Here is a 57,671-nt window from a genome sequence, read left to right as displayed (position 1 = left end):
TCAAAGAATTATCCGGAAATTCTTTGCCCTCTGTTACCAAGGCACCGGCGCCAACCAGAGAATTTTTACCAATTTTCGCTCCGTTGAGAACGATAGCACCAATACCGATCAGGCTGTTGTCACCGATTGTGCAACCATGCAGCATCGCCCGATGGCCGATTGTACAACCTTCACCGATTGTCAGCGGAAAACCAATATCCGTATGCAGAACAACATGTTCTTGCACATTGCTGTCTTTGCCGATGTGAATCAGCTCATTGTCGCCACGCGCAATAACACCGAACCAGATTCCTGCGTTTTCCCCTACCCGCACATTGCCAATCAGCGTGGCATCGGGCGCAAGCCAGTTGCTGGCGCGATGATCAAATTGCGGGCTGTGGCCGTCCAGCACATAAACCGGCATGGTAATATCTCCGTTTTCACAAACTCAAATCACCACAACGCATCCGGCACCGCATGGGTTGTGACTTCATTCAGACGGCGCATCGTGGCCTCTGTTACATCATCGGGCAAGTCACTGAGCGGAAAAAATCGAGCCTCGGCAATTTCCCAATCCGGCGCACGGGTTCCTGTCTGCTCGAAAGACCGGCAAACATACAGTGCCACATGATCCCGGTTGGAGACTTTGGTATTTTTGTAAAGTCCGAACAGTTCCGGCGTGCCGGTCAGCTCGATTGACGCCTCTTCGCGCAGTTCCTTCATCAGAGCCTGCCCGAAAGTCTCTCCGCGCTCCACCCCGCCACCCGGCAAATGCCAGCCTTTGACATAAGTATGCCGTACAAGAAAAACGCTTTGCCCCTCATCACCCAGCACAACCGCTCTCACTCCCAAAGTCATGGGACGGCGAAACAAAAAATATGTATGGAATAACCAGCTTTTGAATTTCATAAATTGTCTTTACTTAAGCAGTTGAGGCAAAAGCGAAAATCGCCAGTCGCACGGCTATAAGAATAGCGGATTTGTGTCCTGTCAATTGAGACTTTTTACAGGAAGCACAGAGTTTTCGTGCATCACACATCTTATGCTGCGTGTTTTTTATTGACTATGCGCGGCTGAAGGCTAAATCTTCGCCAATGTTCAGACTTGCCCATATCTCGGATATTCATCTGTCGCCTTTACCGCAGGTACGCCTGCGTGAGCTGGCCTCGAAACGTATCACCGGCTATATTAACTGGAAACGTCATCGTAAAGATGCCTTGCATGACTGGGTACTGAACAATCTCATTACAGATTTGAAAGCCCGCGCTCCCGATCATATTGCTGTCACCGGCGATCTGGTGAATCTGGCGCTCAACCTCGAGATTGACAACGGATATAACTGGCTGAAACAACTTGGTTCGTCGCAGGACGTATCTTTTGTGCCGGGCAATCACGATGCCTATGTACCGGGTGCTCTGGAAAAATCCTGCTGCAGCTGGGAACCGTGGATGCGCGGTGACGGCATTGATAATCACAATAAACGTCCGCAATTTCCCTATCTGAGAGAACGTGACGGCGTTGCTATTATTGGCGTCAGTTCGGCTCGCGCCACCGGCCCCTTCATGGCCAGCGGTGATTTTTTGCCTGCACAGGCAGCACGGCTGAAAAAGATGCTGACGGAGACCGGTGAAAAAGGTCTGTGCCGCGTGGTTCTGATCCACCATCCGCCGGTGCGCAACGCAACGCCTGCCTATAAGCGGTTGTTCGGCATTGGCCGTTTTCAAAAAATTATCAGAGAAGCCGGTGCTGAGCTTGTGCTGCACGGGCACACCCATCTGGCAACTTATAATGAAATTGCTTCGCCGCATGGCGCGGTGCCGGTGATCTGCGTGCCGTCCGCCAGTCAGGCGCCCTATCCGGTTGGCCATGAAGGCCGCAAGCCGCCTGCGCGCTATAATCTGTTTTCCATTGCTCCGGCAGAGCAGCCGCTTAGCTGGCAGTGCCTTTGGCAGCAATATGGCTTTACCAGTGAAAATACCGAGGTGCAGCTGATTAGTGAGCAAGTGCTGATGCTTGGCAGATCAGCGCCGCAAATCAGCGGTTCATCAGATCCGGCAGCATTGGCAGAGTGAACCCGTAAAAGCGCAGCAGCAAAATTAGCGCCACGGCACCAAGCAAAGCACCTCCCGCAAACCACAGCAGTTTCATCAGCGGTGCATTATCAGATGATACTGCACCGGTATTCTCTGTTGCTACGCTATCAGCGGCTTCATTCTTTTCCGCTGCTGCGGGTGGTGCTTCAAGCTTGCAGTCATCCATCAACCGCTCACGCTCAAGAATGCGCGAAGCAATATAGCGGGTCACAGCATTTGAGATGACCTTGATGTCTTTATTATCGGCTAGAATAATCCGTCCCAGACGGGTATCGCGCACAAAACGATAACTGCGCCGGTCTTTTGCAATCATCACAAAGGCACTGGCATCCAGCCATAAACGCGGCTGCATACCTCTGTTCAGACAGAAGTCCCATTGCTCATCCTCTGCAGGCACAGCATCAAAAACCGGCTGCAAGTCCTGCAACAACAATTCAAGACGGGCAATATCCGTTTCTCTGATATCCGAAATACTATCCATCCGGTCAGCCTGAGCAGATTTTATCTGCCTAATTGCTGATTTCAGCCGCTCGTGACCATTACCATGCTCCGCAGGTTGCATTGCATCTGCTTCAGACGGCGATGCAATGAATTGATCCTCGTTTTTATTCATGCCGCCGCCTTTTCAGTTTGTTCCTTTTACAGACAATATCATGCATGGCGATTTTATGGCTTTCGCAGGTATTTGAAAAGAAAAAGGCCTGAAACCATGTGGTTTCAGGCCTTTTATCAATCTGCAATGATTTTCTTATTTAATCAGGCGGTTGGTCGCAGAAACGATCGCCGCCAGTGACGAGGTAACGATATTATGGTTCACACCCACACCAAACACCGCTCCCTGAGGATGCGAAAGCTCCACATAGCTGATCGCCGAAGCATCAGAACCGCGCTGCAATGAGTGTTCCGAATAATCAGCAACAGAAATATCAATGCCGATATGCTTGGAAAGCGCATCAATAAAGCCGTCTACCGGACCTGTACCGCGCCCTTCAATCGTCTTCGTCACACCATTATCAATGATTTCCGCCTGCATAATACGGATCGTTTTATTCTCCGGATCAGCAAAAGTGTGATGATCAACAAATTCCAGACGGGAACCTGGCTGGCTCACATAGGACTTTTTGAACTCTTCATAAATACGCTGCGCCTGCAATTCCTTGCCTTCATCATCAGTAATCTGCTGAATGATCTCGCGGAATTCCACCTGCATCTTGCGCGGAATATTCAGACCATAATCCTGCTGCAGAATATAAGCGATGCCGCCCTTACCAGACTGGGAATTGATACGGATGATCGCTTCATAAGAACGGCCAACATCCTGCGGGTCAATCGGCAGATAAGGCACTTCCCATGTCGGCGTGTTCGCGCCTTTCTTAGCTTTCATACCCTTGTTAATCGCATCCTGATGCGAGCCGGAGAAAGCAGTATAAACCAGTTCGCCCACATAAGGATGACGCTCAGGAATAACCAGCTGGTTAGAATATTCGTAAACTTCCTTCATGCGGTTGATATCTGAACAATCCAGTTCAGGATCAATACCTTGCGTGAACATGTTCAGTGCCAGCGTTACCAGATCGACGTTACCGGTGCGCTCGCCATTGCCGAACAAAGTGCCTTCAACACGGTCGGCACCGGCCATCAGGCCCAGCTCAGTCGCGGCAATACCTGTACCGCGGTCATTATGCGGATGCAGGGAGATAATCAGATTTTCACGATTATCCAGATTGCGGCACATCCATTCAATCTGATCGGCATAAACATTCGGGGTGTTCATTTCCACAGTGGACGGCAGGTTGAGGATCAGCTTATTTTCAGCTGTCGGCTGCACGATTTCCGCGACTGCATTACAAATTTCCAGCGCCACTTCCAGTTCAGTGCCGGTAAAGCTTTCCGGCGAATACTGGAAACGATAGCCGCCGCCAGCCTTCGCAGCCATATCCATAATCATCTTGGCGGCATCGGTGGCAATTTGCTTAATCCCTGCCACATCCTTGCCAAACACCACGCGGCGCTGCAATTCGCTGGTAGAGTTGTAGAAATGAATGATCGGGCTCTTCGCGCCTTCCAGCGATTCAAAAGTACGGGTAATCAGCTCCGGACGGCACTGCACCAGCACCTGTAAATCCACCTCATCCGGCACATTGCCCTGCTCGATGCACCAGCGGCAGAAGTCAAAATCTGTCTGGGAAGCCGACGGAAAACCGATTTCAATTTCCGGAAAGCCCATATCCAGCAACAGCTGGAACATACGCGCTTTACGGTCATGCCCCATCGGGTCAACCAATGCCTGATTACCATCACGCAAATCAACCGAACACCAGATCGGTGCCTTTTCGATCATTTTTGAAGGCCACTGGCGATCCTGCAGAACTGTGGTTCTGAACGGAGTATATTTTTCTGCCGCAATCGGCATACCTTTACGGGCAGGTTTTGAAGCGGAAGTAATAATGGTCATCGTAATTTCTCATCAGCCATAGCAACTGTTATTCATTCAATAACAAGCTGCTTAAACAAACCCTGTCTGCTCAATTCACAAAACGAATATGCAGAAGCTACGGGCACAATCTAATCGGATTCTTTGACAGGAGCATGAGTCTGACGGCTCTGTACGACCGCCGGACGCTCCAATCAATGAGCCCGGCGATCGCCGCTAAGGCCGAGTAGAAGTAGAAGCGAGAGTGGACGCGCGCAAGATTCAGCGGCGGCAAAGCCCTGATCTGCTCCGAAGCTCACAAAAGAGCTGGTATGATGATGCGCGTTGTTCATGGGGCAAATGCTATACGCCCTGATAACAAGTTGCAATAGATTTCCGCCTAAACGAAATAAAATTACAGCGATATTCAGAGAAAAATAAAAACACTGCCATGCGCATTTGCATGACAGTGTTTTTATAATTAAAAATCAATGTGTTAAACTTACGTCACGCGAAAGGAACAGCCGCAGTTCCCGGTGGAAGTTTTGCCTCATCCTCAGGCTCAACATGAATCACAACCCGTGAATTATCAATTTTTTCATGCAACGCATCTTCAATCCGGTCGCAAATAATATGCGATTCACCAACGGTCATATCGGCCGCGACAACCAGATGAAACTCGATAAAAGTGACACGTCCGGCAATGCGGGTTTTGAGGTCATGCACCTCAATCGCCCCTTCCGCATTGGTGGAAATAATATCACGGATCTGCATTTCCTCGACAGGCTCAACCCCCACATCCATCAGCCCCTGCACAGAAGCATTGATGACATGCCAGCCCTGCCAGAGAATATTCAGCGCAACAATAATCGCCAATATCGGATCAAGGATTGACCAGCCGGTGACAATCGCGGCAACCAGACCAACCAGTACGCCTGCGGACGTCACGACATCCGTCATGATATGCTTGCCATCAGCCAGCAAAGCCGGTGATTTCGCAGCACGGCCTACGCGGATCAGTAACCCCGCCCAAAACATATTAATGACACCGGCAATCAGATTGATGCCCAAGCCCAGCCACGGCTCATCCAATGTGCGCGGATTATCTAGGGCACTCCACGCCTCACGAACAATCAGCAAGGCAGCCACAACAATCAGCACACCTTCAACAACAGCCGAGAGATATTCGGCCTTATGGTGCCCGTAGGGATGATTATTGTCAGCCGGCATTAGGCTGACACTGATCGCCCACCATGCCCCGACTGCAGCAATCACATTCACTATCGATTCAAGCGCATCGGAATAAAGTGCCACCGAACCGGTCAAAAGATAGGCCAGATATTTAAGCGCCATCACTCCGATAGATACCGGTATTGTCCATGTGGCCAGCCGCCGGATTCTCAGATTAGCATCCATATCCAAACCTTTTACATTATCTCACATAATCAATTCTGCCGGCTTCACGAATATCCGGTCAGAGAAATATGTGATTTCAAATTATGCTGTATTACAAATTATCCGGCGGCCTGCGGGGTCTGACATCCCGAACATGCATGCCGTTTTCATGAAATTCATTCCGGAGCGGGATATGCTCACATCGGATCGACTGAACCGCTCTCAATTCTTAATTTTCTTTAGCTCAAAACCGACAATTTCAAAAACACTAATGCAGTAAACCTGTCATTTTCAGCAAGATTCCAGAGCCTAGTTGCAACTGATTTTCACTCACGCCCCCTTAAGCAATAAATCAGCAAATTCAGAAGCTTAAAGTCACTTTAACTGCAAATCATTTGCAAAAAACTCTTAGCAAGAACGCAAAAAACGAATCATATCGAATGTCAGAAATGGTTTTTAAAAATTGCTGAAAGCGCCGTGACTTTTAATTTTCATAAGAATAATATATAGAGTGACTATGCATAAATGCGCATCTTAACACTCCGTTCCAAACTTACGTATAACAGTAATAAGACAATATTTGTCCGGGTCAGCGCATTAAAAATGCTAAAAACAAAAAAACAGCTTACTGAACCGGTTCTCCGGCAAAAATACTTATGCCTACCGGCCTTCTGATTGACTGTTGTTTCTACAAAGGCAGTACTTTTAAAATGCAACGACTTGCACGTTTTGAACAACTTATTTTACGAAGATCAATATTTGTCACAATCTTTATCGGACTATTCGGAATTGTTTTCGGACTAATCTCCGGCTCCAGCGCCGTCATATTTGACGGCATGTTTTCATCCACCGATGCCGCCATGTCGATATTGGCGCTTTTTGTTGCCCGCCTGCTCACCAGTGAGGGCACGCGACGCTTCCAGCACGGGTTCTGGCATATTGAACCACTTGTGCTGGCTTTCAACGGGGTCGTGCTGATCCTGTTCTGTCTCTATGCTTTCATCAATGCCATTAGCACATTGCTACAAGGCGGCACAGAGCTGAATTTCGACTGGGCCATTCTCTATGCCGTTATTGTCTGCATCATCTGTTTTGTGATGATGGCCTATCAGCGCAAAATCAACAAAAGACTCAAATCGAATTTCATCACGCTTGATACACAAAGCTGGCTGATGACTGCATTGATCACACTGGCCTTGCTGATAGCCTTTAGTCTGGCATGGGCATTTCAAGGCAGCATTTATGAAAAATGGACGGTCTATGTCGATCCGGCCATTCTGCTTGTGCTATCTGCCGGTCTGATCTTTGTGCCGCTCAAAACTGTTATGGGCGCATTTCGAGAGATTCTTCTGGTCACACCTGAACGTATGGATTTGCGGGTACGCAAGATTATGGATGGTATGAAAGCCAAACATGGCTTTAAGAAATATGCCAGCTATGTCGCCAAGATCGGCCGCGCCCGCTTTATTGAAATTCATGTGGTTTTGCCTGCAAATTTCCCGATTGCATCCATCGCAACGCTGGATGCGCTGCGTGAGGAAATTGCAGAGGAAATCGGCGGCGCAGGTCCGCAACGCTGGATCACGGTGAGCTTCACCGGCGATGAGGCATGGATTTAGAGCAATTCCAGCAAAAGTGCGTAGCGGTTTTGCGTAGGATAATGCGCCTAAACAAAAAAGTTAGAGCAGTTTCAACATTTCAGTTGAAACTGCTCTAAAAAGAAAAAAGCCGCAGATTTTCATCTGCGGCTTTACTTTTAAGCATCAGCGACGCTTATTTCTTAACAAGCTTTGACACCACATTTTCAATCATCTGCATACCGGCATTACCGCCGAGCGTCATGATCGATTCAGGATGGAACTGCACCGCAGTCACCGGCTCACTGGCATGTTCAAAGCCCATAATCACGCCATCATCTGTCTCAGCCGTAATGATAAAACCTTCCGGCAATGTGGCTTTATCCGCATAGAGTGAATGATAACGTCCAACGGTCACTTCCTGCCCAAGCCCGTCGAAAACCACACCATTCTTCAGAATTTTGATGCGTGACGGCTTGCCATGCATCGGAATTTCCAGCTGTTTCAGGGAGCCGCCATAGGCTTCAGTCAAGGCTTGCAAGCCCAGACACACACCAAAGACCGGCAAGTCACGGCCGCGTGCTTTTCGGATTGTATTGGTGCAATCGAAATCGCTCGGCGTACCAGGCCCCGGAGACAAAACCACCAGATCAGGCTTGAAGCGGTCAAAAATCTCGTCACTCACCGGCGAGCGCACAGTTGCGACTGTTGCACCAGTCTGACGGAAATAATTGGCCAGCGTATGCACAAATGAATCTTCGTGATCCACCAGCAAAACGGAGATTCCGGTTCCCGCTTTCATAGATTTCGCCTTTTCCTGCAATTCAGGCTGAATATGCGCTTCACGGATAGCAGTCAGCATCGCAGATGCCTTCAGCTCTGTTTCAGCTTCTTCTTCCTGCGGGTTTGAATCATAGAGCAATGTCGCCCCTGCCCGCACCTGCGCTACACCATCCTTAATACGGATGGTGCGCAAGGTCAGACCGGTATTCATATCGCCGTTGAAATGCATCATCCCGACCGCACCACCATACCATGCACGTGGGCTGCGTTCGTTTTCTTCAATGAAGCGCATCGCCCATAGTTTTGGTGCACCGGTTACCGTTACAGCCCATGCATGACTGAGGAAACCGTCAAAAGCATCCATACCATCGCGCAGACGGCCTTCAATATGATCCACCGTGTGGATCAGACGGGAATACATCTCGATCTGACGACGGCCGATCACGCGCACCGATTCCGGCTCACAAACGCGGCTTTTATCGTTGCGATCCACATCGGAACACATGGTTAGCTCGGATTCATCTTTCTTGGAATTGAGCAGTTTCAGAATCTGCTCGGAATCTGAAATCGCATCTTCACCACGTTTGATGGTGCCGGAAATCGGGCATGTTTCGATACGGCGTCCGTTCACACGCACAAACATTTCCGGTGAGGCACCGATCAAATATTCCTGTTCACCCAAATTGATGAAGAACGAATAAGGCGACGGATTAATGCTTTTCAGCTTGCGGGAAATGGCTGACGGCTGATTATCGCATTTTTCATAGAAAATCTGCCCCGGTACAACTTCAAAAAGATCACCGCATTTGAAGCTCTCCTTGGCACGCTCAACAAGAGCTGCATATTCGCCCTGTTGATGATCGCCGCGCGCCGGTGTGCTTTTTGCAGCTTTAAACGCATCGGCAGGTGTTTCACGCGGCAGGTCGTCTGTCTTTTTATTGCCAACGGTGAAATCGTAGGAATCCACCCACGCTTTTGCTGAATAATGGTCAACCACCAGAATTTCATCCGGCAGAAACAGCACCAGATCACGCTGATCCTCAGGGCGTTTCAGCTTGAAGCTAATCGGCTCGAACTGGAAGGCCAGATCATAACCGAAGGCGCCGTAAAGGCCGAGATTGCTGTCTTCCTCGGAATAGAACAGCGTTACAATCGCGCGGAGCACGGTAAATACCGAAGGCATACGCGAGCGCTCTTCTTCCATATATTGCTGTGTCGGTTCAGCAATTATCAGGTTGAGCAGATTGTCCGTTTCACTGGCAATTGTCACATCTTCCAGAGCCGAAACGACAGGACGGATTGCCCCGAGCAGAACCGTGCCACGCGCATTCAACGCTTCGATACGCATCGTGCGGCCTTTGGAGGTAATCACCAGCGGCGGATCAATAATGGCCGTATCCCAGCGCGTATAGCGACCCGGATATTCATAATTGGAAGAGAAGACCGCACCGCGCCGTGTATCCAGCGCATCGATACGTTTGTCGATCGCAGTTTTATAATCAATCAGACTACGGCGGCGCACAACTGAAACACCGCCCTGTGTGAGATAATCGTGCTGATCCTGATCGGCAGTTTTTGCCATAATCGCCCTGCTCCTGTTACTGCGATCCCTATACCTTCAAAAGGCAGGTTTCGCACCTGTTTTTCAAACAGAGCATGTCTGCTCTGATTTGTTCATTATGATCAGGAGCTACAAGATTTCAGGGCTGAGAAATAAAAACGGCCGCCCGGTAAAACCTTGAGCGACCTGAAATGACACTTATACAAATGCCTGCGTGGCCGCTAAAAGCGAGCCCACCACCAAACAAGAGATATTAAGCGCAATGTAATCATGCATTATTTTTATCTGTGGTTTTGTGCACATGCAACCCAAAATTTAATCAACACCATCAGCGTCCGGCGTTCTGCTTCAAACAATAAACACATCTTTAAATTGTATGAATTGAAATCAAAGAAAATCGCATATTCTCTGCTTTAATTTCTAAAAACCATCATAGCGGCGTTCACATCCTGTTTCGAAAACTAAGCGAAACAATCCAAGCGAGCTCTCGGTTCGCGTCAGCCGCACGGAGGAACCTTCACATTTTCACAATCAAATAAATTATTAAATTACAGCATGTTATGATTCTTATTTAAGTGACCATCACCACAAGAAAAACCCGGATCATAAACCGATCCGGGTTAAAGTGTCCGATATGCGAACCGTAGAGCGGGCCATAATCTATGGGGAAGCTTTGCCCGTCCCATCTTTCATAAGCAATTAATTTCAAAAAAATATTATGCTCAGATCTAAAATTACTAGGTAAAATATGCTTTTCAGTACAATTCAAAACTACCTTAGGTTGTATTTATCGTCAACAGGAATCTGTGCATAGAGTAAAAATAAAAATCGCCTGCCAAATTATTTTATGGCAGGCGATTCTTTACTCAATTTTGAAAAATCTTCTGTCTTACGAAGAACAGAGATTTCTCGCTGGTTATTCGCCCATAGCAATCAGGGACGCATTACCACCGGCTGCGGCAGTATTAACCGACACCACCTGCTCAAGCGCAAAGCGCAGCAGATAGTTAGGGCCGCCGGCTTTCGGGCCTGTACCGGAAAGACCAGAACCGCCGAATGGCTGAGTGCCGACAACCGCGCCGATCGTGTTGCGGTTGATGTAGATATTACCAACATCCAGACGATCAACTGCACGGGCAACAACCGTTTCAATACGACTGTGCAGACCAAAAGTCAGTCCGAAACCGGAATTGGCAACCTGATCGAGCACATTATCAAGCTCAGAAGCCTTCCAGCGCACAACATGCAGCACAGGGCCAAACACTTCGCGGGTCAGTTCAGCAGCATCATTGAGCTCAATAATATGCGGAGCGAAGAAATGGCCGGCCTTCAGCTCACCTTCCGGCACAGCTCCAACCTTTGTCACTTTATTCGCAGTTTTCATCTGCGCCACATAGTCTTCCAGCATAACCAGCTGTTCATTATCAATGATCGGGCCGATATCTGTTGTCTCAATCGCCGGATTACCAAGGGTCATTTCCCGCGCGGCGCCTTCAATCATTTTCAGCATGCCGTCAGCAACATCATCCTGAAGGTACAGAACGCGCAGAGCCGAACAACGCTGACCGGCAGAGCGGAATGCCGACATCACCACATCATCAGCAACCTGCTCCGGCAGAGCTGTCGCATCAACGATCATGGCGTTGAGACCACCAGTTTCAGCGATCAATGGCACGATCGGGCCTTTTTTAGCGGCCAGTGTGCGATTGATTGCCCATGCGGTATCGGTTGAACCGGTAAAGCACACACCGTCAATGCGGGCATGCGATGTCAGAGCAGCACCGACAGAACCGTCACCCGGCAGATAAAGCACCACATCCTGCGGCACACCGGCTTCATGCAGCAGCTTGATAGCTTCATGAGCGATCAGTGGAGTCTGTTCGGCAGGCTTGGCAACAACAGCATTACCGGCAGCAAGAGCAGCAGTAACCTGACCAAGGAAGATCGCCAGCGGGAAATTCCACGGACTGATACAAACGAATACACCGCGACCACGATAGCGCAGACGGTTATCCTCACCTGTTGGTCCAGGCATAATTGTTTCATTGGCAAAATGACGGCGGGCTTCCGCAGCATAATAACGACAGAAATCAACTGCTTCACGGATTTCGGCAATGCCGTCATCCAGAGTTTTACCGGCTTCGCGCGACAGAAGGTCGATGAAACGGTCGCGGTTCTTCTCCAGAAGATCACCGGCGCGTTCCAGAGCGACTGCACGATCATCAGCGCTTACACGCGACCAGACAGCAAAACCTTTACGCGCGGTTTCAATTGCCTTTGCGGCATCTTCAGCTGTTGCTTCAACAACCGTACCAACCTGAGATCCGTCAACCGGCGACAAGACAGGCTGACCAGCACCCTTCTTATCAAAGCCCGCAAACAATGGCGCGGCATCTACATTTGCCCGTGCCTTAACGATCCCGTCCATAAAAGTCCCCAATACTGTTCTGTCACCAAATTCAAGTCCGGCAGAGTTGCGACGCTGCCCGTACATATCTACCGGATACGGAATATTTGCATTCCGCAGTCCTTTGCCGTCACTCAGAATTTCAGCCGGACGCTTCAGCAGACTCGCAACCGGTACATTTTCATCGCCAACGACGGAAACGAAAGAGGAGTTCGCCCCGTTTTCCAGCAGGCGGCGCACCAGATAGGCCAGCAAGTCACGATAGCCGCCAACAGGCGCGTAAACGCGGCAGGCAATCTTTTCGCCTGCTTCGGTTACCTGTTTGAACAGGCTTTCGCCCATGCCGTGCAGACGCTGGAACTCGAAGCCGCTCTTATCATTGCCAGCCATTTCCAAAATCATCGCCACAGTCAGGGCATTATGTCCGGCAAATTGCGGGAAAATATGCTTACGCACAGAGAGCATATATTGCGCACAGGCAATATAAGACGCATCGGTTGCCGCTTTACGTGTGAAAACCGGATAGCCCTCTAAGCCGCGCTCCTGCGTGCGCTTCACTTCTGTATCCCAGTAAGCACCTTTAACCAGACGCACCATCATGCGCTGACCGGTTTTTTCGCACAGGGAAACAATATGCTGGATGACCGGCAATGCGCGCTTCTGATAGGCCTGAATAGCCAGACCAAAACCATCCCAACCGGCCAGTGACGGATCACTGAACACGCGGTCAATCAGATCAAGCGACAGTTCCAGACGATCTGCTTCTTCCGCATCAATGGTGAAGTTCAGATCATAGGACTTGGCTTTCTGCGCCAGTGCCAACACGTCCGGCACCAGTTCACGCATCACCTGATCATGGTGCGTTGCCAGATAGCGCGGATGCAGCGCTGAAAGCTTAACCGAAATCCCCATACGATCAGGCAGTTTGCCGTCGCCGGTCGCCTTACCAATGGCATCAATCGCATCAGAATAGGATTTATAATAGCGCTTGGCATCTTCCAGCGTGCGGGCACCTTCGCCCAGCATGTCGAAGGAATGACGATAGCCTTTTTTCTCTGCGGTTTTAGCGCGCTTCAAGGCATCCTTGATGTTCTCACCGAGCACGAAATGCGAGCCGAGGAAGCGCATCGCCTGCTTGGTTGCAGTACGTACAGTTGGCAAGCCCATACGCTTGATCAGCGAAGCCAGCACGCCTTCCGGTGTCTCACCCGGACGGATAACCTTGGCCGACAGGCCGAGCGCCCATGCGGAAGCAGACACAAACCATGTATCGCCCTGAGCCTGATGCTCAGACCAGTTGCCCTGTTTCAGCTTATCTTCAATCAGCTTATCCTGCGTTGCACTGTCCGGCACGCGCAGAAGCGCTTCAGCCAGCACCATCAGCGCCAGTCCTTCACGGGTGGAAAGCCCGTATTCACGAAGGAAATCCTCAACGCCGCCAATACCCTTGGATGCCTTACGGATATTGTTGATGAACTCAGTTGTGCGCGCATCAATACGACGATTGGCAGCATCATCAAATGTCACGCTTGCCAGCAATGAACTCACAAGTTCAGTATCATCAGGCGCATAAGGTGCAGTAAAAGGCGGCAACGGCAAAGGACGCTCCAGAGCCGGTTTTGAACCAGCCTCACTCGAATTTAAGGGGGCAGCAACAAATACAGTCATAAAAAGGCTCCTACAGAGTCTTGCGACGAGTTTTTAACTGTATATTTTATCTCATATAGTTTATCTCACTAATTAAAGCGCTTTATTCGGTGGATATCACTGCAAAAATCGGAATTTTAGCTAAAATGAAGCAAATTGACGCTATGGACAAAAAAATCCTCCGTGCTTTGCAGGAGGACGGCAAGCTGACCAATGCCGAACTGGCAGAGAAAATCAGCCTGTCACAGACGGCAACCGCCGAGCGGGTCAAGCGCTTAACGCGCGATGGTTACGTGCTGGGCTATACGGCAAAACTCTCGCCGAAAATGCTCAACCGCTCCATGCTGGTCTTTGTAGAAATCAAGCTCGACCGCACGACACCGGAGGTTTTTGAAACCTTTGCCGAGGCCACAAAAAACAATCCGGTGGTGATGGAATGCCATATGGTGGCGGGTGGGTTTGATTATCTCGTCAAAGCGCGTGTAGCTGACATGGAGCAATATCGCCGCTTCTTGGCAGACTCTCTGCTTTCACTCCCGGGGGTGCGGGAAACTCATACCTATCCGGTAATGGAAGAAGTGAAAGAAACCTCGGCAATCGGCATATAAAAACATATTCATGCGTGAATCTAATTATCCACGCATGAATACAAAGCATTGTTTTACATAATGAATTACGATCCACGACTTTCCCATGACTCAAACGGGTCATAGAGTGCGGCCCATTCATCGGGCACAAAATTCTGCGCCTCAACCAGACAAGCATCCAAAGCAGCTCTTATTACCCCCTCGTCCATAGCAGCAGTACCAATAAAAACCAACTCCTGTCGCCGGTCACCCCAAAACGGATCAAGATAAGGCTGCATGGACTGCTGCCAGCTTTCATCATCCGGCCAATATTGTTTCGGGATTGATGCCCACCACAGACCGCGCTTGCCGGTGCGCAACAATGCGCCTGCCTGACTAAGCTCGCCCACATAGCGCGGGCGGGTGGCCAGCCAGAAAAAACCTTTCGAGCGGATCAAACCTGCCCAACTTTGCTGGATGAAATCATGGAGTTTAGCCGGATCAAACGGACGACGCTCCCGATAGACAAAAGAACGGATGCCGTATTCCTCAGTTTCCGGCACATGATCTTTAAAACCATAAAGCTCTTTAAACCACAGCGGGTGCTGCTCGGCCTTTTCAAAACTGAACCGTCCGGTATTCATCATCTTTGCCAATGGTACTTTGCCGAAGTCAGCATCAACCACATCACAGTCCGGATTGAGCGCGCGGATGATTTTATAAATATCCTGCTTTTGTGTGAGCGACACTTCGCTGATCTTGTTCAGCACCACAACATCGGCAAATTCGATCTGCTCCACCAGCAAATCCACAATACCGCGCTCATCCCCTTCACCGGCTGTCTCGCCACGGTCGCTCAGAAAATCCTGCGAGGCATAGTCGCGCAGCAGATTAGCACTGTCGACCACCGTTACCATTGTATCCAGTCGCGCCACATCAGACAGGCTGAAGCCCTCTTCATCGCGAAACTCAAAAGTCGAAGCTACAGGCAACGGCTCGGAAATACCGGTCGATTCAATCAGCAGATAATCAAACCGTCCCTGTTTGGCGAGTTGCGTCACTTCCTGCAACAGATCATCGCGCAAAGTGCAGCAGATACAGCCATTGGTCAACTCAACCAACTGCTCTTGCGTGCGGGACAGATTGGCACCGCCATCACGCAATAAGGCCGCATCAATATTCACTTCGCTCATATCATTCACAATCAGAGCAACACGCACCTGCTCACGAGTGTTCAGAATGTGATTAAGCAATGTGGTTTTTCCGGCACCGAGAAAGCCCGACAAAACCGTCACGGGTAAACGCTGATCCATATTATCTCCTTCGCATTCTGCTGCCCGACAACAAAATGCAATTATCTTGACCACAAAAGGAGACAATCGATATGTTATAAAGTTACATAAAACAAGAGGCTTTGCAGATAATAATGCGTATAGAACACATATGAAAATGGCGGCTTGCACGAATGAATCTCTTCACGCACAAACCGCCACAAACATTTGTTTATATTAATGTTTTACACCTGAAAAGGCGCAAAAGCTAAAATTCTTAGCCTTCCAGATCAATATCCAGAATGGCCATAGAGAAGTTGTAGGACAATTCGCCCTCATCTTCATCTTTGTAAATCAGGCCCAAAAACTCATCATCAAGAAAAACTTCACAGGAGTCATCCTTACGCGGACGTGCTTTAACGGCGAGGCCCTGATTATCGAAAGTCCGCTTGAAATAGGCGTCCAGTTTCTTAATTTCTTCGGGTTTCAAACGGATTCTCCTGTTTCATTTTGACGGGGCTGTCTCATGCGCCCCTGTGCCCGATATGTAAAGAGGCAACATGTCGCTTGGAGCATTTCCGGTTGACCTTGAAATATCGGAAATGCGCTGTCTTCTTGTCCTTACGCGCATCTTATCTAATCGAAGCAGGATAAGAAATCAGTCCGGCGAACTGATTTCCCTGCGTAGGCGTTTACACTTTTCGGGATGCGCACCCTATTCTCACGCGCATCTTATCCGAAAACCGCTTCACACTTTTCGGGATGCGCTCCTTACTCAGCCGCGTTAATCAGCTGATCCATAGCACGCGACGGCTCTGCACAATCGCAACCGCCAATCACTTTGGCCGGAACACCGGCAACAGTCACATTATCCGGAACCGCTTTAACAACCACCGAACCGGCAGCAATTTTTGAGCATGAACCAACAGTAATATTACCAAGAATTTTTGCACCGGCACCGATCAGCACACCGCGACCAATTTTCGGATGGCGATCACCGCCTGCCTTACCCGTACCGCCAAGCGTCACTTCATGCAGAATGGAAACATCATCACCGATCTCCGCCGTTTCACCGACAACGAGACCGGTTGCATGATCGAGAAAAATTCCGCTGCCGAATTTTGCAGCCGGATGAACATCCGTCTGAAAAATAGAAGACGAGCGGCTCTGCAGATAATAGGCGAAATCCTTGCGGCCTTCCTTCCACAGCCAATGCGCCAGACGGTGCGTTTGAATAGCATGGAAGCCCTTCATATAGAGCAAAGGATCAAGAAAACGGTTAGCCGCCGGATCGCGGTCATAAACCGCCTGCAAATCAATGCGCAAAGTCTGTGACCATTCCGGCGAAGCCTTGCTCATCGTCACAAAAGTCTGGCGCAACAAATCAGCAGCCACATCCGCATGGCCGAGGCGCTCGGAAATGCGATGCATCACCACATCTTCCAGACTATTCTGATTGAGCACCGTAGAATACAAAAATGCCGCCAGCAACGGCTCTTTAACTGCCGCAGCTTCAGCCTCAGCACGCACAGAATACCAGATCGGATCCATATGATCGACGATCTTGCTCACTGAAACCGGATTAGGTGTGGCCATATCGTTACTCCTGCAGCAGTTTTACAGATAAGAACCGGTCTTGATCAAAACCAGTCTTCAGCTGTTTTTATTGCCGCTCATCTGCCAGAAACTGCAAAAACCCAAAAATACAGTATGCGTCTTTAACTGATCGGAGTTTAAACCGCATTCATCGGAATGCAAAGAGCCATGCCGGTCTTGTTCGTTATTTCATATTGCAAAACGAATAAAAACCGGCACATTTTGTTTCAGGTCGATCAAACGATAGGATGCGCTTTCAAAAACTCCAGCACAGCCTGCTTGTAAACTTTATCGCCGACCGCCAGCATATGATCACGATCAGGAATATCCACCGCAGATGCATTCGGCATCAGATCAGCCAGATCCTGCGCATCACCGGCAATATCATCCTTGGTGCCAACGGCAACCAGCGCCGGCTGGCTGATCATTGCCATAGCCTGTGCGGGAATGAGCTCTTTCGAGGTAATAACGCAGGCAGCAAGGGCATAACGGTCGCTCTTTGTCTGATCAGCAAATTTGCGGAACATCAGACCGCGCGAATTGGTAATACCATCCACATCGTCTGTCAGCAGCGCTTCATAAATCGGATCCCAGTCACCGGCTCCGGTGACCATACCGATGCCTAAGCCGCCAAAAACCAGACTTTGCACCCGCGGCGGGTGCTCCAGCGCCGCGAAAGCACTGATGCGCGCGCCCATTGAATACCCCATAACATGGGCTTTATCTATATTCAGATGATCGAGCAGGGCAACAGCATCAGCCGCCATGAGTGACGGATAGTAAAGTTCACGATCATGCGGCTTGTCAGAGCGGCCATGCCCACGATTATCAATCGCAATCGCGCGATAGCCTGCATCGGTCAGTGTTTTGATCCAACCCGGATTGAGCCAGTTGACCATGCCGGAAGATGCGAACCCATGGATCAATAAAACCGGTTCACCTTGTCCTTCGTCACGATAAGCCAGCTTTAATCCGTCATGTTCAAAATAACGGACTTCATTCACATTCACGACCATAGTTCACTTCCGAGATTTATCTTCCGCCCTGTTTAGCGCAACAGGACTCAAATTCACTGACATTGCCCGCATATTATCCGGTGCCGCACCTTATCGCCAGCCTTGATGCCGAGTTTCGCGGCAATGCCCGCGTTCACTTCTATGACATAAGCCACCGGCTCACCGGAGGAAACAATATCCTCCGAGAACGGTTTGGTATTTCCGGCAACACGCGCAATCGACCCGTCCTTGCGAACAAACAGCATATCCAGCGGCAGCGGCGTATTGGCCATCCACATCATCACCTGTCGCTCTTCACCGAAAACAAAGATCATGGCGCGGTCAGCAGGTAAATCCGTGCGATACATCAATCCGGCACTGCGTTTCTGATCTGTATCAGCAATTTCCAGCGCAAAGCTTTTTTCACCCGATGCAGTGAGCACTTTCAAAGCCTGCGCATCAACCGGAACACGCAAGGGTTCCTGCTGCGCAAAAGCAGACAGGCTGCCGCAAAAAAGCGCCACAACAAATACAAAACAAGCAAACAATTGTTTCATCGGACAATCCGTATTTCAAAGCCGTTTCGGAAAGCAGCAATCTTTATAGCAATAGCACATATGAAAAAACCGGTCAGCGACCGGTTTCTCAATGAGGATTTGTGAAAGGGGAGCCAATATCCGGATGAATTTCTGCAGCCATCAGGCCTTTATCACCATCGCCAAAACGTACCAGAACCACTTGTCCCGGACGCAGCTCCATCATACCGAAACGACGAAGCGTTTCCATATGCACGAAAATATCTTCCGTTCCCTCACCACGACTGAGGAAGCCAAAACCCTTGGTGCGGTTGAACCATTTGACGATAGCGCGTTCCAAACCGCTTGACGGTGTAACAACCACATGGGTGCGTGCAGGCGGCAAAGTTGAAGGATGTGCAACATCAGAAAGATCAAGCGACAAAATGCGAAAGCACTGCCAGCCGCGCTCGCCACGGCGAATTTCGCAAACAAGTCGCGCGCCCTCTTGAGCGGTCTGAAAACCGTCACGACGCAATGTTGTTACATGAACGAGAATATCGCCGTAGCCTTCCTGATCAGGCACAACAAAACCGTAGCCTTTTGCTACGTCGAACCATTTAATAACACCGGAAATCTCAACGATATCCGTAGCCGTTTCAGCGGAGTTCGCACCGTCCACAGACTCATGGGACAAAGACTTGTCAGTCATGGCACGCTCCTCCTTTCATCTGCCGGGCAAATCAGGTTGATTCTTCGTTCCAAGATAACACTTCCTTAACCGTATCCGGCAAGAGCAAACTTTCATAATTACCGCTTCGATCACAGACTTTATGCGTGTGCATACGAAAATAACAATGAACTGTCACAGTTCATAGACATTTATAGTGAATCAACTAGTTCAAATGACAGGACGCTACAGGAGATGAACATGCGCTTTTTGCATACGATGGTTCGCATACGCGATATTGATAAATCGCTGGATTTTTACGTGAATAAATTCGGGCTGGTGGAAACCCGTCGCACTGAAAGCGAGCAAGGTCGTTTTACATTGATTTTCCTCAGCGCCTCGAAAGATCAGGCGAATGCGGAAAGCACGCGCGCACCGGAGCTGGAACTAACCTATAACTGGGATACGGAAACCTATACCGGCGGACGCAATTTCGGCCATCTCGCCTATGAAGTCGACAATATTTATGAATTCTGCCAGAACCTGAAAGACAAAGGCATCACCATCAACCGCCCGCCACGCGACGGCCGCATGGCTTTTGTTAAATCGCCGGACGGTATTTCCATTGAAATCCTGCAAAAAGGCGAAAGACTGGCACCGCAAGAGCCTTGGGTATCGATGGAGAATACCGGCAGTTGGTAAGCAGTGTTATAAAGTAGTTGGCAAGCCAACTGTTTTACTGGCGCGACAGATCAACTTTCGCCGCATCCACAATGCGGATCTGTGTTGAAACAGAACCGTTCCAGTGATTGAGCGATAAATGGCCGGCGACATGAACCATGTGTCCGGCCTGATCGAACAGGAAACGCCCAAGATCACTATCGGCCGCACGGAAAGCGATACCGTCAACGCGTTTACCGTCCAAACCTTTCAGAGCAACTTTCACATGATCGCGCCCGACAACACGCACATCTGCGATTGTGTGGTTCGGCAGCGCCAATAGCGGCTGCACATGGCCTGCACCATAAGGCCCTGCTTTTTCCAGCGCATTATACAGCGTAACGGTGGCGCCGGTGGCTGAAACAGCGCCATCAATTGCCAGAATTTGCTCAGCACGCAGTTCATCCACCTGCTCGGCAGCCTGCTCCTCGAAGAAAGCCCGCAAAGCACCCAGCTTAGATTTCTCCACCGTGATGCCCGCCGCCATGGCATGACCGCCGCCTTTGACCAGCAATCCCTGTTCAACGGCTTTGCGCACCAGCTTGCCAAGATCAAAACCACTGATCGAGCGCCCTGATCCTGTGCCCACGCCATTACCGTTAAAGGCAATAGCGAAGGTCGGACGTTTCGCCTTATCCTTCAGACGGGAAGCCAGCAGGCCTACAATGCCCGGATGCCAGTCTTCATTCGCGGTTACCAATACCGCAGGCCCCGATTTGCCGGAAAGTTCGGCTGAAGCCTCCGCTTCTGCCTGCTGCAACATCACCGCTTCCATCGCCTGACGTTCGGCATTCAGCCTGTCCAGCTCCTCGGCAATGGTATTGGCTTCAACCGGATCGTCCAGTGTGAGCAAGCGACTACCCAGAGCAGCATTACCGATACGCCCACCCGCATTGATGCGGGGGCCAATGAGAAAGCCGAAATGGAAACTATTGAGCGGCTCACCGATACGCGAAACCCGCGCAAGTGCCGCCAAACCTGCATTGCTCTGATTGCGGGCAGCAAGCAGACCTTTGACCACAAAAGCGCGGTTCACACCAATCAGCGGCACCACGTCACAAACCGTAGCCAAGCCTACAAGATCGAGATAACCCAGCAGATCCGGCGTGCCTTGAGCTGCTTTGATACCACGCTCGCGCAATTCCCGCGCCAGTTGCACCAAGGTCATAAAGACAACGCCCGCAGCACAAAGATGCCCCTGCCCTGAAATATCGTCCTCACGGTTCGGGTTCACAATAGCGGCAGCATCTTCCGGCAAGGCACCACCGACCTGATGGTGATCCAGAACCACAACATCAGCACCCGCTTCTTTCGCAGCGGTAATCGACACAGCACTATTGGTGCCGCAATCGACAGTCACAATCAGCGATGCGCCTTTACCGACCAGCTCGCGCATCGCATCGGGATTAGGGCCATAACCTTCAAAAATACGGTCAGGAATATAAATGACATTCCTGATGTCATACGCATTGAGGAAGCGGGACAGCAGCGCCGATGAACAAGCACCATCCACGTCATAATCGCCGAAAATCGCAACATTCTCACGGCGCTGAATAGCATCAGCAATACGGACTGCCGCCTGTTTCATATCGGTCAATGTCAGCGGATCAGGCATCAGGGAGCGGATGCTCGGATTGAGAAATTCTTCAGCGGCTTCCAACCCGACGCCGCGCCCTGCCATAACGCGGGAAACCAGATCGGGGATACCATAATTCTGGGCGATGGCGAGTGCGGTATTGGCTTCACGCAGACCTAAACGATCAACCCATTTCATGCCCGTTGCAGAAGAACGTATTCCGAGAAACAAACGCTCACTCATATCCACGCGGGCAACTCCTGTTGGCATTGGGTTTTTACAAACGCAAAAGGCGACATTTTTCAATGTCGCCTTATAGCAGAATTTAATTGTGGTGCCACTCTCGTAGCTGTCCCTGTAGCGCCAAGGCTAAAAATCATCAGGTTGCGGCGAAAATGGTGATTTCGAGAACCGGAGCGGAGCGTACTTATAGTACGTGAGCACCGGAAGCACAGAAATCGCCATTTGCAGACCAACCCTGATGTTTTTTATTACAGAAACTTGGAGAGGTCCTGATGACGCGCCTTAATCTCACGCACAGTCTGTGACTGAGCACGCATGACGATGGTGTGGGTCTGGATATAGTCGCGGGCAAATTTAACGCCGGAGAGCATGTTACCATCGGTGACACCGGTGGCAGCAAACAGCACGTCGCCTTTCGCCATTTCTTCCATCAGATAGACCTTGTTCGGGTCTGTGATGCCCATTTTCAGAGCGCGGGCGATCTGTTCGTCCGAGTTGAACTGCAGACGACCCTGCATCTGGCCACCGATGCAACGCAGAGCTGCTGCTGCCAGAACGCCTTCAGGCGCGCCGCCGATACCGATATAAATATCAATGCCGGTTTCATCAGGGTTTGTGGTGTGCATAACACCGGCAACGTCACCGTCACCGATCAGACGGATTGCTGCACCGGTTGCGCGTACTTCTTCGATCAGGCGTGCGTGACGCGGACGGTCCATGATGCAGGCGGTGATTTCGTTGACCTTAACGCCTTTGGCTTTTGCCAGTGCGTTCAGGTTTTCAGTGGCGGAAGCATCAATATCCACAACGCCGCGCGGGTAGCCCGGACCAACAGCGATTTTCTGCATGTAAACGTCTGGCGCGTAAAGCAGGTTGCCTTTTTCAGCAATCGCTACAACAGCCAATGAGTTTGGCAGGTTCTTAGCGCAGATTGTGGTGCCTTCCAACGGGTCAAGCGCGATGTCCACTTCAGGGCCGTTGCGGGTGCCGACTTCTTCACCGATATAGAGCATCGGCGCTTCGTCGCGTTCACCTTCACCGATAACAACAGTACCGGAGATCGGCAGACGGTTCAGCTCTTTACGCATCGCGTCAACAGCAACCTGATCCGCAGCTTTTTCGTCACCACGGCCACGCAGACGGGCAGCAGCCACAGCGGCGCGCTCAGTCACGCGAACCAGCTCAAGTGTCAGAATACGGTCGAGACCCTGTGGAGTCTGCTCTGCAGAATTGGCCATTTAAACAGTCCTAAATTCGTTATCGAAAGATATGCCTGCAATCAGACAGACGATTTTCCTGCATTCTATAGCAGGATCATCCTTAACTGTTAATAATGACAGCGGATTGTCAGGCACGGTCGTCATCTTTTGTCAAAGTCGCGCACGCGCTGCAAGAGACAAAGCGACTGTTTCAAAATGTAAATCGATTAATGTGCGTTGAAAAATATCACTTTTTAAATTCAGTATTAACAGCGGCGCATTTTGTTTAAATACGCCGCTGTTATCAGAGGTCCACAGGTTTCAGACTATGCTGACGTGTTTTGATTGAAAAAATCTTCCGGCGTCTCAACCTCAACCAGCTTGTTTTTCATAATCTGCCAGAAACGATTGCCGGTATTGCGCACAAAACTGCGGTCATGGGACACCAGAAGACAAGCGGCGTCACTGTTCAGCAATTCTGCCTCCAGTGCCTCCTGCCCCTCAATATCCAGATGGTTGGTCGGCTCATCAAGAATATAGAAATTCGGATGTGTCAAACGCAGCACCAGCATAGCCAGTCGCGCCTTTTGCCCACCGGAAAGGTGCGCAACCGCCTTGCCCTGCATATCAATATTCATGCCTGCACCGGCCAGCAACGTGCGCGCCTTCTGATCACCAATGTCAAAACGGCGGGTGATCGTCTCAAGCGGTGTATGCTTGTCATTGAGCTCCGACAGCGCCTGATCGCTATAGCCCAGCACCAATGACGGCGTGGCTTTCAGCGCCGCGCTTTCCGGTAAAGCGCCTGTAATCACATTACGCACCATCGTCAGCAAGCACGTTTTGCCCGTACCATTGGCACCGAGCAGCACAATACGATCCCCCGGATTAATCCATAACCGGCCGGTTTTATAAAGTACGCGATTATCGGGCGTAACCACATCGAGATTATCAATCGTCACCAGCGCCCGCACATGGCTGCTCTGACCAGCCAGCCTGATTGCACCGGCAGAGCGTTCCAGATGGGCAGGCTTAGCCGCATCTTCCAGTTTTTCCGCACGGTCTTTCAGCTGCTTGGTTTTAATCACCAGCAAATCACTGCCGGAGTTGATCCCGATATTATTGAGTTTGGCCGCCTGTTTGCGCAATTGCTGTGCTGTCTTCATATCCTTCTGATATTGGCGCGCGTCTGCTGCATCGGCCTCATCCAGTGCGATACGGGCTTTGCTATAAGGCAACGCATAGATTTGTGAATTTTCAGGGCGCAAAAACAGCGTGCGCTTGGTCACCGCATCCAAAAACGCACGGTCATGGCTGCACATAATCACCGCTGTTGAGCGCGGAAGATCATTCAGCCAGCCTTCAAGCAAGTGGATTTTTTCCAGATCAAGATGGTTGGTCGGCTCATCCAGCAACAGCAAATCCGGCTCGGCAATCTGCGTTCGCGCCAAAAGCGCAAGACGCTGCCAGCCACCGCTCAGATTACGCATTGGCCGGTCGCGCATATCCGGCGGCACGCTCAAGTCATCGAGAATAATATCAACGCGCCAGCTTTCATGCTGCTGCGCATCCTCATCAAGCCCGCCAAGCACAACATTATATAATGATACATCCATCCAGTCCTGCGGCACATATTGCGGCACCACGCCGGTTTTCAACCCGCGGGCACGCGTCACCATGCCGTCAGTCGGTTCCAATTCGCTGCTGATGACACGCATCAGACTGGATTTGCCGCGTCCGTTGGCCGCAACAATGCCGAGCCGTTCGCCCTCGCCGACAACAAGGCTCAGATTACGAAACAGATCAACAGACAGATTGAGAGAAAGATTTTGTAAATTAAGAAGAGACATAGATTCAACTCAGGATTTTGCCATATCCGCGCAACGTCGAAACACCTCCACAGGTGTAAAATCATGACGGCAGGAATGACTGAAATCAGATGCGGGATTGCGCATGCAAAACTGCACCTTTTAAAAAAGGCTGATGAAGACAGATTTAACAGTCTTAATCGGCCCTGCACAAATTACTGATGCAGGGCGAAATCAGGACCGAAAGTGTGATGATGCTGATGTCGCAGTGTAAACATCTTACGGCCCTCCTTTTCTGAGCTGCGGTTGAAACCGAGATCATTTTTATCAAAAACACAGTTTGATGACAAGATACCGGAGATGCAGAAACAAAAAAGCCGCCGGATCACAGATCACGGCGGCTCTTTTCAGACTATTTTTACGCATATCTTGATCCGAAAAGCGCTTCACACGTCTCGGAATACGCTCCAGACCTTGCTTAACCCGCGCGCTCGATACGGATCATCTGCGGCTTATCATAAAGATCACCGTCTTCGGTAATCGCTTTCAAAGCCTGCTTTACAGCCGATTCTGTTGTTGCATGCGTGACCAAAACAACCGTCTTAATCACTGTTTCCTGCATATTCGCACCAGTTCCGCGCTGAACAATGGATTCCAGAGAAATGTCATTTTCCGCCATGCGTTTTGCGATTGTTGCAAACACACCGGCACGGTCATGCACATTCAGACGAATGAAATAACCACCGGCATGAGAGCGCATTTTCGCGCGCGCTGTCGGCTTCAGATCCTTCGCAGGAGTGCCGAATACCGGTCCATGCTGGAAACCCGGACGACTCTTGCCGATATCCGCAATATCACCGATCACAGCAGAGGCCGTTGCATTACCGCCGGCACCAGGGCCTGACAGCAACAACTCACCCAGCAAATCCGTTTCAATGGCAACCGCATTGGTTACGCCATGCACCTGCGCAATGACAGATGATGTCGGCACCAGTGTTGGGTGCACGCGCTGCTCAATACCGGTTTCAGTTTTCACAGCCACGCCGAGCAATTTGATTTTATAGCCAAGCTCTTCCGCTGCACGGATATCCGCGAGCGAAATATTACTGATCCCTTCCAGATAAATATCATCCGCCGCAATCTGCGTACCAAATGCAATACTGGTGAGCAGTGCCAGCTTATGCGCTGTATCATTGCCTTCAATATCAAATGTCGGATCAGCTTCCGCATAACCCAGACGCTGCGCATCTTTCAGACATTCGGTGAAGGAAATCCCCTCCTCACCCATACGGGTCAGGATATAGTTACAGGTACCGTTCATAATACCGTAAACGCGCGACACAGTATTACCGGTCAGCGATTCACGCATTGCCTTAATCACCGGAATACCGCCGGCGACCGCTGCTTCAAAGTTCAGCAGCACGCCTTTGGCTTCCGCGATTTTGGCCAGTTCCACGCCATGATAGGCCAGCAGTGCTTTATTCGCTGTCACCACATGGCGACCGGCATTCAGCGCTGCCTCAACGGCTGCACGCGCAGTGCCTTCTGATCCGCCGATCAACTCAACAAAAACATCAATATTCTCTGACCGCGCCAGAGCGACAGGATCGTCAAACCATTCAATATTGCCAAGATCAATACCGCGATCACGCGCACGATCACGTGCGCTGACCGCCGTCACTACAATTTCGCGTCCGCATTGCCTTGTCATCATTTCGGCTTTATCGCGCAAGATGCGCAAAACCGATGCCCCTACGGTGCCAAGTCCGGCGACACCGATCCGCAATGCATTACTCATTATCGTGCCTCAGCAATATATACTTAATTCAACGGGCGGAAACTGTATGCTCCCGCCTCACTTTATTCGCTTGGCTCAGGACAATCCCCTGAAGCCGCCCTTTTATCAGGCAGCTCCGTCAGCATTCCCCAGAAAGCGTTTGATATTACGTGCAGCCTGACGAATACGATGTTCGTTCTCCACCAGTGCAATACGCACAAACTCATCCCCATGTTCACCGAAACCAAGGCCGGGCGCAACAGCTACATCCGCTTTTTCGATCAGCAACTTGGAAAAATTCAATGAGCCCATTGCGCGGTAGCGCTCAGGGATATGAACCCACGCAAACATTGTCGCCGCAGGCGCCGGAATAGTCCAGCCTGCGCGGCCAAAACTTTCAACCAACACATCACGCCGTGTTTTGTAAACATTGCGCACATATTCAATGTCGCTGCCATCACCATTCAGTGCTGCCGTTGCGGCCACCTGAATCGGCGTGAAAGCACCGTAATCCAGATAGGACTTCACCCTTGTGAGCGCCGCAATCAGCTTTTCATTGCCGACCGCAAAGCCCATACGCCAGCCTGCCATAGAGAAAGACTTCGACATAGACGTAAATTCAACGGCGACATCCATAGCGCCTTCAACCTGCAAAACGGATGGCGGCGGATTGTTTTCATCGAAATAGATTTCCGAATAGGCCAGATCTGACAGGATGATAATATTGTGCTTGCGGGCGAAGGCCACAACTTCCTTATAGAAGTCGAGTGTCGCCACATGTGCCGTCGGATTGGACGGAAAGTTCAGAATCAGCGCAATCGGGCTTGGAATAGAGTGTTTGACCCCGCGCTCCAGCGCCGTAATGAAATCATCATCAGGCGCAGCGCTGATTGAGCGGATAACACCGCCGGACATGACAAAGCCGAATGTATGAATCGGATAGGTCGGATCAGGACAAAGAATAACATCGCCCGGCGCAGTAATTGCCTGCGCCATATTGGCGAAGCCTTCCTTGGAGCCGAGGGTTGCTACCACTTGGGTATCCGGATTGAGCTTCACGCCAAAACGGCGTGCATAATAATTAGCCTGCGCCTTGCGCAAACCCGGAATACCCTTGGACGAGGAATAGCGGTGCGAGCGCGGATCCTGCACAGCTTCGCACAGCTTGTCGATAATGCTCTGCGGGGTCGGCAGATCAGGATTACCCATGCCAAGATCAATAATGTCGGCTCCGGCCGCTCGCGCACTCGCCTTCAGGCGATTAACCTGTTCGAAGACATAAGGTGGCAGGCGGCGGATTTTATGGAATTCTTCCGACATATCTTTCTTCCGTTTGATTAAATGTTGCAGAGCAATTTTCATATTTCCTGAGATCAGAAAACTGCTTTTTATATCAGCTCAGCTTCAGGGAAATCGAAGCGGGATAAGAAATAGTTCAATGAACCATTTCCCGCACAGGTAACACCCGTTTTTCTGAAACTGTTCTGTTTCTAAAGTTTGAGCCGGTGCGGCTCAATACCAGAGCGCCCGAAGGCACCCCGATCCGTAAATTTAAAATGCGAATAAATTATAGCGCAGAGCCGCCGGTCAGACGGCTAATATTCGGTTTCCGGTTATTGCCCGGTTTCAATAGCCTTCAACGTTGCATCGGTCTCGGCCTGCAACTGACGTTTACGCGCTTCAATCTCAGCGCGGCTTGATCCGGCGGCACCAACTGCTCCCTGCCGTGCTTTTGCGCTTTTGAGGTTACCGGCAATCTGATCCTTTTCCTCAAAGCTCAGCTGCTTGGTTTCACCGCGCGGCATCACACCGAAAGTCGGATAAGTCCCCGTGCGCAGCGCGCCTTCCTGAGGCACACCGGCAGATGGTCCGCTTGTGCAGGCCGCAAGCGTCACAGCAGCCACGGCAAGCAATGCAAAACGCAGTGTTGCGAAGTGAGTATTCTGTTGTGCGCTCATCAAAGAAGTTCCCTGCATTTCATGACCTAGGCCGAATATGCGGACAATAAACGTATAGCTGCATTTCGCAACAGGAAGCTGTAAATTCCCGCAGGAAAATCGCTGTTATTTGTGTCTATCCGTTATTCTTTATCTCATGCACATGGCATAACGCTTGTTACAACATTGAAATGAATTGTTACAGCGTGTAACTTGCACCCTATTTAATAAAGAATTAACAATTTTTTCCTGACGAAATCTGCCATTTCCGGCCATTTCGCCTATAGTAACATTTGAATTTTGCGCAAGCGGAGCCTTATTTCACAGCCCTTGCGCCGGCAGTCGTACAGGAAACAATATAAATTGTGCATTGTTTCTGAAGGTACACTCCGACATGTCGCAGCATTATAAGAGGTCGCTTTGTTCGATACGATAAAACGTATACGAGAAAAAAACGCTCAGCTTTTCTGCGGCTCAGCAATCATTCTCGCTCTCGGCATCAGTGGCTGCACGACGTCAGGCACTTCACTGCTGGAGAGCGTCGCCAGTGACACCACTCTCGCGGGCAATAAAACCGGTGAAGCATCGAAAGAAAACACACCGGCAACAGCGCAAGCCGCTGCAGCATCAGACCAGAAAACTGGCGGCACTACTCCGGCAACAGCATCCGCAGCCACTCTCGCGGAAGCTGCAAAGCTGACAGCGCCAGAAGCACAACCTGAAAAACCTGTGCAGGTCGCGTCGGCAGAAACCGCAATCGCAACCGCCACCAATCAGGCTCTGCAGACAACAGATACGACACCTGCGGCCGAGCAGCCGAGCACGCTTGCTGCATTATTCGGCACCCGCAGCAAGCCAACTGCCGCACTGGCAGCCATTCCGCAGCCGGAAACAACCGCAACAAGCCAGCCAAAGCAGCAGGAAAACGCAGCGCAAGCTGAAGCTGCCAAAGCAGAATCCACAGCCAGAGCAGTTCCGCCGGTTGCCGCCCCCCAAACAGACCGCACCAGCCAAAGCGCAGGCGCTGCGGCACGTTTGTTCTCCTCAGGCAAAAACAGCGTTCGTGGCAGCGGCAAGCTTGAAGCAACTGTAACCGCATCTGCTGCGCCGAAGAATACCAGCGCCTATAATTATACTTTGCCGGGTGTGCGCGCCAATGGCGGTGTTGAAATCCGCCATAGTAATAAAGTCTTTGACGAGAGCGACATTGATCTTGATGAAGATGATTTCAGCGCACCTGTAACATTAGCCTCGGCAGGCGGTATGGCGCGTCTGGCTCCGAATGGTCTGCGCACCCAACACGACAAAGTGCAGGTCTCCTGCCTCAAGCCGCAACTGGTCTCAATGATCAAGCGTCTTGAAAGTCATTATCGTAAACCGGTTGTCATCACATCCGGTTATCGCAGCCCGGCACACAACCGCTCCGTCAGCGGTGCAAAACGCTCCCTGCACATGTCGTGCTCTGCGGCCGATCTGCAAATCCCCGGCGTATCCAAATGGGAAATCGCCCGTCAGGTACGCGCATGGCCTGCGCGCGGTGGTGTAGGCACCTATTGTCATACGGAATCAGTGCATATTGATGTGGGACCGGAGCGCGACTGGAACTGGCGCTGTCGTCGCGGTTAAAAAAATTATCATGCAAATCATTCTAGACAGGCAGGAATCAGGTTTTCTGATTCCTGCCTGATTTTATTTCACAGCCCAATCACCTGATTCAGCATCCGCAGAGCGGCAAAAATCTAAAATCCCGCACGAAGAAGCAGATTATTTGGGGCACGCAGGACTGCAAGGCGCCCTAAACCTCTCATTTCAAACGCAGATTTCTACCCAGCCCCTTATTTATTCACAGCCAAAACGCTGCCGGATGAAAAAAATCTGCATTTTTTACGATTTTCGTATTTTACCCACTTGCACGATAAATATCATGCCGCTATAAGCCGGATCACCAGCAGGCGCCCATCGTCTAGCGGTTAGGACAGCGCCCTTTCACGGCGCAGACAGGGGTTCGATTCCCCTTGGGCGTACCATCTTCTCAGCATAAAAGAAGATAGCGGATCGGTTGTAACGATCAAATTTTCCCTCTCTGAAAGCCATATAGTCAAAACAAAATCAGTCTGTTTTTCAGCTGCTTTGCTCTGATGTTTTATCGTTAAAGACACGCCGGTTTCGAATCGCGGCGCAATAAGTGCATTTTCATAAGCCTCAGATTTTTTTCACGTATTTTATGATTTTTTGAATTTTTCCTCTTGCGCATCCGATACAGCTTAGCTATACAGCGCTCACCGGCAGGCGCCCATCGTCTAGCGGTTAGGACAGCGCCCTTTCACGGCGCAGACAGGGGTTCGATTCCCCTTGGGCGTACCACTTCTTCTCTGCAACATTTGCAGAACCGGTATTAAATTTCCCTCTTCTTAATTCTGTTTTGTAAACACCGGCACTTTGCTTTAAGCAGAATTATGCTTTTTCCTTCTCCCCTTATTCGCGGCACTCTGTTGCAGCGTTACAAACGCTTTCTTGCAGACATCAGGCTGGATGACGGCGCGTTCATCACCGCATCCGTTCCCAATACCGGCTCGATGCGCGGATTGACTGCTCCTGATTCTGAAGTCTGGCTCAGCATCTCTGACAGCCCTACGCGCAAATATGCGCATACACTGCAAATTGTGCGCGCTGACAATACTCTCGTCGGCATCAACACCGGTCTGCCGAACAAAATTGCTGAAGAAGCGATTCTGTCAGGAATGATTCCGCAATTATCAGGTTTCACCACTCTCAAACGTGAGCAAAAATACGGGCAGAACTCACGTATTGATCTTTTGCTCCTTGGCGAAACGGGGCAGCAAACCTATGTAGAGGTCAAGAATGTGCATTTCAGACGAACAGGACAACTTGCAGAGTTTCCCGATAGCGTAACAGCCCGCGGCGCGAAGCATCTTGCCGAACTTGGCGATATGGTCAAAGCCGGTCATCGCGGTGTTATGGTTTTCGTTATTCAGCGTCAGGATTGCGATTCCCTGTCCATATGTGGCGATCTTGATCCTGTTTACTCTGCGGCATTTGCAAAAGCACGGCAGCATGGGGTTGAGGCCTATGCAATTCGGTGCCACATAAGTCCTGAATCAATTACCGCAGATCAGACGGTTCCTGTATTGACTGCATAAAATCTCACTGCCGCATGAAATATTGCAAAGGCAGACACGTCCGGCACAGCGTGAGCGCTGGCTCTAACAAATTAAAATACGGATTATCCGATGGTAAGTTACGTCAGCGCAGAAAGCGCACCGCTTAAATATACCGGCCAGATCAAACTCTATGGCCCTGAAGGTTTTGCTGCGATGCGCAAAATTTGCGCAATCACTGCAGAATGCCTTGATGCCTTAAATGATATTGTCAAACCAGGCGTCACGACCAATGAGATTGATCGTTTTGTGTTTGAGTTCGGTGCGGATCGCGGTGTTGTCCCAGCCACACTGAACTATCGTGGTTATACCAAGAGCTCCTGCACATCGATCAACCATGTGGTCTGTCACGGTATTCCCGATGACAAACCACTGCGCGAAGGTGATATCGTCAATATCGACATCACCTTTCTGCAAGACGGCTGGTATGGCGATTCAAGCCGCATGTATGCGGTAGGTCAGATCAAGCGCGCCGCCGAGCGACTGATGGAAGTGACTTATGAGAGCCTGCTGCGCGGTATTGCAGCGGTCAAACCGGGCGCCAAAACCGGTGCGATCGGTGCCGCTATTCAGGCCTATGTGGAAGCGGAACGCTGTTCAGCTGTGCGCGATTTCTGTGGCCACGGTGTGGGACAGCTGTTTCATGATGCACCGAATATTCTGCACTACGGTAAAGCGAATGATGGCGTAGAAATCCGCGAAGGCATGATCTTCACCATTGAGCCGATGATTAATCTCGGCAAACCGGATGTGAAAGTGCTCAAAGACGGCTGGACGGCTGTTACCCGTGACCGTTCGCTGACGGCCCAATATGAACACACGATCGGCGTTACCAAAGACGGCTGTGAGATTTTCACGCTGTCGCCGAAAGATATTTTCTACACAACGACTTCAAAATAACAGAATGGCCGCATCATTGAGAAAGTGATGCGGCCATAATATTATGTCGGTTAATCAGACAGCAGCGCATCAATTGCACTACCCAACTGCATTTCCTGCTCTCCGTGCGCGGCCATTCGCCCGACAACCCTGAGCACTGTGGCCGCAGCATTGCGCGCGGCATCCGTTAAAGAACAGCCATGCACAAGATCAGCGGTGAGAAGTCCGGTGAAGAGATCCCCCGTCCCCACCGGTACAACCGGCACGCGCGGCGATGTCAGTCTTGTCTGTAATGCGCCTTCAAAAACAACATTTTCCAGAGAACCATAGGGCGTATCAGGAAAAACGCATCCTGTTGCCACCACACGCGCATTATTAAACACCTGTATCTGCCGCACTTTTTCTTCCATCACTGCAAAAGATGTCGGCTCGCTCTTCGTAATCAGCCCGACCTCAAACTGATTGGGCGTTAAGAGATCGGCAAGCGGCACAAGCTGATTAATAATGCACTCGACCACCGGATCAGCAACAAAAACACCCAATCCGGTATCACCCATCACCGGATCGCAAATATAGGTGATTTCCGGATTTATCTTTCGCGCCCGTTTAACGAAATCCGCAACAACCTCACCATTGGCACGCGATCCGAGATAACCGGAGACGATATAGCGGCTGGTTTCAATCAGCCCCCGCTCCTCCACACCACGCAGCAGATCACTCACCAGCTCCGGCTCAAGCACGCGGCCGCGCATTGTTGCATAGCCCGGGTGGTTGGAAAGCAATGTTGTGGGAACAGCCGCAACATTCAGCCCGCGTGCCTGCATCGGCAACACTGCGGCGCTGTTGCCGACATGGCCATAGACAACCTGACTTTGAATGGAAATGACAGATGTTTGCATTGATAGCGATTGCGGCATCACTTTGCTCCTTCTTTAGCTGATACAAGCGCCTCACGCTGCAGCAGACGTCCGTTCAATACGGCATAAGCTACGAGACCGATGACAAGCCCCCAGAACGCTCCACCAATACCCAGCAGATTAATATTCGCTGCCGAGGCAAGAAAGGTTATCAGCGCAGCTTCACGGGTTTTCGCATCGGCCATCGCTCCGGCCAGACTGCCACCAATGGTGCCAAGCAAGGCAAGCCCCGCCAGCGTGGTGATGAAGGTCGCGGGAAAAGCCATGAAGACAGCGGCAAGAGTCACGCCGAACACACCGACCAGAACATAGAAAATACCCGCAGCAATACCGGCAATCCAGCGTTTGCGCGGGTCTTCATGCGCTTCTTTTCCCGTAGCAATAGCCGCTGTAATCGCCGCAATGTTAAAAGCATGGGAGCCGAATGGCGCCATGATCAGCGAGCCTAAACCTGTAACCGTCACAATCGGATTGGCACTGGTTTTAAAACCGTCATTCCGTAGCACCAGCATACCCGGCATATATTGGCCGGTCAGAGTGATAAGAAACAGCGGCAGCGCGACACTGAGCAGCGCATTCAGCGAGAAGACCGGCATGGTAAATACCGGTGCCGCTAGCGCGAGGCTAAGATTGGATAAATCCACCCGCCCCTGCACAATCAAAAAGATGACGCCAAGAACCAATATGCCCACAACTGCATAGCGCGCGGTGAAACGCTTGAGCAAAACATAAGTCACGATCAGCCCGCCAACCAGCAGCGGATCAATCGTCGCGCTGCCAAAAGCGCCGATGCCGAATTGCAGCAGAATACCAGCCAGCAGGCCGGAAGCGATACTGGGCGGTATCAACCGGATCACCTTCTCAAAATAACCGGACAATCCCAGAGCGACAAAGGCAAGCGCTGAAATAATGTAAGCACCTACAGCTTCCGCATAAGGTGTTGTTGCCAGCGCAGTGACGAGAAAGGCCGCTGCCGGTGTTGACCATGCGGTGATGATCGGCTCACGGGTACGCCAGCTCAGAAACAGCCCTGTCAGCCCGACACCTATGGAAACAGACCATACCCATGAGGCTGTGAGTTCAGGGCTGAGGCCGGCAATTTTTGCAGCCTGAAAAACCAGAATAAATGTGCCTCCGTAATTAACAATCACGGAAATCAGACCAGCAACAACCGGATGAGGCAGGTCACTGAGACGAATGGGCGAGGATGGCGGTGTACTGGACATAATGTGCGGGCTCTCCTGAAAGTCTGCGCCCTGTGCTGCAAGCATCAGCCACAGGGCGGCTTGACTCTTAATCTGAAAATGGTCTGTTATACCCATCCACTTTTATTATTTTGGTCAGACCATTTGTTCAGGCACTCCCAACTCGAATCCGTAAAGGCATGGATTGCTCACCCCGCGCATGCGGCAATGCCGCTGCATGCACGGATTCAACGGGCAATCCGGCAGCTGATAGTTGACGGCGCACTCAGTTCCGGCAAACCATTGCCTGCCTCACGCGCATTGGCAAAATCGCTTGATGTATCGCGCGATACAATCGAAGCCGCTTATACGCAGCTCCACGCTGAAGGCTTCATCGAACGCCGTGTGGGCAGCGGCAGTTTTGTCGCGCAAATGACCGACTTCACTACCGGACGCAGGCTGTCACAACGTGATGCCCTGGCCCGCAATCAGGCACCGAATTTAAGCAATCGTGGCAATGCCATGTTCCGCAGCGGTGGTGTTCGTGAGCAACTCACGCCCCGCCCCTTCGCACCGGGACTGCCGGAAACGCGCAGCTTTCCAATCCAGCTCTGGGAGCGGCTGGAGCGGCAGGTTCTCAAGGAAACCGGCACACAGGCTCTCCTGCACGGCGATCCGCAGGGAGCCGAGCCACTGCGACGGGCGATTGCCGATTATGTAAACCTTGAACGTGGTGCACGCGCCACTGCCGACCGTGTGCTTGTGCTCACAAGCTCTCAGCAAGCGCTGACCTTATGCGCCAATATGCTGCTGGATGCCGGAGACAGCATATTCATTGAAGACCCTGCCTATTATGGTGCGCGCAGAGCATTTGATGCTGCGGGGCTGATTTCTGTTCCCGTATCCGTTGACCGGCAGGGCATTGTGGCAGAGAAAATTCTGGATGAGCCCCACAGAGCGAAAGCAGTGTTTCTCACTCCGTCTCATCAGTTTCCTACCGGCGTGACACTGGCACTCGACAGACGTCTTGCATTGATCGAATGGGCAGCCCGTCATCAGGCGTGGATTATCGAAGACGATTACGACAGTGAGTTCCGCTACACCGGCAAACCCACAGCCTGTGTGCAGGGTCTCGATCCCCATGACCGCACAATCTATATCGGCACTTTCACCAAATCGCTGTTTCCGGGTCTGCGCATTGGCTACATCGTCCTGCCGCCGCAGCTCGTCAAACCGATGACAGTCGCCCGCACGCTGCTCGACGGGCACACGGCATCAGTTGCTCAGCTTACCCTCGCCCGCTTCATGGAAGGCGGGCATTTCGGCGCCCATATCCGCGCCATGCGCAGCATCTATGCCGAGCGGCTTGAAGCGCTTACCAGACTTGTGCAAACACATCTCAGCGCTTTTGTTGAACCGCGCATTCCCATCGGAGGCCTGCAAATGCCTTGCGTGCTGACATGTAACATCTCCGAACGGGCAGCGATTGATGCAGCACGGCGGGTTGGTATTGAACTGCTGGGGCTGACGCCGCTGCATGCATCCGGCACCGGCAAAGCCGGTTTTCTGATGGGCTTTGCCGCCTATACGCCTGCAGAACTTGAGATCGCCGTTAAAAAGCTCAGCACTGCTTTTCAGACTATCAAAGTCTGATGCGCTTAAATGGTCTGCCTGCAAAATGAAAAGTGGCCGGTCAATATCGGCCAGTCTCATGATACGTGCTGATGCTCATACTTTGCCTGCCCAAACGCAGATAAACTGAGAGACGCATGCCATGAGTAACCTGCCAACAGAACTTTCTGCCGAAGACATTGCCCGCTTTGGTGAAACGCCTGCCGCACGTTTTGCGCAAAACCTGCAACTTGTTCAGGAGCGTATCGCTGCGGCTGCCTTGCGCAGTGGGCGCAAACCAGAAAATGTGCGTTTGCTACCCGTCACCAAAACGGTTCCCGCTCATATTCTGCGCTATGCATTTGCCGCTGGTATTTCTGATTTCGGTGAGAACAAGCTGCAGGAAGCCCGTGACAAACGGGCTGAACTTGATGATCTTGCCATTCACTGGAGCATTATCGGCCACCTCCAGACCAATAAGGTGAAATATCTCACCCGCTTTGCCACAGAATTTCATGCGCTCGACAGCATCCGGCTGGCGGAAGAGCTCAACCGCAGGCTGGACGCAGAAAACCGTGATCTTGATGTCTTCGCTCAGGTCAACACATCCGGTGAAGAGAGCAAATATGGCCTGCATCCTGATGATCTGCTGCCCTTCATCGAGCGCCTGCCCGATTATCCGCGCTTGAAACCACGCGGGTTGATGACACTGGCACTATTCAGCTCTGACCTTGATCGGGTACGCCCCTGCTTCCGTTTGCTGAGAGCATTGCGTGATCGTGCTGTGCGCAGCCATTCCGGGTTCACGCAGCTCTCTATGGGCATGTCCGGCGATTTTGAAGCAGCAATTGAAGAAGGTGCCGATGTTGTGCGTGTCGGTCAGGCTATTTTCGGCGCCCGCCCGACAGCGGACGCTTTTTACTGGCCGGGTCTGGCAGACACAACGCAACAGCCACATAATCAAAAATCAATTTAAGAAATATAATCAAATACTTAAATTGTTAAGCACACGGATTAAACTCATTTTCCGATAGACCATTTTGCAATTTTCCGTTTAATCTGTAAGCGGAAACCGCTGATCCTGCGGTAGCCATCTGTGCATTCGGGGGGCCTATTGCAGAATGGCAAATAAAATTCCGCAAGCGGACATTACAGATCTGTATTTGTATGATGACGAAAGACTTCATCTGCCGAGATTTGACGAGGCTGGAACCCTGCAACAAACATCGGGCCAGTTGTCTGTGCCAGCTGGAATGACCGAAAACCTGCCTGCCCGTATGCCGGAAATTGCCCCTCAACCGGATCAGAATGAGAAATCACCGGTCACACTCCGGAAGCCTAAAGCACCGAAACCACATTTCAGCGGTCACCGTCAGCGCTTACGGCAGCGTTTCGTCAGTCACGGAGATGAGGTACTGGCTGATTACGAATTACTGGAACTCCTGCTCTTTCGCACCATTGCTCGCGCAGACACTAAACCGCTAGCCAAAGCGCTGCTCAACCGTTTCGGCAGTTTTGCCGGTGTGCTGGGTGCAGAAACACAATTATTGCAGGAGGTTTCCGGCTGCGGAGAGGCTGTGGCGCAGGATATTAAATTGCTCAATGCCTGCGCGCGCAGGCTGGGTAAGAGCGAAATCATGAAAAAGGATGTTCTGGATTCATGGAGCAAGGTCATCGCCTATTGCATGACCTCTATGGCCTACGAAAACCGTGAGCAATTCCGCATCCTGTTCCTCGACAAGAAAAACCGCCTGATTGCCGATGAAGTGCAGCAAATCGGCACGGTCGACCATACGCCGGTTTACCCGCGGGAGGTGATCAAACGGGCGCTCGAATTGTCCTCCACCGCTCTGATTTTATTCCACAATCATCCGTCGGGCGACGCGACACCGTCCCGCGCGGATATTGATATGACTAAAGTAATTATCGCAATTGCATCACCGCTGAATATCGCCGTTCATGATCATATTATCATCGGCAAGGCCGGCCATGTCAGTATGCGCGGCCTCGGACTTATCTGATGGAATAAGCGCAAAAATCCAGTTAACTCATTATTAATTATAAACAAAACAATAAGACCGGCTTAACAGAAACATGACATAAACAAACCAAATTGGTCACATTTGACCTGCATAACCGGCTCAAAGGCGCGAAGCTAAAAAGACTCAGCGCCAGAAGATTTTCAATGATTGCCTCCTCTCAAGGCAAATACGGAGCCGGACAATGCGTCACATTACACTTTTCAGCACAGCTGCACTCGCACTGGCACTTACACAAGCTCCGGCTCTTGCGGCCGATGCTTTCAACAATGACTACAACTATAACGACAACGCAACCAGCTATGATGCGCCTGCAACATGGGAAGGTAACTATGTCGGTGCACATCTGGGCACCACATCTTCCAAAACCCCTAGCCCGTTCTCAAGCCGCACATCGGCTCTGGGCGGTATTGTTGCCGGTAAAAACTTTCAGTCGGGCAACTTCGTTTATGGTGGTGAAGTAGAAGGTAACTTCGGCGAAGCTGAACATAAAATTCAGGATGGCGGCCGTCTGCAGCAGTCATGGAGCGGTGTAGCCAAGGTCAAAGCCGGTTATGCAATGGATAAGACACTGGTCTACGGTACTGTCGGCTATGGCATGACCAAGTTCAAACCAAAAGACAACATCACATCCGGAAGCAAATGGGCTGGCGGCGTTCAGCTCGGCGCCGGTGTTGAGCAGCAGCTTTCAGGTCCGTTCTCTGTAAAGGCTGAATACAACTACATGCGTCATAACGGTGTTAAAACCAGCGTGAACGACGCCCGTTACGAGAACAATCTGAAGACCCATACACTGAAAGCCGGTGTAAACTACCGCTTCTGATTCTTTAAAATCTGAACAAAACAGATCGAAGCGCCATATTTTAATTAATATGGCGCTTTTTTCATTTTCACAAAAATTACGCTAAAATACATTGATTTCATTATATAATACAAAAGCTTGAATAAGCGCATCCATTCCTAATATGGATTGTTTTTTCAGCATAAGCCTATGCAAATCTTGCATTTCAACACGGTCAAAATGTCACGATACTAACATTTTCCCCGCATTTTCCGCTTTAGCACTGCGGTTTTTCAAATCTTTCAATAACACTAACTGCAGTTACAGTGCGCCATCAACAGCTTGGCAAGACCTCCGTGCTTGACTTGAATGCCCTGCGCTATTTTAAAGTTAGCTTGAGGAAATTGGGAATAAAATCATGCAAGCAGTTTTTGACGGCCATAATGATGTGCTGCTTCGTCTTTGGGAGAACCGTAATAAAGGCGGCGATCCTGTAAAAGAATTTATCGGGGGTACCACGCAAGGTCATATTGATCTGCCGCGTGCACGCAAGGGCGGTCTGGCAGGCGGTCTCTGTGCTATTTATATTCCCAATGCGACAGAAACGGTTTTTAGCGCGCCGGAGAGTGATGGTCATTACGACACACCGCTGGCCGAACCACTGGACCGTGTTTATGCATTCGATATCGCCAGCGAGTTCATTGATATTGCCTATAAGCTTGATCGCGCGGGCGGCTGGAAAATCTGCCGCACCGGTCAGGATATCGACAATGCACTGGCTGATGGTGACTTTGCTGCCGTTCTGCATATGGAAGGCTGTGAAGCGCTGGATAAAGATCTGAAAGCGCTGGAGCTGTTCTATCAGGCAGGTCTGCGTTCACTCGGCCCTGTCTGGAGCCGCCATAATATTTTCGGCCACGGCGTGCCTTTCTCTTACCCGATGAGCCCTGATACCGCGCCTGGCCTGACTGATGCAGGGCGTGAGCTCATTAAAGCCTGTAACAGCCTCGGCATTCTGATTGACCTTTCTCACATTACCGAAAAAGGGTTCTGGGATGCGGCCAAGCTCAGCAATCAGCCACTGATCGCCAGTCACTCCAATGCCCATGCTTTGACGCCTGTTGCCCGCAATCTCACTGATAAACAGCTGGCAGCCATTGCCGAGAGCAACGGGCTGGTCGGTCTCAACTATGTAACCACTATGCTGCGTGAAGATGGTCAGGTGAATACGGCCACTCCGATGAGCGACATGGTGCGCCATATTGATTATCTGGTGGGCAAAGTCGGGATCGACGGCGTGGCACTCGGCTCGGATTATGACGGCGGCCCGATACCGGAGGGTATTGCGGATGCTGCCGGCACACAGAACCTTGTTCAGGCACTGCGTGAAGCGGGCTATGGCGAAGATGATCTGGCCAAACTCTGCCGCGAAAACTGGCTGCGCGTGCTGCGCGCTGCATGGCATGAAAACCACTAATCTATAGATATGGCTACTGAAATTCCGGTTTTCGCAGAAACAAGAAAAGCAAAAACTATCGGTTGACGACGATTGTCAGCCTGCTTGCGAAGTTCCGGCATTCAGTCCTATGATGCATAACAAAATTTCTGTCAGCCTCAGGGCAGCAGAAACTATAAAACACGGTGCGGTACGCGTGATCAAAGTATCGTTTTGGCCCTTTAACCGGCCGAATGTTTGGGATGAAATATGGGGTGTACAATGATTAAAAAATCCGATGGGATCAAAACATTAAATCGTTTTGCTTATCTCGCTGCCGGTGCGGCACTGAGTGTTTTTGTCAGTGCTGCGGCTGTTCAGGCTGCAACACCGGCTGATACGCTGGTTCTGGGCTGGACATTCGATGATATGATCACGCTTGATCCTGCTGAATCCTTTGAGCTTTCCACCGGTGAAATTCTCGGTAACTCTTATGACCGCCTGCTGCGTCTTGATCCGAATGATGCTTCCAAGGTTGTCGGCGATATTGCTGAAAGCTGGGAAGTTTCCGAAGACGGTCTGACCTATACATTCAAAATCCGTGAAGGCCAGAAATTTGCCTCCGGCAATCCTCTGACTGCTGAAGATGTGGCCTATTCGCTCATCCGCGCTGTTAAAATCGACAAGAGCCCGTCTTTCATTCTCACCCAGTTCGGCTTCAAGGCTGACAATGTGGAAGAAAAGATCAAGGCAACCGATGCCAACACACTCGTTATCACCGTTGACCAGTCTTATGCACCAAGCTTCGTGCTGAACTGCCTGACTGCTGACGTTGCCTCTGTGGTTGACAAGAAGCTGGTTGAAGAAAACGCCAAGGACGGCGACTACGGTTATGGCTGGCTGAAAACCAACTATGCCGGTTCCGGCCCGATGATCATCCGCGACTGGCGCGCCAACGAAATCGTTGTGCTTGAGCGCAATGACAATTACCGCGGCGATAAATCTCCGCTGAAGCGTGCGATTTACCGCTATGTCAAGGAAAGCGCGACCCAGCGTCTGATGCTTGAAAAAGGCGATATCGACGTAGCGCGTAACCTTGAGCCGGGCGACATTGATGCGATTGCCAAGACTGAAGGCGTTTCTCTGTCTTCCGCACCAAAAGGCACCGTTTACTATTTCAGCCTCAACCAGAAAAACGAAACTCTGGCCAAACCTGAAGTTCGTGAAGCGCTGAAATATCTCGTTGATTACAGCGCGATTGAATCAACACTGATCAAACATATCGGTGTTCAGCATCAGACATTCCTGCCAAAGGGCCTGCTCGGCGCTTCTGATGAAAAACCATACAAGCTCGATGTAGCGAAAGCCAAGGAACTGCTGGAAAAAGCCGGTCTGAAAGACGGTTTCAGCATTACTATGGATGTGCGCTCCTCGCAGCCTGTAACCGGTATTGCTGAATCCATTCAGCAGACTTTTGCTCAGGCCGGCGTCAAAATGGAAATTATTCCGGGTGACGGCAAGCAGACACTGACCAAATATCGCGCCCGTAAGCACGATCTTTATATCGGTCAGTGGGGCACAGACTATTGGGATCCGAATACCAATGCGGACACCTTTGCCAGCAATCCTGACAATAAAGACGATGCATCGGCCAAAACACTGGCATGGCGCAACGCATGGGATATTCCTGAGCTGACAAAGGAAACCAAAGCTGCTGTTCTGGAGCGTGACACTGCAAAGCGTGAACAGATGTATATCGATCTGCAGAAGAAGCTTCTGGATGACGGCCCGTTTGTCATTCTGTTCCAGCAGACTGAAGTTGCTGCCTACCGCAACAATGTTGAAAACTACAAGCTGGGCGTGACCTTCACAACCAACTCTGTTTACAACGTATCGAAGAAATAATCCGGTATGAGTGTAAGTACTGTAACAACATCCGGGCGCAAAAACGCCCGGATCAGCAAATGGGCTCTCGCTATCGGGAGCTTCTTGCTGGTCGTCATCACCACCTATCTCGGGCTTTTGGCCGTGACCTTTTTCATCGGTCGCGTCATCCCGATTGATCCGGTTCTTGCCATTCTCGGTGACCGCGCACCGGCTCATGTTATTGAGCGCACCCGCGAAGAGTTAGGATTTAATCTGCCGATCTGGCAGCAGTTTATCATTTACGTTCAAAAAGCCCTCTCCGGCGATTTCGGCATGTCCGTTCTGACCTCCAATCCGGTCATGACAGATATCAAACGCGTATTTCCGGCGACAATGGAACTGGCGACACTCGGCACCCTTATCGGCGCTGTATTCGGCATTCCGCTTGGTGTGCTCGCAGCTGTAAAGCGCGGCAGCTTCATCGACCAGCTGGTACGCGTTATCGGCCTGTTCGGCTATTCTGTTCCGATCTTCTGGCTCGGTATGATTTGCCTGCTGATTTTCTACGCAAAGCTTGGCTGGGTTGCAGGTCCGGGTCGTATTGACGTGGCTTATGAATATACATTCACGCCGATCACTGGTCTTTACATGCTGGATGCGATTATCCAACGCCAGTGGGATGCGCTCGGCAATATTCTGTCACACATCATCCTGCCGGCCTCGCTGCTCGGTTATTTCTCTCTGGCCTATATCAGCCGCATGACCCGTTCTTTCATGCTCAATGAGCTGGATCAGGAATATATCGTTGCAGCGCGTGCCAAGGGCTTAAGCGAAACTAAAATCATCTGGGGTCATGCTCTGCGCAATGCCGCAGTGCCGCTCGTGACTGTGATCGCCCTGTCCTATGCCGGTATGCTTGAAGGTTCAGTTCTGACTGAGACCGTCTTCTCATGGCCTGGTCTTGGACTTTACATCACCAATTCTCTGCAAAGCGCTGATATGAATGCTGTTCTCGGCGGCACCATTATCATCGGCTCTGTGTTTATTGCCCTTAATCTGCTTTCCGATCTGCTCTATCGGACACTCGACCCACGGACGCGCGCACGATGAGTGAGACAACACTTCCAAAAGAAACATGGCGGGAATGGCTGCTCACTGAGCGTCCGCAATCCCGTGCTCAGGCAAAACTCGGCCGGTCTTATATGATCTGGCGGCGCTTCGCTTCCAACAAGCTGGCGGTACTTGGTCTGCTTATTATCGGTGTGCTGGTTTTTGTTGCAGCTTTTGCACCATTGCTGGCGCCGCACTCACCGGTTGTCGGTGATCTGGCCAATTCGCGCCTGCTGCCAATGGGCTCACCGGGTTATCTGCTCGGCACCGACGATCAGGGGCGTGATATTCTCTCCCGTCTGATCTATGGCTCACGCTGGACACTCTATGTTGTGCTGCTCGTTGCCATTCTGTCGGCTCCGGTCGGTCTGCTGGTCGGTACTGTAGCCGGTTATGCCGGTGGCTGGGTTGATGCGGTTCTGATGCGCATTACCGATATTTTCCTCGCATTTCCAAAGCTCATTCTGGCGCTCGCTTTTGTTGCAGCACTCGGACCCGGCATTGAAAATGCGGTTATCGCTATCGCCATCACCTCATGGCCGCCTTATGCCCGTATTGCGCGCGCAGAAACACTGACACTGCGCAATTCGGACTATATCTCAGCTGTGAAACTGATGGGGGCATCCCCTGCCCGTATCGTTATTCGTCATATTATGCCGCTTTGCCTGTCCTCGCTGATCGTTCGTGTGACGCTGGATATGGCCGGTATTATTCTGACCGCTGCCGGTCTTGGTTTCTTAGGCCTTGGTGCTCAGCCACCGCTGCCTGAATGGGGTGCAATGATTGCTTCCGGCCGTCGTTTCATTCTCGACCAGTGGTGGGTTGCTGCCGTACCCGGCATGGCCATTCTCATTGTCAGCCTTGGCTTCAACCTGCTTGGTGACGGCCTGCGTGACGCTCTTGATCCGCGAGGCAACAACCAATGAGTGATAAGTTACTTTATGTTGATGATCTGCGGGTGTCTTTTCCCACCCGCACCGGCTCGATTGAGGCCGTTCGCGGCGTATCTTTCACGCTGGGTCGTGAGCGTCTGGGTATTGTTGGCGAATCCGGCTCGGGCAAATCCCAGACCGGCCGCGCCATCATGGGCTTGACACCACCGCATGCCAAAATCACAGCCAAGCGTCTGGAGTTTGACGGTATCGACCTGCTTGGCATCTCTGCCAAAGAGCGTCGTTCGTTGCGCGGCAGTCGTGTGGCAATGGTGTTGCAGGATCCGAAATATTCTCTCAATCCGGTGATGACCATTGGTCGCCAGATTATTGAGACGCTGTCCGCTCATGCTCCGGTTAAAAAATCAGAAGCCCGTCAGAAGGCTCTGGAAATGCTGGAAGCCGTGCAGATCCGTGATCCTGAGCGTGTGTTTGATCTCTACCCGCATGAAGTATCAGGCGGCATGGGACAGCGCGTGATGATCGCCATGATGTTGATTGCCCAGCCTGAACTGCTGATTGCCGATGAGCCGACTTCGGCTCTGGATGTCACCGTTCAGCTTGAAGTGCTTGGTATTCTCGACAAGCTGGTAGCCGACCGTGGTATGGGGCTGATCTTCATCAGTCACGATCTGCGTCTAGTTTCCTCATTCTGTGACCGCGTTATTGTTATGTATGCCGGTCGTATTGTTGAAGAAATTGCTGCAAGCGACCTGGCCAATGCAAAACATCCATATACTCAGGGGCTTCTGAACTGCATGCCAAAGATCGGCGCTGACCGTCATCCGCTGCCAACCCTGCAACGTCAGGCGGAGTGGAGCGTATGACCGGTACCAGTACAAAAACACCTGCCCATCCGGCATTGCTCATTGAAAATCTCAATGTATTGTTCAATGAATTCCACGCGTTGAAAGATGCGTCGATCACGGTTGGTAACGGCTCCTCCTTTGGTCTGGTCGGAGAATCCGGTTCGGGCAAGTCCACACTGCTGCGCGCAGTTGCAGGACTGGCACCAACCTCTTCCGGCAAGATCGAGGTCAATGGCAAACCAATACCAAACCCGCGTGACAAGGCTTTCTACAACACGGTGCAGATGGTGTTTCAGGATCCTTACGGCTCCCTGCACCCGCGCCAGACCGTAGATCGCCTGCTGCTTGAGCCTCTGGCCATTCACGGCATCAAAGATACGGAAAAGCGCATCGTGCGTGCGCTGGATGAAGTGGGCTTAGGCTCCGGCTTCCGTTTCCGCTATCCGCATCAGCTCTCCGGTGGTCAGCGCCAGCGTATTGCAATTGCCCGCGCTCTCATCGTTGAGCCAAGCATTCTGCTGCTGGATGAACCGACCTCGGCACTGGATGCTTCCGTTCAGGCGGAAGTGCTCAACCTGCTGGAGCAGATCCGCCGCGACCGCAAGCTGACCTTTGTGATGGTCAGTCACGATCTGGCAGTTATTACCCATATGTGTGATGAGCTGGCCGTGATGCAGAACGGTAAGATCGTTGAAAAGCTCAAAGCCGATGATCTGGCGAAGGGCGTGCTGAAAGAAGATTATACCCGCAATCTGATGGTTGCGAGTGAAGGCTTCAAACGCTGAACGTCTAAAAGCTACAAAAAATCAGGCCGCGCGTCTCACGACCGCGGCCTTTTTTATAAGCTGCGAATGAATAATTTCAGCAACTTACACTCAATATCAGAATCATTTTCTCAACAAAAAAGCCGCCCTGTATTAAGAGCGGCTTTTTTTAAATTCCCCAGTTTATAAAATCAGCTGGCCTTTTTCTGCTTTGCCGAAGCTTTTTTAGCCGGAGCCGCTTTGGCAGGGGCAACAGCCGGAGCATTTGCTGCAGCTTCATTCGCCGCGCGCTGATCCGCACTCATCGGGCTGGTATCAACAACAGAGCGCACAGTGCCATTGGCGCTGATGGTGCAACGGGCATCGCGTGAATCAACTTTGAGGATCACATCCGTGTTGCCACCGCCACCCGGGCGGCTGTCTACAGCAGTAATCACACGCTCAGGAATATAGTAGCGATTAGCAGCAGCTGTAATGCACGGATTTGCCAGTTCAGGCGCTACATTGCTGCGCACGAATTGCGGGAAGCTTGGCATTTGCGAAGCAACCGGAACCGGTGCCTGTGCAGCAGCCGTTGTCGGAGCCGGAGTTGTATTGGATGTTGTGGTACAGGCGGCAACCAGCGGAGCAAACATTGCCAGAAGTACAAAACGTTTTGCGGAACCTGTGCTGGTGCGCATACCATGCCTCATTCATAAAACAGATGTTATTGCAGTGAAATCGTCACTTTTTTTCTGAGCCGAACCTATTCGCTTTTTCCTAAATGTCGAGTGGCAGCACAGTCACACTGACCAACAATCCTTCATGCTCCACAATCAAAATGCCCTGCACGGCCATTATCCGCAGCAGATTTTACGGCGCTTTGCTTATCATCCAGTTCAACGCCGCCCGCCAGTCTGTCATGCGGATCGGCGTGCCGTGATTGCCGCTCTCATAACGGTGCATCACTACCGGATATCCGCCTTTGGTTTTACGCAATGACCTGTAAAAAGCCTCCTGACTGTCAATCGCAAAAACCGGATCGCGGCTGCCGTGGCTCAAGAAAACCGGAATTTTACGTTTAAAAGCCGCGCTTTTATTGAACTTGTCATCCCAGAGCGAACCGAGCAGAGCCAGACCATCGATTTGCTGTGAAGCAGTCGCATCAGTCGCCAACTGCCAGCACAGCACGCCACCGGCAGAGCCACAGGCGACAAAAATCTTCGCACGGGGTGTTTCCTGCCGCATCGCCGCAATAAGCCCTGAAAGTTCTGCCGTGCCTTTGCTCTCAAAATCGGAAAAGTCAGGTGAAAAATAAACACCGCCAGCCTGCACCACCAGATTTTTAAGCCGGTTGAAATTCCCGCCGAAGGTAAAATCGTTCACGCCCTGATGGCGGTTGCCGCCCCTGCCATGCAGATAAAGCACGATCATGGAGGTCTGCGGCGTTAACTTGCCAACCTGATAGGTTTTCACCACGCCCGCCGCAGTTTGCACAACCACATCTTTCTGCTGACTGCGGACTTTTAGCGATACATATTTATCCTGCACGCGTTTTTCGACAATCACATCGCGGCCGTTAATGTCACGTATCTCGTTATAATCGAGGGTGAGATAATGCCCGTTATCCGCACTTTTCAGCACTGTTTGCGAGGAAAACAAGTCATCTTTAAAAGGTTGCAACTGCGATTGCGCATGAGCCGTAGCGAAGCAGAATAATCCTGCAGCCAGAACCAGCGCCCCCGCAGGCCGCAATGAAATTCCCAAAACTCCCACTGCAATCTCCCTTTGCAGCCTCCGGTATTCTCGTAATAAAAATACCCGCGCGCAGAGTGCTGCGCACGGGCTTTTTTGTCAAACCAAGTCTCGTTTAATTAACAGGCTTCAGATTTTGAGCTGATGATAAGAGCGATTGAGATAAACCAGCGCCTCAGCAGTATCTTCCTGTAACTGCTCCACAGAAGTCTGCCGCAAATTCAGTACCTCGCCAAACAACACATGATGCGTGGCATGATCCTGACAGGAGATGACTTTACAATCAAAACTCGCCAGCGCCCCTTTAAGGACAGGCGATCCGGTCACCATCTCATCCCACTCACCCAGAGCAAAGCGCTCTTCCATCGTCAGCTTATTACGACCGGCAAAGGCCTCCGCCAGATCTTGCTGCCCTGCATGTAATACATTGAAAGCAAAAACGCCGTTTTCGATAAACATCAGATTATCGGTATGCACACGCTGCAGACAGATCAGAATAGTTGCCGGATTATCTGATACGGAGCAGCCTGCAGACAACGTCAGCCCCCGCCGCCCAGCGGAACCGTTGGTCGTCACAATATTCACAGCACCGGCAAACTGGCTCATCGCATTGCGATAGCTCAGCGGATCAACTGTCTGATTTGTCGTCACTATAGACTTCACCATATTCATTTGTATTGCTCTGCCAGTATACCGATTGTCCACGCATATAAGGTTTTAACACTCTCATTACACGTCAAATGCAAACTTTACAGCATTAACTGTCGTAATTTAGCTATCAAATGACGGTGATCTCTGCAGTTCATAAACATAACCGGTTGTCATCCCTGCTCAGCTAGGCATTGCAAGCTGCGGCAGAACACTTTACCTCATAAACAATTGTTTTTTTGTAGCCGGAGTTGAACTCACTTCCATGAGACTTGCTGTCAAAATTTGCTGCCTGTCCCTGTGTATGGGAGCAACTGTCCTGTCTGCCGCTCCGGCCTATAGCCAGACTCAGCAAAACGATGATCCGAAAATCGGTATAGTAGTGCCTGAGAGCGGGTCTTATGCTATTCTAGCAAAGCAGATTAAACTGGGCGCGGAAGCTGCCAAGTTACAAAACCAATATCCTGTCAGCCTGATTTATTTGCCTGAACACTGCAAGGCGGAGCAGGACGCTGAAACAGCAGAAAAAATCAGACAGGAAAATATCAAATTCGTCATCGGCTATCTGTGCAGTGAATCGCTTGAAGGTGCTGCGCCCGTACTTGCCCGCGATGGCATTACCATTCTCAGCCTTGGCAGCCGCCAGCAGACACTTCTTGAACAACAAACCAGACAGAGTTTCGGCATTTTCCGGCTTCAGCCGGATCGTAAAATGGCCACCGCTGTTCTGGCAGACCGGCTGGCACCGCTATGGCGGACAGTGCCGTTTGCGCTGATTGAGGACGGCACAGTTCAGGGGCGTGATTTTGCCCGTCAGGTTTTACCGGCATTCAAAGCCCGCGGCCTTGAACCGGCACTCACCGACACCTACCGCCCTGCCCAGACCTCGCAAAATGCATTGGTGGCCCAGCTCAAACGTGCAGGCATCAACCATATCCTGCTTGGCGGTGAAGGCGACGATGCTGCGGTGATTGCCCGCAGCGCTGCTGCCGCCGGATTACCACTGACGATTGCAGGCGGCGAATCCTTGCTACGCGCTGATCCGCAAACTCCGCTTCCCGTCGGGCTGTTAATGAGCAGCATTCCGGAAACCGAAACACAGACCTATACGGACAGTGCAATCAAAGCCATTGCCGCGCTTGCGGGCAAGCAAAGCGATACGCAAGAAATGCTGGCAGATGGTTATGCATTGCCTGCCTATGCTGCGATGCAAATTGTGTCACAAACATTGTCTGACACATCAGAGCCACCAAAACCGGCAGCTTCAATCTTGCAGACAACGCGCTTTGAGACAGTCATTGGTGCCGTCAGTTTTACACCGCAGGGCTTGCGGCAGGAAAATCCCTACAGGCTGATGCGTTTTAACGGCAAAGACTTTGAGCCTGCCAAATAAATAAAACTGATACGGGGGCATAAACGCAATGGCACATTCAAAAGTCTCCAGCCGCAGAGCGGGCATTTCCGGCCCCAGAAATCTCATCACCGATGTCGCAGACCTGCGGGTTGGCAATGCGCAGGATGATTATATCAAAACCGGCGTCACCGCCATTTTGTGCGACCGTGCAACCACGGCCGCTGTTCAGGTCTTAGGCGGCGCGCCCGGAGCGCGGGAAACCGATTTGCTGGAGCCGCATAATACGGTGCAAACGGTCAATGCCATTGTGCTCTCCGGCGGCTCGGCATTCGGGCTGGATGCGGCATCCGGAGTGCAGGCTTTTCTGCGCGAGAGAAAAATCGGTTTTGAAGCCGCCGGACACTACATTCCGATTGTTCCCTCAGCCATTCTCTTCGATATGCATAATGGTGGCGTCAAAGACTGGGGGCGTTACCCGCCTTATCGTGATCTCGGCTATCAGGCAGTAGAAAACGCGCGGGAAGATTTTGACCTCGGCAGTTGCGGTGCCGGTGCTGGTGCCTTGGTGGCCGGTCTCAAAGGCGGGCTTGGTTCCTCATCCCATATTCTGCCCAATGGTATCAGCATGGGGGCATTGGTTGCGGTCAATGCCGTTGGCTCTGTCACAGTGGGCAACACCCCGCATTTCTGGGCAGCGCCCTTTGAGCAGGCCAATGAGTTTGGCGGGCTCGGCTACCCCTCTCCTATGCCAGCGGATGCAACTGATCTGCGCATTAAATTTCGTGAAGGCGGCACTGCTCTCCCTCCGGCAGCCAATACCACCATTGGTGTTGTTGCCACTGATGCGGTTTTGACCAAAGCACAGGCCAAACGACTGGCCATTGCCGCTCATGATGGCTATTCCCGTGCTATCTGGCCGGCGCACACGCCCTTTGACGGCGATCTGATCTTTGCGCTTGCCACCGGTGCCAGCGGCATTGAACCATCCGTTGAGGATTTTATTGATCTTTGTGCCGCTGCTGCCTCAAGCATGGCGCGTGCCGTCGCAAGGGGCGTTTATTTGGCACAACCCAAGGACAATGATCTGTTTCCCTGCTGGAACACACTCAAGAGTTAAAAAACAAAAAGAGCGCCCCTGTCCGGCGCGCTCTTTTCAAAAACTAAATGCAGATTACGATTAATCCTCAGTCTGTCCGAGATTCTGGCGACGGGCGAACAACTCATCCGGCGTTACATTCAGCTGCTCAATCACGCGGGCAATCAATGCGCTTTCTGCCGGATGAATTTCATTATCAGCTTTCGCAATCGTCAGCAGATGCCCGACCAGTGACTGACGGCGCTCAGGCACCATCTCGCTGAACAAGGCCGCGGCCTGCGTGCTCGTGGTTTCATAAGAGAATGTTTTCAGATAATCCGCAATTTCCGGCAGTTCTTCCGGCTTAATATCAAAATCATTCTGCATAATGCGCAACAGCGCATTCATCTCTGCCTGATTTTTCTGACCATCAGCAAAAACCAGCCGCACCAGCAAAAGCAGTTCGGAGACCAGAGCCGGATCTTCCGACAAGCGCTGCACAGCTGTCTTTTTGCTTAAGTAGGCGCTGATACGCTCAAAAATCGTCTCACTCATAACTGTCCCCGAAAATTCTTGTATTGCAGTGTTGGCAAGACTGCGGCCAAATGACAAGTCCTGCCGGGCAATTCTTTAGATACAGGACAGATTTAAACAAACAATTCTGTTATTGCTCTGCTGTATCTTGCGCCGCATTCCCGCAGTCTTTATGAATTGCCCCCAAGATTAAAGTTTGCCGCTTGCCCTCTCCGGTTTTTGCAAGATCAGCAGCACAGCTTCTAACGGTTCTCATGTCCGCATCTATTGATTCCATGCTTCTGCTGTTGGCCCTTGCAGGTTTTATCGCCGGTTTTATTGATGCAATTGCCGGTGGTGGCGGTATGATTACCGTTCCGGCACTGATGCTGGCAGGCATACCGCCTGTTGAGGCACTCGGCACCAACAAGCTCCAGTCTTTATTCGGCTCCTCTTCAGCAACCATTTCCTATGCACGAAAAGGCCATGTGAATATCAAAGAGCAGCTACCACAGGCCTTAATGTCCGGCATTGGTGCCGTGTTCGGTGCACTGCTCGCCACTTATATTCCGGGCGATATGCTCTATGGCCTGCTGCCGGTTCTGCTGATTGCTATCGCAATTTATTTTGCTCTCAAACCGAATGTCGGCGATGTCAGCCGCGCCCAGCGCATGAAGCCGTTTCTCTTCGGCCTCACAATTGTGCCGCTGATCGGTTTTTATGATGGTTTGTTTGGCCCCGGCACCGGCTCTTTCTTCATGCTGTGCTTTGTCTCGCTGGCCGGTTATGGTCTGCTTAAAGCAACAGCACATACCAAAATGCTGAACTTTGCTTCCAACTTCGGCAGTTTCCTGACGTTTCTGGCGTTCGGTGCAATTAACTGGAAAGTCGGTCTGGTGATGGGTGTGGCACAAATGTTCGGCGCTACAGCCGGTGCGCATCTGGCAATGCGCGTAGGCGCAGGACTGATCAAACCATTGCTGATCATCACCTGTGTTCTTCTAACAATCCGCCTGCTGATGGAACCGGCTAATCCGTTGCGTCTGTGGCTCGGCTTTTAAACCTTTAGCGACAGCAAAATAACGCCGCCTGCAATCATCACCACACCTGCCCAGTTAATCGCGGAAAGTTTTTCGCCAAGAAAAACAACGCCAAAAATTGCCACCATGATGATCGACAGCTTGTCTACCGGTGCGACGCGCGCCGCATCGCCGATTTTGAGCGCACGAAAATAGGCGATCCATGATGCGCCGGTCGCAAGACCTGACAGCACCAGAAACAGCCAGCTTTTGGCGGAAATATCCGTCGTTTTCTGCCATTGCCCGCTAATTGTGAGAAACAGACACAGTGCAGCAATAATCACCAGCGTTCGGATAAAAGTCGCAAAATCCGAATTGATTCCTGCAATGCCCAGCTTGGCAAAAATTGCCGTCAGCGCTGCAAATGCAGCCGATACCAGCGCCCAGAACTGCCAGCTTTCTGTCATTATTTTTCCTTTAATCTGCACGCTGAAATAATCAGAGTAGCAATAATCAGGCAGATGTTCTTATTTTTATAGAACAACAAGATCACCTGACAGCAATTTTCTCTGTCATCAGAGAAAAACAATCAAAAAACCTCAATATTTACCACCCGTTAAACTCTTGCTAACCGAACGGTAACGATGTGCGTTTAAAAGAGTGGATAAGAGACATTCATGTCTCCCGCTCCGGATCAGGTACTGCGTACCGGAGTTGTATTTTAATCTGCCGCGTTGAGTGAGGCAGATGTGCCAAGCGTATTTTGGCAATTACCGCGCAAGCTTTTAAAGCCACAGCGCGGTTTTTGCCGTTGCGGATTAAATTCGCACTGTAGCAAACCAATTTTTGCGCTTGTTGCCTGACCAGCCCTCATGCATAATAAAGCGACTGTTTTATAAATCTCATTATATTTCAAAGCCATATTAAAGAATACAAGTATAATACCATCATATTTATATGATTTAATTCACGCTGCAAAAGTAACGCAAACGCATATTTCTGATTTTAATTGTCATGATTTTTAAAAGTCGAAAGATTTAAATCGCGTCTTCCGCATATTTTCCGGCAAAATCAAAATTTTTCACGCTTTAACTGCGAATGTCGCGAATGTGTTACTGATCGTCGTTGTCAAGCCGCTCAGATTTCTCCTTAGAATATTGCATGGGACTATAAAAATAACTGTCTCCGGCAACGGTACCACCGGAGACAAAAAACAACCGGTACCACGGGGAACAGGAGAACACATATGAAGACGTTGTTTGCCTCAACTATTCTGGCTGCCGGTTTACTGACAGTTTCCGGTATGATGTCTGTCTCTGCGCAAGCTGCTGAATGCGGAGATGTCACCATCTCCAATATGAACTGGCAATCAGCAGAATTGCTTTCAAATCTCGATAAAATCGTTCTGAATGCAGGCTATGGCTGCAATGCGGAGATTGTCGTCGGCGACACCGTTCCGACCATTACATCTATGGTTGAAAAAGGTCAGCCGGACATTGCTCCCGAAGGCTGGGTCGACCTGCTGCCGGAAATTGTGAAAAAAGGTTTCGATGACGGTAAGATCATCGCCCTCTCCCAGTCTCTGCCTGATGGCGGTGAACAGGGATGGTGGATACCTAAATATATTGCCGATAAAAACCCTGACATTAAAACCTTTGATGACCTGCTCAAACATCCGGATCTGTTTCCGGATCCTGAAAATCCGTCCAAGGGTGCCATTTATAACGGCGCACCAGGCTGGGGCGGAACCGTTGTTACCAGTCAGTTTTTTAAAGCCTTCGAGTTTGAAAAAGCAGGTTTCAATCTGATTGATACCGGTTCGGCAGCAGGGCTTGACGGCGCGATTGCCAAAGCCAATGAGCGTAAAGAGCCGATTGCAGCCTTTTATTGGGCACCGACTGCTCTGCTCGGCAAATATGAAATGGTTATGCTGAAGACCGGCTATGACATTGATGAAGCCGAATGGAAGCGCTGCAACACTGTGCTTGATTGCCCTGATCCGAAGAAAAACGGCTGGCCGAAAGATCGCGTTGAAACCCTTGTAACCAGCAAGTTTTCTGAACGTGCAGGTCCGGCTCTCGACTACCTGAAGAACCGCTCATGGTCGAACGAAACCCTGAACAAGCTGCTCGCATGGATGACTGATAATCAGGCAACCGGTGAACAGGCAGCCATCCACTTTCTGAAAACCAATGAGGATATGTGGACGAAGTGGGTTCCGGCAGATGTGGCAGAAAAAGTGAAAGCTGCAATCTGATCTTTTGTCTCTGATTTTTATCAGTGACAAAGCGACTTCAAAAATCTCTGTCCGGTGCCCTTTGTGCCGGACAGGCGATCGTTCTTTACAGGAACTGACTGAGCTGCAAATCGGAGAACAGACGCTTCATGGACTGGCTGTACCGCTTTCCCAACCTCGACAATGCAACACTTACCAATCTTAAAAAAGCGATTGACGAGACATTCCGCAGCTTCACCCGTGCTTACGGGGATGCGATTGAAGGTTTTTTCAATCCGCTGCAATTTTTTCTGATTAAAGCAGAGCGCTTTATGACCGGCACGCCGTGGCCTGTTATTTTGCTGATAATTGCTGTTATTGCATGGTTCTCCAGCCGCAGCCTTAAAATTACAATCGGCTCTGTCATTACATTGTTCATCATCGGTTATCTCGGCATGTGGGAAGATACGATGAAAACAATCTCGATGATTTTCGTCTGTACCGTCATCGCCATTCTGGTTGGCATTCCGACCGGCATTCTGATGGCCAAATCCAATCGTCTGCAAAGTTTCATCAGCCCTGTGCTGGATATTATGCAGACAATGCCGAGCTTTGTTTATCTCATTCCCGTGGTTATGCTGCTCGGCATCGGCCGTGTACCCGGGTTAATCGCCGTTGTTATCTATGCCATTCCCCCGATTATCCGCCTGACCAATCTCGGCATCCGGCAGGTTGACCGTGATGTACTGGAGGCAGCCGATGCATTTGGCTCCTCCCCCTGGCAGAAGCTCAAGAATGTGCAGCTGCCCTTGGCGCTGCCCACAATTATGGCTGGCATCAACCAGACAATCATGATGGCGCTGGCAATGGTAGTTATTGCCTCGATGATTGGTGTGCAGGGGCTGGGACAACCGGTGCTCAAAGCCATTTCCAACCAGTATTTCACGCTGGGTATTTTCAACGGCATGGCGATCGTCGGCATTGCGATCATCTTTGACCGTATCAGTCAGGCATATGGCGCGCGGCTGCAGAAGCATCTGGAGATAACGCATGGCTAATCATTCACCAGCTTCGACCACGGAACAACCTGCGGCGGGCATTTCAATCCGTCATCTTTACAAGATTTTCGGCCATGATCCGAAAACCTGCGTGCAGCTTGTCAAAGACGGCATGACCAAAGCAGAGCTGAATGACAAGCACGGGCATATTCTTGGCCTGCGGGATATTAATATTGATATGCCCGCGGGCGGCATTCAGGTGGTTATGGGTTTGTCTGGTTCCGGCAAATCCACACTCATCCGCCATATCAACCGGCTGATTGATCCGACCAGCGGCGAGTTGCTGGTGGATGGCGAAGATGTTGTCACCATGTCACCGGCGCAGCTACGTGAATTCCGCCGCCTTAAAACGGCAATGGTGTTTCAGAAATTCGCTCTGCTACCTCACCGCACGGTTCTGGAAAACACCGTTTACGGGCTGGAAATTCAAGGCGCCCCCCGCGCCAGACGGCTGGAAGAAGCGCATCGCTGGATTGAGCGTGTCGGCCTGAAAGGCTTTGAGGAAAAATATCCGAACCAATTGTCAGGCGGCATGCAGCAGCGTGTCGGCCTTGCCCGCGCGCTCACCAATGATGCACCAATCCTGCTGATGGACGAGGCATTTTCGGCACTTGATCCGCTGATCCGTGTTGATATGCAATCCGTTCTGCTTGATCTGCAAAAGGAAATCAAAAAGACCGTCGTCTTCATCACCCATGATCTGGATGAAGCTTTGCGACTTGGCGACCGGATTGCGATTTTGCGTGATGGTGAAATTATTCAGCAAGGCACGGGTCAGGACATCGTGCTCAATCCCGCAGATGCCTATATTGAAAGCTTTGTGCAGGAGGTCAATCGCGGGCGGGTCATCCGTGTCGATACGATCATGACACCACCTCAGGGCGACAGCAGCGATTTGCCGGTCATCCGCTTTGACAGCCTGCTGGAGGAAGCGATGCGCAAGCTGGTCGATGAAAAATCCGAGCAGATTAATGTTTGCTGTGAAAAGGGTCTGATTATCGGCCAGACATCCGTCACTTCAGTTATGGCGGCAATGGTCAGACGTTAAAGCATGTCGCAGCTAAATGAATTCATTTAGCGTTCGCGAACATGCGGCAATTAAAAGAATCTAGAGCTACTTTTGTGCGCCCAATAGGGCGCCCGGCGCTCTAATCGGAAATATTACTGTCAAAAAGCCCGCCGCGTTTTCACGCGGCGGGCTTTTATATGTCTTTTCAGAGCATCCGGATGCTCAGGCCAATATTGACTGACCAATATTACTGAATAGTCTGCTGCACTGCGCGGCCGGTATCTTTTACATCTTTACCAACGCCACGCACAGTATTGGCGCAGGCTGCCAGCGAAAGCGCACAAAGAACAATAACAAACGGAGCAAACACAGAAGTCTTCATCAAGATATCTCCTAAACCATATATGAAAAGCTGATCTGCTTTTCTGACAGAGCATGCTAAAGCAGAAAAGCCTCATATCTCTAAACGCAACAGAACCTGTTACGGTTGCATCAGAAAATCAATGTTTTAAAATTATTACGGGCAATTTTTCGCGCAGAGCACTTAAAAAAGCTGCTTCGTTATTTAGCAATATAATGTTCGCGACATACGGAGAATTTATAGCAATTCTAAGATTATAATTTTTCTGCGTTTGCGCGCCATTTTTCGATATGAAATTACCATTTTACGACAGGCATTTGGCCGCACTTCCCTAATACCGAAGAATATGTCTCAATAAGAATATCCTGATTGCGTCGTCTGTGTGGGACAGAATTACGGCCGGTCAGACATAAAAATATAAAATAATATACGGGAACATGGCCATGAATGA

General features: G+C 50.9%; 51 protein-coding genes and 2 tRNA genes (2 of these 53 cut by a window edge). 26 read left to right on the top strand and 27 right to left on the bottom strand.

Translation table 11 applies throughout. From position 1 onward, the window contains the following. Nucleotides 1-403, bottom strand: the 5' portion of a protein-coding gene (locus P8H26_RS00530; RefSeq protein ID WP_289630919.1) for a gamma carbonic anhydrase family protein. The gene continues 128 nt to the left of window position 1, outside the view; the window shows 403 of its 531 coding nt (coding positions 1-403); it begins with the start codon at nt 401-403; its stop codon lies beyond the left edge, outside the window. A 29-nt stretch (nt 404-432) separates the two neighbouring features. Further along, the gene (locus P8H26_RS00525; RefSeq protein ID WP_289630918.1) at nt 433-888 is read right to left on the bottom strand and encodes an NUDIX domain-containing protein; all 456 of its coding nucleotides are present in this window, start codon (nt 886-888) and stop codon (nt 433-435) included. Nucleotides 889-1,073: 185 nt separating this feature from the next. Between P8H26_RS00525 and P8H26_RS00520 the strand changes: the two genes are divergently transcribed. After that, nucleotides 1,074-2,051, top strand: a complete 978-nt coding sequence (locus tag P8H26_RS00520) for a metallophosphoesterase (protein WP_289630917.1) — start codon at nt 1,074-1,076, stop codon at nt 2,049-2,051. Here the strand turns inward: P8H26_RS00520 and P8H26_RS00515 are convergent. The 3 genes from P8H26_RS00515 to P8H26_RS00505 all read right to left on the bottom strand — a co-directional run bounded on the left by P8H26_RS00515 (nt 2,014) and on the right by P8H26_RS00505 (nt 5,901). Further along, complete coding sequence (locus P8H26_RS00515; protein WP_289630916.1) at nt 2,014-2,685, bottom strand: hypothetical protein; 672 nt, start codon at nt 2,683-2,685, stop codon at nt 2,014-2,016. The genes P8H26_RS00520 and P8H26_RS00515 overlap by 38 nt on opposite strands. A 135-nt stretch (nt 2,686-2,820) precedes the next feature. After that, entirely contained in the window at nt 2,821-4,527 is a 1,707-nt protein-coding gene (leuA, locus tag P8H26_RS00510) for a 2-isopropylmalate synthase (protein WP_289630915.1), read from the bottom strand. 465 nt (nt 4,528-4,992) lie between these two features. Then, nucleotides 4,993-5,901, bottom strand: a complete 909-nt coding sequence (locus tag P8H26_RS00505) for a cation diffusion facilitator family transporter (protein WP_289630914.1) — start codon at nt 5,899-5,901, stop codon at nt 4,993-4,995. Between the two features lie 635 nt (nt 5,902-6,536). On the opposite strand from P8H26_RS00505, the gene P8H26_RS00500 reads away from it, so the two are divergent. Further along, entirely contained in the window at nt 6,537-7,499 is a 963-nt protein-coding gene (locus tag P8H26_RS00500) for a cation diffusion facilitator family transporter (RefSeq protein ID WP_374708193.1), read from the top strand. A gap of 154 nt (nt 7,500-7,653) precedes the next feature. Here the strand turns inward: P8H26_RS00500 and P8H26_RS00495 are convergent, their stop codons facing one another. Beyond that, a complete protein-coding gene (locus tag P8H26_RS00495) occupies nt 7,654-9,825 on the bottom strand; it encodes an anthranilate synthase (RefSeq protein ID WP_289631213.1) in 2,172 nt (723 codons plus the stop codon). Nucleotides 9,826-10,717: 892 nt separating this feature from the next. Then, on the bottom strand, nt 10,718-13,876 hold the full coding sequence (gene putA / locus P8H26_RS00490) for a bifunctional proline dehydrogenase/L-glutamate gamma-semialdehyde dehydrogenase PutA (RefSeq protein ID WP_289630912.1): 3,159 nt from the start codon (nt 13,874-13,876) through the stop codon (nt 10,718-10,720). Between the two features lie 125 nt (nt 13,877-14,001). On the opposite strand from putA, the gene P8H26_RS00485 reads away from it, so the two are divergent. Next, on the top strand, nt 14,002-14,463 hold the full coding sequence (locus P8H26_RS00485; RefSeq protein ID WP_075656316.1) for an Lrp/AsnC ligand binding domain-containing protein: 462 nt from the start codon (nt 14,002-14,004) through the stop codon (nt 14,461-14,463). A gap of 65 nt (nt 14,464-14,528) precedes the next feature. Here P8H26_RS00485 and zigA read toward each other — a convergent pair whose 3' ends face one another. From zigA to P8H26_RS00455, 6 genes are all read right to left on the bottom strand, one after another. Next, nucleotides 14,529-15,734: a zinc metallochaperone GTPase ZigA gene (gene zigA / locus P8H26_RS00480; RefSeq protein ID WP_289630911.1), complete on the bottom strand. Its 1,206-nt coding sequence runs from the start codon at nt 15,732-15,734 to the stop codon at nt 14,529-14,531. Between the two features lie 235 nt (nt 15,735-15,969). Beyond that, a complete protein-coding gene (locus P8H26_RS00475; RefSeq protein ID WP_113944874.1) occupies nt 15,970-16,182 on the bottom strand; it encodes a DUF3126 family protein in 213 nt (70 codons plus the stop codon). Nucleotides 16,183-16,463: 281 nt separating this feature from the next. After that, nucleotides 16,464-17,288, bottom strand: coding sequence for a serine O-acetyltransferase (gene cysE, locus P8H26_RS00470; RefSeq protein WP_289630910.1), 825 nt, complete (start codon nt 17,286-17,288; stop codon nt 16,464-16,466). A 236-nt stretch (nt 17,289-17,524) separates the two neighbouring features. Beyond that, entirely contained in the window at nt 17,525-18,304 is a 780-nt protein-coding gene (locus tag P8H26_RS00465) for an alpha/beta fold hydrolase (RefSeq protein WP_374708192.1), read from the bottom strand. 53 nt (nt 18,305-18,357) lie between these two features. Then, nucleotides 18,358-18,840, bottom strand: a complete 483-nt coding sequence (locus tag P8H26_RS00460) for a DUF192 domain-containing protein (RefSeq protein WP_289630909.1) — start codon at nt 18,838-18,840, stop codon at nt 18,358-18,360. Nucleotides 18,841-18,928: 88 nt separating this feature from the next. Next, the gene (locus P8H26_RS00455) at nt 18,929-19,510 is read right to left on the bottom strand and encodes a cold-shock protein (protein WP_289630908.1); all 582 of its coding nucleotides are present in this window, start codon (nt 19,508-19,510) and stop codon (nt 18,929-18,931) included. A gap of 219 nt (nt 19,511-19,729) precedes the next feature. Here P8H26_RS00455 and gloA point away from each other — a divergent pair, with 219 nt between their 5' ends. Then, a complete protein-coding gene (gene gloA, locus P8H26_RS00450; RefSeq protein WP_289630907.1) occupies nt 19,730-20,170 on the top strand; it encodes a lactoylglutathione lyase in 441 nt (146 codons plus the stop codon). Nucleotides 20,171-20,204: 34 nt separating this feature from the next. Here gloA and recJ read toward each other — a convergent pair whose 3' ends face one another. From recJ to P8H26_RS00420, 6 genes are all read right to left on the bottom strand, one after another. Next, complete coding sequence (recJ, locus tag P8H26_RS00445) at nt 20,205-22,007, bottom strand: single-stranded-DNA-specific exonuclease RecJ (protein ID WP_289630906.1); 1,803 nt, start codon at nt 22,005-22,007, stop codon at nt 20,205-20,207. 248 nt (nt 22,008-22,255) lie between these two features. Continuing rightward, nucleotides 22,256-23,245 carry a class II fructose-bisphosphatase gene (gene glpX, locus P8H26_RS00440; RefSeq protein ID WP_289630905.1) on the bottom strand — a complete coding sequence of 330 codons (990 nt, stop codon included), beginning with the start codon at nt 23,243-23,245 and terminating at the stop codon, nt 22,256-22,258. Between the two features lie 287 nt (nt 23,246-23,532). Then, nucleotides 23,533-25,056, bottom strand: a complete 1,524-nt coding sequence (locus tag P8H26_RS00435) for an ABC-F family ATP-binding cassette domain-containing protein (RefSeq protein WP_289630904.1) — start codon at nt 25,054-25,056, stop codon at nt 23,533-23,535. A gap of 436 nt (nt 25,057-25,492) precedes the next feature. Beyond that, nucleotides 25,493-26,812, bottom strand: coding sequence for a homoserine dehydrogenase (locus P8H26_RS00430; RefSeq protein ID WP_289630903.1), 1,320 nt, complete (start codon nt 26,810-26,812; stop codon nt 25,493-25,495). Nucleotides 26,813-26,917: 105 nt separating this feature from the next. Beyond that, nucleotides 26,918-28,111: an LL-diaminopimelate aminotransferase gene (locus tag P8H26_RS00425; protein WP_289630902.1), complete on the bottom strand. Its 1,194-nt coding sequence runs from the start codon at nt 28,109-28,111 to the stop codon at nt 26,918-26,920. A gap of 293 nt (nt 28,112-28,404) precedes the next feature. Continuing rightward, nucleotides 28,405-28,749, bottom strand: coding sequence for a hypothetical protein (locus tag P8H26_RS00420; RefSeq protein ID WP_289630901.1), 345 nt, complete (start codon nt 28,747-28,749; stop codon nt 28,405-28,407). 399 nt (nt 28,750-29,148) lie between these two features. Here P8H26_RS00420 and P8H26_RS00415 point away from each other — a divergent pair, with 399 nt between their 5' ends. The 5 genes from P8H26_RS00415 to map all read left to right on the top strand — a co-directional run bounded on the left by P8H26_RS00415 (nt 29,149) and on the right by map (nt 32,807). Further along, nucleotides 29,149-30,354, top strand: coding sequence for a YcbK family protein (locus P8H26_RS00415; protein ID WP_289630900.1), 1,206 nt, complete (start codon nt 29,149-29,151; stop codon nt 30,352-30,354). Nucleotides 30,355-30,680: 326 nt separating this feature from the next. Then, a tRNA-Glu gene (locus P8H26_RS00410) sits at nt 30,681-30,755 on the top strand. Nucleotides 30,756-31,017: 262 nt separating this feature from the next. Next, nucleotides 31,018-31,092 (top strand) — tRNA-Glu (locus P8H26_RS00405). Nucleotides 31,093-31,184: 92 nt separating this feature from the next. Continuing rightward, nucleotides 31,185-31,889 carry a DNA/RNA nuclease SfsA gene (gene sfsA / locus P8H26_RS00400; protein ID WP_289630899.1) on the top strand — a complete coding sequence of 235 codons (705 nt, stop codon included), beginning with the start codon at nt 31,185-31,187 and terminating at the stop codon, nt 31,887-31,889. A gap of 90 nt (nt 31,890-31,979) precedes the next feature. Next, a complete protein-coding gene (gene map, locus P8H26_RS00395) occupies nt 31,980-32,807 on the top strand; it encodes a type I methionyl aminopeptidase (RefSeq protein ID WP_289630898.1) in 828 nt (275 codons plus the stop codon). Nucleotides 32,808-32,857: 50 nt separating this feature from the next. Here map and pdxY read toward each other — a convergent pair whose 3' ends face one another. Both pdxY and P8H26_RS00385 read right to left on the bottom strand, forming a co-directional pair. Further along, a complete protein-coding gene (pdxY, locus tag P8H26_RS00390) occupies nt 32,858-33,706 on the bottom strand; it encodes a pyridoxal kinase (protein ID WP_374708191.1) in 849 nt (282 codons plus the stop codon). Next, nucleotides 33,703-34,929: a benzoate/H(+) symporter BenE family transporter gene (locus P8H26_RS00385; RefSeq protein ID WP_289630896.1), complete on the bottom strand. Its 1,227-nt coding sequence runs from the start codon at nt 34,927-34,929 to the stop codon at nt 33,703-33,705. Before P8H26_RS00385 ends, pdxY begins: the two co-directional genes overlap by 4 nt. 123 nt (nt 34,930-35,052) lie before the next feature. Between P8H26_RS00385 and P8H26_RS00380 the strand changes: the two genes are divergently transcribed. The 10 genes from P8H26_RS00380 (at nt 35,053) to P8H26_RS00335 (ending at nt 46,255) form a co-directional block, all read left to right on the top strand. Beyond that, complete coding sequence (locus P8H26_RS00380) at nt 35,053-36,540, top strand: PLP-dependent aminotransferase family protein (protein WP_289630895.1); 1,488 nt, start codon at nt 35,053-35,055, stop codon at nt 36,538-36,540. A 121-nt stretch (nt 36,541-36,661) separates the two neighbouring features. Further along, the gene (locus P8H26_RS00375) at nt 36,662-37,474 is read left to right on the top strand and encodes a YggS family pyridoxal phosphate-dependent enzyme (RefSeq protein ID WP_289630894.1); all 813 of its coding nucleotides are present in this window, start codon (nt 36,662-36,664) and stop codon (nt 37,472-37,474) included. A 301-nt stretch (nt 37,475-37,775) separates the two neighbouring features. Then, nucleotides 37,776-38,519, top strand: coding sequence for a DNA repair protein RadC (gene radC, locus P8H26_RS00370; RefSeq protein WP_289631211.1), 744 nt, complete (start codon nt 37,776-37,778; stop codon nt 38,517-38,519). A 202-nt stretch (nt 38,520-38,721) separates the two neighbouring features. Then, on the top strand, nt 38,722-39,360 hold the full coding sequence (locus P8H26_RS00365; RefSeq protein WP_289630893.1) for an outer membrane protein: 639 nt from the start codon (nt 38,722-38,724) through the stop codon (nt 39,358-39,360). 376 nt (nt 39,361-39,736) lie between these two features. Then, nucleotides 39,737-40,795 carry a dipeptidase gene (locus tag P8H26_RS00360; RefSeq protein WP_289630892.1) on the top strand — a complete coding sequence of 353 codons (1,059 nt, stop codon included), beginning with the start codon at nt 39,737-39,739 and terminating at the stop codon, nt 40,793-40,795. Between the two features lie 240 nt (nt 40,796-41,035). After that, nucleotides 41,036-42,658, top strand: a complete 1,623-nt coding sequence (locus P8H26_RS00355; RefSeq protein WP_289630891.1) for an ABC transporter substrate-binding protein — start codon at nt 41,036-41,038, stop codon at nt 42,656-42,658. 6 nt (nt 42,659-42,664) lie between these two features. Continuing rightward, nucleotides 42,665-43,729: an ABC transporter permease gene (locus tag P8H26_RS00350; protein ID WP_289630890.1), complete on the top strand. Its 1,065-nt coding sequence runs from the start codon at nt 42,665-42,667 to the stop codon at nt 43,727-43,729. Beyond that, nucleotides 43,726-44,655, top strand: coding sequence for an ABC transporter permease (locus P8H26_RS00345; RefSeq protein ID WP_289630889.1), 930 nt, complete (start codon nt 43,726-43,728; stop codon nt 44,653-44,655). Before P8H26_RS00350 ends, P8H26_RS00345 begins: the two co-directional genes overlap by 4 nt. Continuing rightward, complete coding sequence (locus tag P8H26_RS00340; protein WP_289630888.1) at nt 44,652-45,488, top strand: ABC transporter ATP-binding protein; 837 nt, start codon at nt 44,652-44,654, stop codon at nt 45,486-45,488. The genes P8H26_RS00345 and P8H26_RS00340 overlap by 4 nt, the downstream gene beginning before the upstream one ends. Then, nucleotides 45,485-46,255, top strand: a complete 771-nt coding sequence (locus P8H26_RS00335; RefSeq protein ID WP_289630887.1) for an ABC transporter ATP-binding protein — start codon at nt 45,485-45,487, stop codon at nt 46,253-46,255. The genes P8H26_RS00340 and P8H26_RS00335 overlap by 4 nt, the downstream gene beginning before the upstream one ends. Nucleotides 46,256-46,425: 170 nt before the next feature. Here the strand turns inward: P8H26_RS00335 and P8H26_RS00330 are convergent, their stop codons facing one another. The 3 genes from P8H26_RS00330 to P8H26_RS00320 all read right to left on the bottom strand — a co-directional run bounded on the left by P8H26_RS00330 (nt 46,426) and on the right by P8H26_RS00320 (nt 48,640). Continuing rightward, complete coding sequence (locus P8H26_RS00330) at nt 46,426-46,914, bottom strand: hypothetical protein (RefSeq protein WP_289630886.1); 489 nt, start codon at nt 46,912-46,914, stop codon at nt 46,426-46,428. A gap of 172 nt (nt 46,915-47,086) precedes the next feature. Continuing rightward, nucleotides 47,087-47,989, bottom strand: coding sequence for an alpha/beta hydrolase (locus P8H26_RS00325; protein WP_289630885.1), 903 nt, complete (start codon nt 47,987-47,989; stop codon nt 47,087-47,089). Between the two features lie 108 nt (nt 47,990-48,097). After that, complete coding sequence (locus tag P8H26_RS00320; protein WP_289630884.1) at nt 48,098-48,640, bottom strand: flavin reductase family protein; 543 nt, start codon at nt 48,638-48,640, stop codon at nt 48,098-48,100. Nucleotides 48,641-48,920: 280 nt separating this feature from the next. Here P8H26_RS00320 and P8H26_RS00315 point away from each other — a divergent pair, with 280 nt between their 5' ends. Beyond that, entirely contained in the window at nt 48,921-50,009 is a 1,089-nt protein-coding gene (locus tag P8H26_RS00315) for an ABC transporter substrate-binding protein (protein WP_289630883.1), read from the top strand. Between the two features lie 28 nt (nt 50,010-50,037). Further along, on the top strand, nt 50,038-51,087 hold the full coding sequence (locus P8H26_RS00310) for a P1 family peptidase (RefSeq protein ID WP_289630882.1): 1,050 nt from the start codon (nt 50,038-50,040) through the stop codon (nt 51,085-51,087). A gap of 60 nt (nt 51,088-51,147) precedes the next feature. On the opposite strand, the gene P8H26_RS00305 is transcribed toward P8H26_RS00310, so the two are convergent. Then, nucleotides 51,148-51,600, bottom strand: a complete 453-nt coding sequence (locus tag P8H26_RS00305) for a TerB family tellurite resistance protein (protein ID WP_289630881.1) — start codon at nt 51,598-51,600, stop codon at nt 51,148-51,150. Between the two features lie 233 nt (nt 51,601-51,833). On the opposite strand from P8H26_RS00305, the gene P8H26_RS00300 reads away from it, so the two are divergent. Next, nucleotides 51,834-52,619, top strand: a complete 786-nt coding sequence (locus P8H26_RS00300) for a TSUP family transporter (RefSeq protein WP_289630880.1) — start codon at nt 51,834-51,836, stop codon at nt 52,617-52,619. Here the strand turns inward: P8H26_RS00300 and P8H26_RS00295 are convergent. Then, complete coding sequence (locus P8H26_RS00295) at nt 52,616-53,044, bottom strand: EamA family transporter (protein WP_289630879.1); 429 nt, start codon at nt 53,042-53,044, stop codon at nt 52,616-52,618. The two genes, P8H26_RS00300 and P8H26_RS00295, sit on opposite strands and share 4 nt — an antisense overlap. Nucleotides 53,045-53,823: 779 nt before the next feature. On the opposite strand from P8H26_RS00295, the gene P8H26_RS00290 reads away from it, so the two are divergent. From P8H26_RS00290 to P8H26_RS00280, 3 genes are all read left to right on the top strand, one after another. Then, nucleotides 53,824-54,834 (top strand): ABC transporter substrate-binding protein, encoded by a 1,011-nt coding sequence (locus P8H26_RS00290; protein WP_289630878.1) that lies wholly within the window; start codon nt 53,824-53,826, stop codon nt 54,832-54,834. Between the two features lie 128 nt (nt 54,835-54,962). Continuing rightward, nucleotides 54,963-55,850 (top strand): proline/glycine betaine ABC transporter permease, encoded by an 888-nt coding sequence (locus P8H26_RS00285; RefSeq protein ID WP_289630877.1) that lies wholly within the window; start codon nt 54,963-54,965, stop codon nt 55,848-55,850. Further along, nucleotides 55,843-56,898: a glycine betaine/L-proline ABC transporter ATP-binding protein gene (locus tag P8H26_RS00280; protein WP_289630876.1), complete on the top strand. Its 1,056-nt coding sequence runs from the start codon at nt 55,843-55,845 to the stop codon at nt 56,896-56,898. The genes P8H26_RS00285 and P8H26_RS00280 overlap by 8 nt, the downstream gene beginning before the upstream one ends. A 208-nt stretch (nt 56,899-57,106) precedes the next feature. On the opposite strand, the gene P8H26_RS00275 is transcribed toward P8H26_RS00280, so the two are convergent. Then, nucleotides 57,107-57,241 carry an entericidin A/B family lipoprotein gene (locus tag P8H26_RS00275; RefSeq protein ID WP_289630875.1) on the bottom strand — a complete coding sequence of 45 codons (135 nt, stop codon included), beginning with the start codon at nt 57,239-57,241 and terminating at the stop codon, nt 57,107-57,109. Between the two features lie 422 nt (nt 57,242-57,663). Here P8H26_RS00275 and P8H26_RS00270 point away from each other — a divergent pair, with 422 nt between their 5' ends. Then, nucleotides 57,664-57,671: the start of a GlxA family transcriptional regulator gene (locus P8H26_RS00270; protein ID WP_289630874.1), read on the top strand. It continues 991 nt past the right edge of the window; the window shows 8 of its 999 coding nt (coding positions 1-8); it begins with the start codon at nt 57,664-57,666; its stop codon lies beyond the right edge, outside the window.

Origin of the sequence: Pseudochrobactrum sp. sp1633 (assembly GCF_030376605.1) — a bacterium.
In the GTDB taxonomy this organism is placed as follows: domain Bacteria; phylum Pseudomonadota; class Alphaproteobacteria; order Rhizobiales; family Rhizobiaceae; genus Pseudochrobactrum.
The sequence above is the reverse complement of the archived record's forward strand: the minus strand, read 5'-3'. Positions and strand labels throughout refer to the sequence as shown.

Excerpts from the sequence above, each read along its gene's own strand:
- P8H26_RS00525 (WP_289630918.1), bottom strand. The coding sequence starts at position 888 with ATGAAATTCAAAAGCTGGTTATTCCATACATATTTTTTGTTTCGCCGT.
- P8H26_RS00520 (WP_289630917.1), top strand. The coding sequence starts at position 1,074 with ATGTTCAGACTTGCCCATATCTCGGATATTCATCTGTCGCCTTTACCG.
- P8H26_RS00515 (WP_289630916.1), bottom strand. The coding sequence starts at position 2,685 with ATGAATAAAAACGAGGATCAATTCATTGCATCGCCGTCTGAAGCAGAT.
- leuA (WP_289630915.1), bottom strand. The coding sequence starts at position 4,527 with ATGACCATTATTACTTCCGCTTCAAAACCTGCCCGTAAAGGTATGCCG.
- P8H26_RS00505 (WP_289630914.1), bottom strand. The coding sequence starts at position 5,901 with ATGGATGCTAATCTGAGAATCCGGCGGCTGGCCACATGGACAATACCG.
- P8H26_RS00500 (WP_374708193.1), top strand. The coding sequence starts at position 6,537 with ATGCCTACCGGCCTTCTGATTGACTGTTGTTTCTACAAAGGCAGTACT.
- putA (WP_289630912.1), bottom strand. The coding sequence starts at position 13,876 with ATGACTGTATTTGTTGCTGCCCCCTTAAATTCGAGTGAGGCTGGTTCA.
- P8H26_RS00485 (WP_075656316.1), top strand. The coding sequence starts at position 14,002 with ATGAAGCAAATTGACGCTATGGACAAAAAAATCCTCCGTGCTTTGCAG.
- zigA (WP_289630911.1), bottom strand. The coding sequence starts at position 15,734 with ATGGATCAGCGTTTACCCGTGACGGTTTTGTCGGGCTTTCTCGGTGCC.
- cysE (WP_289630910.1), bottom strand. The coding sequence starts at position 17,288 with ATGGCCACACCTAATCCGGTTTCAGTGAGCAAGATCGTCGATCATATG.
- P8H26_RS00465 (WP_374708192.1), bottom strand. The coding sequence starts at position 18,304 with ATGGTCGTGAATGTGAATGAAGTCCGTTATTTTGAACATGACGGATTA.
- P8H26_RS00460 (WP_289630909.1), bottom strand. The coding sequence starts at position 18,840 with ATGAAACAATTGTTTGCTTGTTTTGTATTTGTTGTGGCGCTTTTTTGC.
- P8H26_RS00455 (WP_289630908.1), bottom strand. The coding sequence starts at position 19,510 with ATGACTGACAAGTCTTTGTCCCATGAGTCTGTGGACGGTGCGAACTCC.
- gloA (WP_289630907.1), top strand. The coding sequence starts at position 19,730 with ATGCGCTTTTTGCATACGATGGTTCGCATACGCGATATTGATAAATCG.
- recJ (WP_289630906.1), bottom strand. The coding sequence starts at position 22,007 with ATGAGTGAGCGTTTGTTTCTCGGAATACGTTCTTCTGCAACGGGCATG.
- glpX (WP_289630905.1), bottom strand. The coding sequence starts at position 23,245 with ATGGCCAATTCTGCAGAGCAGACTCCACAGGGTCTCGACCGTATTCTG.
- P8H26_RS00435 (WP_289630904.1), bottom strand. The coding sequence starts at position 25,056 with ATGTCTCTTCTTAATTTACAAAATCTTTCTCTCAATCTGTCTGTTGAT.
- P8H26_RS00430 (WP_289630903.1), bottom strand. The coding sequence starts at position 26,812 with ATGAGTAATGCATTGCGGATCGGTGTCGCCGGACTTGGCACCGTAGGG.
- P8H26_RS00425 (WP_289630902.1), bottom strand. The coding sequence starts at position 28,111 with ATGTCGGAAGAATTCCATAAAATCCGCCGCCTGCCACCTTATGTCTTC.
- P8H26_RS00420 (WP_289630901.1), bottom strand. The coding sequence starts at position 28,749 with ATGAGCGCACAACAGAATACTCACTTCGCAACACTGCGTTTTGCATTG.
- sfsA (WP_289630899.1), top strand. The coding sequence starts at position 31,185 with ATGCTTTTTCCTTCTCCCCTTATTCGCGGCACTCTGTTGCAGCGTTAC.
- map (WP_289630898.1), top strand. The coding sequence starts at position 31,980 with ATGGTAAGTTACGTCAGCGCAGAAAGCGCACCGCTTAAATATACCGGC.
- P8H26_RS00385 (WP_289630896.1), bottom strand. The coding sequence starts at position 34,929 with ATGTCCAGTACACCGCCATCCTCGCCCATTCGTCTCAGTGACCTGCCT.
- P8H26_RS00375 (WP_289630894.1), top strand. The coding sequence starts at position 36,662 with ATGAGTAACCTGCCAACAGAACTTTCTGCCGAAGACATTGCCCGCTTT.
- radC (WP_289631211.1), top strand. The coding sequence starts at position 37,776 with ATGCCGGAAATTGCCCCTCAACCGGATCAGAATGAGAAATCACCGGTC.
- P8H26_RS00365 (WP_289630893.1), top strand. The coding sequence starts at position 38,722 with ATGCGTCACATTACACTTTTCAGCACAGCTGCACTCGCACTGGCACTT.
- P8H26_RS00360 (WP_289630892.1), top strand. The coding sequence starts at position 39,737 with ATGCAAGCAGTTTTTGACGGCCATAATGATGTGCTGCTTCGTCTTTGG.
- P8H26_RS00355 (WP_289630891.1), top strand. The coding sequence starts at position 41,036 with ATGATTAAAAAATCCGATGGGATCAAAACATTAAATCGTTTTGCTTAT.
- P8H26_RS00350 (WP_289630890.1), top strand. The coding sequence starts at position 42,665 with ATGAGTGTAAGTACTGTAACAACATCCGGGCGCAAAAACGCCCGGATC.
- P8H26_RS00345 (WP_289630889.1), top strand. The coding sequence starts at position 43,726 with ATGAGTGAGACAACACTTCCAAAAGAAACATGGCGGGAATGGCTGCTC.
- P8H26_RS00340 (WP_289630888.1), top strand. The coding sequence starts at position 44,652 with ATGAGTGATAAGTTACTTTATGTTGATGATCTGCGGGTGTCTTTTCCC.
- P8H26_RS00335 (WP_289630887.1), top strand. The coding sequence starts at position 45,485 with ATGACCGGTACCAGTACAAAAACACCTGCCCATCCGGCATTGCTCATT.
- P8H26_RS00330 (WP_289630886.1), bottom strand. The coding sequence starts at position 46,914 with ATGCGCACCAGCACAGGTTCCGCAAAACGTTTTGTACTTCTGGCAATG.
- P8H26_RS00320 (WP_289630884.1), bottom strand. The coding sequence starts at position 48,640 with ATGAATATGGTGAAGTCTATAGTGACGACAAATCAGACAGTTGATCCG.
- P8H26_RS00315 (WP_289630883.1), top strand. The coding sequence starts at position 48,921 with ATGGGAGCAACTGTCCTGTCTGCCGCTCCGGCCTATAGCCAGACTCAG.
- P8H26_RS00310 (WP_289630882.1), top strand. The coding sequence starts at position 50,038 with ATGGCACATTCAAAAGTCTCCAGCCGCAGAGCGGGCATTTCCGGCCCC.
- P8H26_RS00305 (WP_289630881.1), bottom strand. The coding sequence starts at position 51,600 with ATGAGTGAGACGATTTTTGAGCGTATCAGCGCCTACTTAAGCAAAAAG.
- P8H26_RS00300 (WP_289630880.1), top strand. The coding sequence starts at position 51,834 with ATGTCCGCATCTATTGATTCCATGCTTCTGCTGTTGGCCCTTGCAGGT.
- P8H26_RS00295 (WP_289630879.1), bottom strand. The coding sequence starts at position 53,044 with ATGACAGAAAGCTGGCAGTTCTGGGCGCTGGTATCGGCTGCATTTGCA.
- P8H26_RS00290 (WP_289630878.1), top strand. The coding sequence starts at position 53,824 with ATGAAGACGTTGTTTGCCTCAACTATTCTGGCTGCCGGTTTACTGACA.
- P8H26_RS00285 (WP_289630877.1), top strand. The coding sequence starts at position 54,963 with ATGGACTGGCTGTACCGCTTTCCCAACCTCGACAATGCAACACTTACC.
- P8H26_RS00280 (WP_289630876.1), top strand. The coding sequence starts at position 55,843 with ATGGCTAATCATTCACCAGCTTCGACCACGGAACAACCTGCGGCGGGC.
- P8H26_RS00275 (WP_289630875.1), bottom strand. The coding sequence starts at position 57,241 with ATGAAGACTTCTGTGTTTGCTCCGTTTGTTATTGTTCTTTGTGCGCTT.